Here is a 56,658-nt window from a genome sequence, read left to right on the forward strand (position 1 = left end):
CCTCCCCCCTTGTAATCCGGCGACCCTTGTGCCCCGCCACCCCAGCCCGCTAGCGGAGCAGCCGCGACAGCACGCGGTCGGCGAGGACTTTGCCGCCGGTCTGGCAGGTCGGGCAGTACTGGAGCGTGGAGTCGTGGAAGATCACCTGGCGGACGGTGTCGCCACAGACTGGACAGGCTTCGCCGGTGCGGCCGTGGACACGCATCCCGAGCTTTTTCTCCCGCTTGAGGTCGGCGGCGTGCAGGCCCTCAGCGCGAGCGAGCGCCTCCTCCAGCGTGTAGCGGACCGCGGAGTAGAGACGGTCGAGCTCGTCGACGGTGAGCGCCGCGGGTTTGAACGGAGACATTCGCGCGACGTGCAGGATCTCGTCGGAGTAGGCATTGCCGATGCCGGCGATGCGCGACTGGTCGCGGAGAACGCCCTTCAGCTGCGCCCGGCCCGCGGTGGCGAGGATCGCGCCGAAGATCTCCTTCGTGAAAGCCGGATCGAGCGGGTCGGGCCCCAGGCGGGCGACGCCCGGCACATCGAGCGGGTCGGCGACGATCGAGAGCGCCAGGCTCTTCTTCGTGCCTGCCTCCGTTACGTCGAAGCCCGACCCGTCGTCGAGGGTCAACCGCGCGGCTAGCGGACCGCGGCCCGGCTTCACCGGAGCCGTCGGCCGCTCCGGACGCCAGCGAACCCAGCCGGCGCGGGCGAGGTGCAGCAGGACGTGCGCGTCTCCGACGGCGAGGTCGAGGAGCTTGCCGTGCCGCGTCACGCCGTGCACAATCTCGCCGGCCAGGGCCGAGGGTGGGATCGCCACCGTCTTCAGCGCGGAGATCGCGAACACATCGAGCCGTCTGAGCGTACGTCCGCCGAGACGCGCATTCAGGTCGAGCGTGAGCGCCTGGACCTCGGGGAGTTCGGGCATGCGACCACCCTGCCGCGCACCCCCGACCCCGTCCACCCCTGACCAGCGGATTCGCGAGCGCCTCAGGCGCCGAAGCGCGTCGCTGCGACCTTCCGCAGGAACAGCTCGTGGAAGCGGTAGTCGCCGGTGATCTCCGGATGAAAGGCCGTGCCGAGCAGAGCGCCCTGCTCTACCGCGACCACGCGACCGTCGGCCACGCTCGCGAGCGCCGTCGCCCGCTCCCCCAGCTCCTCCACGACCGGTGCCCGGATGAAGACTGCGTGCACAGGAGGATCACCGATCACCGGCACGTCCAGATCGGTTTCGAAGGAGTCGAGCTGATTGCCGAACGCGTTCCTGCGGACCGACACGTCCAGGCCGCCGAAACTGCGCTGGCCGTCGATCCGGTCGAGTACCCGATCGGCGAGCATGATCAGCCCGGCGCAGGTCCCGTAGACGGGCAGGCCCGCCTCGATCGCGTCGGCCACCGGCTCGGCGAGTCCGAAGAGCCGCGAGAGCTTGTCCATCACCGTCGATTCGCCGCCCGGGATGACCAGACCGGCGACGGACGCGAGCTCCTCTGGACGACGCACCAGCACCACCTCGGCGCCAAGCTCGCGCAGGACGTGGGCGTGCTCTCGGAAGTCCCCCTGCAGTGCAAGGACACCGACGCGGAGGCCCTCGAGGGACTCCCGCATCAGTCCTCCGCCAACCGGCGCCGTGTCCCGGCTACCAGCCACGCTCGGCGAGACGGTGCGGCGCGGGCACGTCGGCCACATTGATGCCGACCATCGCCTCGCCTAGGCCGCGCGACGCCTCCGCGACGACTTTCGCGTCGTCGAAGAAGGTGGTCGCCTTCACGATGGCGGCCGCGCGCTTGGCAGGCTCGCCCGACTTGAAGACGCCGGAGCCGACGAACACGCCGTCAGCCCCCAGCTGCATCATCAGCGCCGCGTCGGCCGGAGTCGCGACTCCGCCGGCAGTGAAGAGGACGACGGGGAGCGTGCCGGTGCGCGCGATCTCGACGACCAAGTCGTACGGCGCCTGCAGTTCCTTGGCCGCGACGTAGAGCTCGTCCTTCGTCATTGCAGCGAGGCGGTTGACCTCGGCCGAGATGGTACGGATGTGTTTGGTCGCCTCGGAGACGTCGCCCGTGCCGGCCTCACCCTTCGAGCGGATCATGGCCGCGCCCTCCGTGATGCGGCGCAACGCCTCGCCCAGGTTGGTCGCGCCGCAGACGAAGGGGACGGTGAAGTTCCACTTATCGATGTGGTTCACGTAGTCGGCAGGCGAGAGGACCTCGGACTCGTCGATGTAGTCGACGCCGAGCTCCTGCAGGATCTGCGCCTCGACGAAGTGGCCGATACGCGCCTTCGCCATGACGGGGATCGAGACGGCCGAGACGATGCCGTCGATCAGGTCGGGGTCGCTCATCCGCGCGACTCCGCCCTGCGAGCGAATGTCGGCGGGGACCCGCTCGAGCGCCATGACGGCGACCGCGCCGGCGTCCTCGGCGATCCGGGCCTGCTCGGCGTTGACGACGTCCATGATCACGCCGCCCTTGAGCATCTCGGCGAGACCGCGCTTGACGCGGCTCGAACCGAACTGCTCCGAGGCGGACGAGGACGAAGTGGTGGTGTCGGTCATGTTCGCGAGTCCTGTTCTATGCGGCGTCCCAGTCTACCGGGGCGGCCGGACCTACCGGGTCGGCCAGGCCGACGCGAGGCTCGCCCGGACGTCGCCGAGCAGCTGCGGGAGCGCCTTCGTGCGGGCGATGATCGGGAAAAAGTTGGCGTCGGTCGCCCAGCGCGGGACCACGTGCTGGTGCAAGTGCGCGGCGATCCCGGCTCCGGCGACCGCGCCCTGGTTCATTCCGAGGTTGAAGCCGTCGTTGTTCGACACCGAGCGGACAACGCGCATGGCCGTCTGGGTGAGCGACCCGACCTCGGCCACTTCCTCCGGGGTGGCCTCGTCGTAGAGCGGGATGTGCCGGTACGGGCAGACCAGGAGGTGACCGGAGTTGTACGGGAACAGGTTCAGCAGCACGTAGGCGTGCTCCCCGCGGGCCACGATCAGGGCCTCCTCATCGCTCAGCGTGGGAGCCACGCAGAAGGGGCAGTCGTCGGCGCCGGGCTGTCCCTTCTGGATGTAGACCATGCGGTGCGGCGTCCACAGCCGCTGGAACTCATCGGGCACGCCCGCGAGGTGCGCGGAGCCCTCCGCTCCGTCAGGCACGAGGTCAGGCACGAGGTCGGGCACGCTCAGACCTGCGCCTTCGTGGCGACGGCCTCGCGGATGCGCGCGACGGCGTCAGCGACCGGGATCCCGTTCTCCTGCGTGCCGTCCCGGAATCGGAAGCTGACGGCTCCGGCGTCGCGGTCCTTCTCGCCCACGATCATCTGGAACGGCACCTTCTGCAGCGTGGCGTTACGGATTTTCTTCTGCATCCGGTCGCTGGAGTAGTCGATCTCGGCGCGGATCCCGGAGCGCCTGAGCTCGCCGACGACCTCCTCGAGGTAGGGCAGGTACTCGTCGGCGATCGGGATCCCCACGACCTGCACCGGCGACAGCCAGACCGGGAACGCGCCCGCGTAGTGCTCGGTGAGAATGGCGAAAAAGCGCTCGATCGAGCCGAAGAGCGCGCGGTGGATCATCACGGGACGCTTCTTCGATCCGTCCGACGCGGTGTACTCGAGCTCGAAGCGCTCAGGCTGGTTGAAGTCGAGCTGGATCGTGGACATCTGCCAGGTGCGGCCGATGGCGTCGCGCGCCTGCACCGAGATCTTCGGACCGTAGAACGCCGCTCCCCCCGGATCGGGCACCAACTCGAGGCCGGAAGCGACGGCGACCGCGCGCAGCGAGGCGATCGCCTCCTCCCACTGCTCGGGCGCGCCGACGAACTTCGGGTTGCCCTCTTCATTGGTGGAGAGCTCGAGGTAGAAGTCGTCGAGGCCGTAGTCGCGCAGTACCTGCAGCACGAACTCCAGGTTGCGGGTCAGCTCGGCCGGCACGTCCTCCTGCGCGACGTAGATGTGGGCATCGTCCTGGGTGAGGCCTCGGACGCGGGTGAGTCCCTGGAGGGTTCCGCTCTTCTCGTAGCGGTACACCGTGCCGAACTCGGCCAGCCGCAGCGGCAGCTCGCGGTAGCTGCGGCCGCGCGAGCGGAAGATCAGGTTGTGGAACGGGCAGTTCATGGGCTTGAGGTAGTAGTCCTGGCCCTGGCGCGTGACGTTGCCGTCCTCGTCCTGCAGCTCGTCGAGGTGCATCGGGGGGAACATTCCCTCGGAGTACCACTGCAGGTGCCCGCTGGTCAGGAACAGGTCGCCCTTGGTGATGTGCGGCGTGTAGACGAGCTCGTAGCCGTGAGCGAGCAGCTGCTCGCGCATGTATTGCTCGATCTCGTAGCGGATGATCCCGCCCCTGGGGTGGAACACGGCCAGACCGGAGCCGATCTCGTCCGGGAACGAGAACAGGTCGAGCTCGTGGCCGAGCTTGCGGTGGTCGCGGCGGGCCGCCTCCTTGAGCCGGGCCTGGTACTCGCGCAGCTCGTCCTTCGTGGGCCAGGCAGTGCCGTACACGCGCTGGAGCTGGGGGTTCTTCTCGGAGCCGCGCCAGTACGCCGCCGCATTGCGGGTCAGGGCGTAGCCGTTGCCGATCATGCGGGTGTTGGGCAGGTGCGGGCCGCGGCAGAGGTCCTTCCACACCGTCTCGCCCGAGCGCGGGTCGACGTTGTCGTAGATGGTCAGCTCGGCGCCGCCGACCTCGACGCTCTCGTCTTCGGCTCCCCCGCCCTTGATGCCGATCAGTTCGAGCTTGTAGGGCTCGCCGGCGAGCTCGGCGCGCGCCTGCTCCTCGCTGACGACGCGGCGGACGAACCGCTGGCCCTGGCGCACGATGCGGTCCATCGCCTTCTCGAGCGCCTTCATCGCCTCGGGCGTGAAGGGCTCCTCGACGTCGAAGTCGTAGTAGAAGCCGTCGGTGACGGGCGGGCCGATGCCCAGCTTCGCCTCCGGATTGATCTGTTGCACGGCCTGCGCGAGCACGTGAGCGGTGGAGTGCCGGAGGATGTTCAGACCGTCGGGCGAGGAGATCAGCACCGGCTCGATGCGGTCGCCGGGGACGACGTCGGCGGCGAGGTCCTTGAGCTCACCGTTGACGCGGATCGCGACCACGGCCCGGTCGGTGAAGTGCGTGAATCCCGTGCCCGCCTCGGTGACGACCGAGTGGGATTCGTTCTCTGCGGGATTCGACAGTTCGTTCGACACGTGCGGGCACTCCTCGGGCTCGGCTGACCCCTCGACTGTAGTCGGCGGCGGCCACTCCCCGAGCGCGTCGGGAGTCAGCTCGTAGGCGCAGCAGACGGAGTGCTCCGACCCGGTGGAGGCGCCGAACGGGGGGATGGCGTGGCGCGAAGGATCGCCGTGGCCGCACCGGTGCCACGGGCGACGGGGTCGGCGGACATCCGCTTGCCGAAGAGCTGATCGGCACCGCTCTAGAATCAGCGCATGCCAGACGACTCCGCCCCACTGCCCGCGCCCGGGTGGTATCCGCACCCGGCCGATCTCGGCTCAGAGCTCTACTGGGACGGTGCAGCGTGGACCGACCGGTCCCGCCCGTCCTCCTCCGCGCCCGTCCCCGCGTACGGGACGCCCGAGGGCGCCCCGGAGCAGGAGCTCTACGCCTACCCCTCGGCTCCGTCGTCCACGGCCGGGCGCAATCCGATGGCGGTCGCGAGCCTCGTACTCGGCGTCCTGAGCCTGCTCATCAACCCGCTGCTGGTCCCGTCGATCCTGGCCATCGTCTTCTCCGTGCGCGGCCGGGCGGCCGCCGCAGTGGTCGGCGGCGGACGCGGGCTCGCGACGGCGGGACTCGTTACCGGGATCCTCGGCCTGGTGTCTGGCGTGTTCACCTTCGTGACCAACGTCTCGGCCGAACTCTTCGGCCTGGCCGGCTGACCGGGGTGCCGCTGCCGCCGATGCTCCGATGACCGCGCGCCGGAGTGCTCCCTGGCTCGTCGTCCTCGCGGTCGCACTCGCCGCCCTTGTGCTGCGCGGACCGATCGTCGCGGTCGCACCGGTGATCGACGTGGTGCGTGCGGACCTCGCGCTCTCGTCCGGCCAAGCGGGGATCCTCACCAGCATCCCCGTGCTCTGCTTCGCCCTGGCGACCCCACTCGCGCTGCTGGTGATCCGCCGGGTCGGGCCGGACGCCGCCGTCACGGTTACGGTGCTCGGCGTCGCGCTCGGCACGATCGTGCGCTCCATCGGCGATGTCGCGCCGGTCGTCGTGGGGACGATCCTGATCGGCGTGTTCATCACGGTCGGCAATGTCGTCCTCCCCGTCGTGATCCGCCGCGACGTCCCGCCCGAGCGTGTCGACCTGACGACCGGCGTGTACACCGCGGCCCTCAACATCGGGTCCACGATCACCTCGCTCGGGACCGCCCCACTCGCCCTCGCACTCGGCTGGCGTGGCGCCCTGCTCGTCTGGCTCGCGCTGAACGCGCTCGCGCTCGTCGGCTGGCTCCTCGCTGTCGGCTCTCCGGCGGCCCTGCTGCCGGCACCACGCCCCGCCCGCGCCGACCGTGAGTCGCCCGGGCCCGCCCCGCGCATCTTCCGCAGCGCCACCGTCCTCGCGCTCGCCCTGTGCTTCTCGAGCCAGGCGTTCTCGTACTACGGGGTGACCGCCTGGCTGCCGTCGCTGCTGGTCGACCGCAACGGCTTCTCGAGCGCGACGGCCGGTGCGAGCGCCTCCGTGTTTCAGCTCGCCGCGGTCGCCGGCGCGCTCGGCGTGCCGCTCCTGGTGCGCCGGCTGGGGCCGCTGGGCAGCATCGTGCTGGTGGGCCTGCTCTGGTGCACGGTGCCGGCGGGTCTGCTGCTCGCGCCGCAGCTCTGGGCCCTGTGGTGTGTTCTGGGCGGGGCGGCGCAGGGCGGCGGATTCACGGTGGTGTTCGTTCTCGTGGTGCGGCTCTCGCGCTCGGACGGGCACGCGTCACGGCTCTCGGCCACGGTGCAGGGCATCGGCTACGCCGTGGCCGCCACCGCGCCGACCGTCATCGGCTTCGCGCACGACGTGAGCGGGGGCTGGGCGGCGCCGCTGGTGACGGTGCTCGCCGCCACCTGCTCCTTCCTCCTCTTCGGGACGCTCGCCGCGGCGCGCCAGCGCCGGGCGTGACCATCGACACGTCCGATCGGAGAGTCAAGTGGGCCGTTCGAGAACTGTCCGACCCGTAGCGTGTCGGCATGGCCGAGAAGAGCACGACCCGTGAGAAGACCGCGCCCGATCCCGACGATGCACGTAAGCCCGATGACGTCACCGACATCACCAAGCGTTCCTGGTTCTACGTCCTCAAGAAGACGGCACGCGAATTCGGAGCCGACCAGTGCACCGACCTGGCTGCCGCGCTCACGTACTACGCCGTCCTCGCACTGTTCCCGGCCCTGCTCGCAATCGTGTCGGTGCTGGGCCTCTTCGGCCAGGCGCAAGCCACGACCGATCTGGTCCTCGACCTGATCGGCACCCTCGCATCCGGCCAGGTCGTCGACCTGCTGCGCGACCCGGTCCAGGCGTTGACCAGCTCCTCCGCCGCGGGCCTGGCCTTCGTGACGGGTGTCGTCGGCGCCATGTGGTCCGCCTCCGGCTACGTGGGCGCCTTCGGTCGAGCGATGAACCGGGTCTACCAGATCGACGAGGGCCGTCCCTTCTGGAAGCTCCGCCCGACGATGCTCGGCGTCACTGTCGTGACCGTCGTCCTGATCGTCGTCGCAGCGCTGATCCTGGTGCTCAGCGGGCCTGTCGCGTCGGCCGTCGGCGACGTGGTGGGCCTGGGGCCCGCCGCACTCACCGTCTGGAACATCGCCAAGTGGCCGGTGCTGCTCGTCATCGCGATCGTGATCATCGCGATCCTGTACTACTGGGCGCCCAACATCCGTCAGCCGAAGTTCCGGTGGATCAGCATCGGCTCGATCGTCGCCCTGGCGATCTGGCTGATCGCCTCGACCGGATTCGCGTTCTACGTCGCGAACTTCTCCAACTACAACAAGACCTACGGCTCCCTCGGCGCGGTGATCGTCTTCCTGCTCTGGATCTGGATCACCAACATCGCCCTGCTCTTCGGAGCCGAGTTCGACGCGGAGCTCGAGCGCGGCCGCGAGCTCCAGGCCGGCATCGAGGCGGAGGAGACCGTCCAGCTCCCCCCACGCGACACGGCGGCGAGCGACAAGAAGGCGGCGGCGCACGAGAAGGACGTCCGTGACGGCCGCTGGTTGCGCCTGTCCAGCGAAAACCGCGGCGACGCCGATGACCACGGCGAGGACGCAGAGAAGGACTGAGTCAGGACTCGGCCCTTCAGTCAGCGCAGATGTGCGATCTCGCGCCGAAGATCCACGCCGCTGAGACTGGATTCCAGCACAGGGAGCCCTCGGCCATGCGGGAGGAGAGGCCGTCGAGTCGGTCGCGCCAGACGGGCCAGGGGCCGGTCCCGCCGTGCAAAATACGCGCCAGTTCAGGGATCCGGAAGCCCTCGAGCGAGGGCCGCCGCGTCAGGTACGGTCCACTCATGCCCCCAGGGTGAGCGGCAGGACTCCGAAGACATCCGCAAGCTGCATCCCGCGCCAATCGGATCCTCCGAGTAGCGCGCCCCTACCCTTTTGGGCGTGCTGGAGCAGCCGCTCCGCGCGCCCGGTGACGAAGGAACCCCCGTGACGCAGAGCGACGACGACCTCGAGCCGGCGCAGCCCGACTTCTCCAGGGAGCAGGAGGGCTACCGGCCCGGCCTGAAGCCCCGACAGCTGCAGATGATCGCCATCGGCGGTGCGATCGGCACCGGTCTCTTCCTCGGCGCGGGCGGACGTCTCGCCTCCGCGGGCCCCTCGCTCGTGGTGGTCTACGCGGTCTGCGGCGGCTTCGCCTACCTCATCCTGCGCGCGCTCGGGGAGCTCGTGCTGCACCGGCCCAGCTCCGGGTCCTTCATTTCCTACGCCCGCGAGTTCCTGGGCGAGAAGGCCGCTTTCGTCGCGGGTTGGATGTACTTCCTGAACTGGGCGATGACAGCGATCGCCGACGTCACCGCGGTGGCCCTCTACGTGAAGTACTGGTCGCTGTTCTCCTCCGTGCCCCAGTGGTTGCTCGCCCTGATCGCCCTGGTCGTGGTGCTCTCGCTCAACCTGGTCTCGGTGAAGGTCTTCGGCGAGCTGGAGTTCTGGTTCGCGCTCATCAAGGTGACCGCACTGGTGGTCTTCCTCGTGATCGGAGTCGTCGTGCTCGCCGCGGGCTGGCCGCTGCAAGCCGGCCCCGTCACGGTCGATCCGGGAATCAGCCTCTGGAAGGACAACGGCGGCGTCCTCCCGGGCGGGCTGATCGCGAGCGTGCTGGTCGTCCAGGGAGTCGTCTTCGCCTACTCGGGCGTGGAGCTGGTGGGCACGGCGGCCGGCGAGACCGCCGAGCCGGCGAAGGTGATCCCTCGGGCGATCAACTCGGTCATCCTGCGCATCGCCGTCTTCTACGTCGGCTCGGTGCTGCTGCTGACCCTGCTCCTGCCCTACACGGCCTACTCGAAGGGCGAGAGTCCGTTCGTTACGTTCTTCAGCTCGCTCGGCGACGGCTCGTCGGGTGAGATCGCCGGCTCGATCATGAACTTCGTCGTCCTGACCGCCGCCCTCTCGAGCATCAACGCCGGGCTCTACTCGACGGGCCGGATCCTGCGCTCGATGGCCCTCAACGGCTCCGCTCCTGCTTTCACGGGGCGGATGAACAAGCAGGGAGTCCCCTACGGCGGCATCCTGCTCACCGCGAGCATCACGCTGGTCGGTATCGTGCTCAACCTCTTCGTTCCGGCGGAAGCGTTCGAGATCGTCCTCAATGTGTCGGCGCTGGGCATCGTCACCGGCTGGGGCATGATCGTCCTCTGCCAGATGCAGCTCCAGCGCTGGGCCGCCGAGGGCCGCCTCCAGCGCCCCTCCTTCCGAATGCCGGGCGCTCCCGTGACCTCATGGATCACCCTGGCCTTCCTGGTGATCGTCGTCATCCTGATCGCCGTCGACTTCCCCACGGGCACCTGGACCGTGGGGATCGTCGCCGTGATCGGTGTCCCGGCCCTCTTCGTCGGCTGGAACGTCGCCAAGCCCCGCATCCTGTCCATCGCCGCCGCCCGCGACGGCTTCACGGGCGCCCACCCCGTGATCGCCGCTCGACCCGCCTCCGAAGCCAAACGCGGCGAGAACGAGCGGCGTCGCGAGTAGACGAGGCCAGCGCCACCGCAGGTCGGCGCCGCCGCAGAGAGCGCAAGAGCAGCGTGTCGCCGGCGCTGAGCACGTGCGCGAGGTGCTGCGGGCGCGGCCCGGGGACGTCCCCTTTCGCGAGTCGCCCGGAGTCGCCCGCCTCGAGCGTGGGGCCGACGGTGAGGCGGCACTCGCGACAACGTCGACTCGGAGCCACTCCGCTTCCGTCCCCTCCGCGTAGAGGGCCAGCAATGCCCCGTCGGAGAGATCGCGACCCGGGGGCGAGAGCCCGTCGATACGCGTGCTCACGCCGCCGACGTCGCACTGTGGCGGAGGAAGGCGGGCGCACGCCAGCCGTCGAGTGAGCTCGAGGGTGTGCAGGGTGTTCTTGTTCAGGTCATGGCCGGGGTCGACGGTGATCAGCTCGGGCTCGCTGCGCGGGGCTCCCAGGCTGTGGGTGATCACGCGCTGGGCGGAGGAGGACGCGAGGACACCGAGCATCCCCGGGTCGTGCAGCCCGCTCGTGTCGTTGACCACGCCTGCCCCGGCGGCGATGCTCGCGCGGGCCACCTCGGCGCGCGTGGTGTCCACCGAGACCACCACGTCGCTCCGCTCAGCGATGCCCGCCACGACCGGAACGACCCGGTCGAGTTCCTCCTGCACCGAGACGGCCGGGCCGCGCCCGAAGGGCACCCCACCGATGTCGACCCAGTCGGCGCCGGACTCAGCGGCGCGCACTGCCGCCTGAATCGCGCTGTCCAGGGCGAAGGTGGAATCCCTGTCGTAGAAGGAGTCGGGGGTGCGGTTCACGACCGCCAGGACGGCGACCTGCCGCTCGACGTCGAACTCTCGTCCACCGATGCACCGCATCGTCCCCGGAGGCTCGAGCGGTCCACCCTCGACGGCCGCGGTGGTCACGCCACGGACGATCCTCGCCACTGCCACCGGGCCGACGACACCGCCGGAGTCTGGAAACGACAGAACCCTCGGCCAGGGGCCGAGGGTTCTCGTGGTGGGCGATACTGGGATCGAACCAGTGACCTCTTCCGTGTCAGGGAAGCGCGCTACCGCTGCGCCAATCGCCCGCTGCTCCCTGCGGAGCTCCTCGTTCGGCGAACGATCGAGGTGGATACGGGATTCGAACCCGTGTAGACGGCTTTGCAGGCCGCTGCCTCGCCTCTCGGCCAATCCACCGTGTACGGGATTCGGTGTCGGCGGCCCGAAGACCGTCCAGGTGGGAGGCGCCCGAGGGGTGCTTTCCCGATGACAACGGCCCGGGGGCCGGTGTTCGAGCGGATGACGAGATTCGAACTCGCGACCCTCACCTTGGCAAGGTGATGCGCTACCGCTGCGCCACATCCGCATGTAGGTCGTGCTGGTGTTGCTGTCGTGCTTGACGCACTGTCGTGCTTGTCCTGTCGTGCTTGTCGCACTGTCTCCCCGGCGCTTTCGCTGACCGGCTCGACCTAGAAGAATGTATACGACGCGAGCGCAGGTTTCCAAATCGAACGGGTACCGATTCTCGGCCCTGGACGGCGATTCCGCGTTTTCCCGAGCGAAACCGGGTTGTCACAGCCCGTTCACCCGGGCGTGGCGGGTGAGCGCGGTGCATCCGGGCCCCGCGGATCCGCTACGATCGACTCTCGGGTCGTCCAGCACGTCCCCTGGGGCGATTGGCGCAGTTGGTAGCGCGCTTCCTTCACACGGAAGAGGTCATCGGTTCGAGTCCGGTATCGCCCACCCTATGATGGGCCGCTCGCACGCTGTCTCCGGCGCGCTCGCCTGGGCCGCGGCAACCTCGGTGCCCGCCGTCGCGGTCTCTTTCGGCCTTGACGGGCTGCCGCTCGAACTGCGCTTAGTCGGTCTCGGGGTCACTGCGGGCTGGGCTTTGGCACCCGATGCCGACCACGCGAGCGCGACCATCTCCCGCTCTGCCCCCGGCGCGTCCCTCCTCACCGCGACCGCCGGCCGCATCAGCGGCGGGCACCGCCACGGGATGCACTCGCTGCTGGCTGTCGCCGTCGTCTGGTACCTGGTGCCGGTGCTCACTGCGCTGCGATTTTCGGTGCCGTTCGTGGGACCGGTCGCCGTCGCAGCCGCCATCACCCTGCCCGCCCTGGCCTTTGCGGCGAAGGCCGTCCGCGCCGCCCCCTCGTGGCCGATCGCCTGGGCCGGAGCGACGGTCGTCACCGTTCTCGTCGTGGCCCTCGCCGACGGCACCTGGGCATGGCTGCGGGTTGCCGCGACCCTGGGCTACCTCGTGCACCTCGCCGGCGACGCTCTCACCACCGAGGGGATCAACTGGCTGTGGCCGTTGCGCGTGCGCCTGCCGCACCGACTCCGCCGCACTCCGCTGCGCCATGTCTGGACCTCCGGCGGCTACGCCGCGCTCCCCGTGCTGGGCTCCGCCGGCTCGTGGCGCGAGACGATTCTGTACTGGCTGATGTGCGCGGCGACCATCGCCATCACCGCCTCCGTCCTCGCGGCCGAGCTGCGCTAGGGCGTGCGGATCGCGCCTCGAGCTTCCCTCCCCGCGCCTGCGACCCCTCGGGGCGCCTCTGCCCGCCTACTCTCACCAGCGACCCGGAGCGACGGTCGGGCAGACCCGACCACCGACACCGGCGCGGGGAAGTGGAGCGACGCGATGAAGATCTTCGCCGCGATGACGGTCAAGGACGAGGCGGACATCGTCGAGGACGTGATCCGTGCCGCGCTGTCCTGGGCGGATCTGGTCCTGGTGATGGACAACGGCAGCACCGACGGGACGTGGGAGGTGCTGGAACGGCTCGCCGCCTCCGAGGAGCGCGTCGTGCTCTGGGGCCGCTTCCTCGGGCGGTTCCGCGACTCGCTCCGTCAGCAGATCTTCGCCGACTTCCGGCACCTCTCGGCGCCGGGCGACTGGTGGTGCCGCCTCGACGCCGACGAGTTCTACCTCGACGACCCGAGGCAGTTCCTCGAGAGCCTGCCCTCCCGCGTCGACCACGTCTTCAGTGCATCGTTCCAGTTCTTCCTCACCGAGGAGGACCTCGCCCGCGAGCGGGAGAGCGGACCGGACCACTCCGCGATGTCCTGGTATCTCTGCAACCACTCCGAGATCCGCTTCGTGCAGCATCGCCCGCGGACGCTCTGGCCGCAGCACACCGTCTGGCCGCTCGGGCTCGCGCATCCCGCGACAACCCGGATCCGGCTGCGGCACTACCAGTATCGGACGGCCCAGCAGGTCCAGGGACGTCTGGCGGTTCGGGCAGCGAGCGGCCCCGACGCCGTGCTCTTCGGGCACGAGAAGGGCTCGGCCGAGCAGTGGTACCGGCGGCGCGGCCTCACCCCGCCGGCCGACCCGGCGCTCCAGGCCGCCCGGGTCGTCCTGACCTCCGAGCTGCAGAACTCCCCGGTGTTCGACCCGACTGCCGCGTATCCCGATCCGCCCCGACGCCGATCGCCGCAGCGGGCACTGGCCGAGAGCGTGATCGCGGCGGCCGAGGCGGTCTCAGCCCCGTTCCTGCGCCGCCTGGGCGACTGATCCGACCAGGTCAGAGCACCTTCCCCGGGTTCATGATTCCCAGCGGGTCGAACACCGCCTTGATGCCCCGCTGCAAGGACATCGAGTCCTCGCCCAGCTCCTGCGCCAGCCAGCGCCGCTTGAGCAGGCCCACGCCGTGTTCGCCCGTGAGCGTCCCGCCCAGGGACAGGGCGGTGCGGAAGAGTTCGGCCGCCGCCGTCCACACCTCCTCGCTCACACCGACGTCGCCCGCGGGCAGCACGAAGTTCGGGTGCAGGTTCCCGTCTCCCGCGTGCGCGACCGTGGGGATGTCGAGCCCCGTGCGCTGTTCTATGCCACGGATCGCCGCGAACATCGCCGGCAATGCGGAGCGGGGCACGCAGACGTCCTCGATCAGCACCCTGCCCTCGGCCTCGAGCGCCGGGTGGAAGGCGCGGCGGACGGCCAGCAGCGCCTCACCCTCCGCCGGATCCCCGGTCGCCTCAGCAACGCCCCCGGACGCGGTGACGATCTCGAGAATCCGCCGCGACTCCTGCATCGCTCCGGCGCCGTCCGCCTGCACGAGCAGGTAGGCCGCGCCGCGGTCCAGCGCCGCGCCGGTGTAGCGCGAGATCGCGGCGAGCGCCGCCTCGTCCATCAGCTCCATGACCGCGGGGCGGAGCCGGGCGGCGGTGATCGCGGCGGAGGCGGCGGCTGCAGCGACCACGCTCGGGAAGTACGCGCCGACGGTGACCATGCCTCCGCTCGGGATCGGCCGCAGCTTCACGGTCGCCTCGACGATCACGCCCAGGGTCCCCTCCGAGCCTGTCAGCAGCGCGGTGAGGTCGTAGCCGGTGACACCCTTCACGCTGCGGCGGCCGGTGCGGAGGAGGCGGCCGTCGGGGAGCACGACAGCGAGGCCGAGCACGGCCTCCCGGGTCACGCCGTACTTGGCGCACAGCAGTCCGCCCGCGTTGGTCGCGATGTTGCCGCCGATACTCGAGATCGCCTTACTCGCGGGATCGGGCGAGAACACGAGTCCGTGCGGGGCCACGGCATCCGAGAGCGCCTGGTTGATCACGCCGGGCTCGACGACCGCCAGCTCGTCCTCCAGCGACACCTCGAGGATCCGGTCCATCGCTGCGGTCGAGAGCACGAGTGCCCCCTCACTCGCGACTCCCCCGGCAGCCAGCCCCGTCCCCGCCCCGCGCGGAACCACCGGGATGCGGTACTGGGTGGCGATACGCAGGGCCGCCTGGACGTCGGCGATGCAGCGCGCCGTGACGAGCGCGAGAGCACGCCCCTGTGCGGCGTAGCCCGATTTGTCTGTGTGCACCCCCTCGAACTCCGGCCCCTCGGTGAGCACCGCGTCCCCGAGCGTGTCACGCAACAGCCGGAGGATCTCGTGATCGTGCATGATTCGCTCCCTGAGGTCGCGGGCGGGTCCTCCCGATCCTTCCACGGGCGCCCGGTGCGCTCTCAGTCGGCGGTCGCGTACACGCGCAGGCCGAGCGGGACGATACGCACCACGGCCTCATCGAAGCCGTCCCGGGTCCCGTCGAAGCACTCCGTCTCGCCGTCGTGCGCCCACTCGGGGTCGCTCCCCGCAGGCCTGCGCACGGCGACGGTGATCTCCGGCGTGGAGAACGACTCCACCACCGGCGCTCGCCAGCCGGGCACGCGCCCGAGCACCGGAGTGGCCGCGCGGCCGAGGAGGAGCGAGAACGCTCCGCGAGTGCGCGGAGTCCGTCCTGAATGCAGGATGCGCACATCGAGGTGGCCGTCATCGAGCCTGCGCCGCGCCAGCGGAGCAGCAGTGCGAGGGTGCTCCTGGTTCACGCCGACGAAATACGACCAGACGAGCTGCGTGCGCCCGTCGCGCCGGAGCTCGAACGGGTCGGTGCGCCGGACGACCGAAAAGGCCGCGATCACCGCGGCGAGCGGTTTACCGATCCGCTTCTCGCGCGTCTCCCGGGCCGCCACGAACTCGGGGTAGACGCCGATCGAGACCGTGTTCAGCACGGTCACCGGGTCTCCCCCGTCGGCGACCACCTCGGCAACGTCGACGTCTCGGCGCTCGCCGATCGTCGCCGCGTCCAGAGCGTCCTGGACAGTGAGCAGCCCCAGCGCCTTCGCGAAGTGGTTCATCGTTCCACCCGGCAGGACGAGCAGCGTCATCCCCTCGGCACGGGCGAGCGCGGCGCCGACCGAGACGGTGCCGTCTCCGCCGTAGATCCCGAGCACCGTGGGCGGAGCCTCGGTGGCCCGGGCCGCGTGCACCACCTCGGCGAGATCCTCGCCGTCGGCAAGCCGGTGCACCCGCGCCTTCGGGAAGCGTCCACGGATCAGCGGCTCCGGATCGGGCCGGTGCGAGTCTCGTCCCGCGCCGGGGTTCAGCACCACGAGCAGCGCCGCGCCGTCACCGAGCGGGCTGCGGTCCACCGGCGGCCGGATCGAGCGCTCCGAGACCGGAACGCGGCGCGGCTCGGCGGGAAGGACCACCCTGCCCAGGATCGCCACCGCCGCGCCGAGCACTGCGCCGCCGAGTACGTCCGAGAGCCAATGCACGCCCACATGCAGGCGCGAGAACGCGACCGCGGCGGCGAGCGGAGCGACGATCGCACCCGCCCGCGGCGACTCGAGCGCGACTCCCGCGGCGAAGGCGGCGGCGCTCGCCGCATGGCCCGACGGGAAGGACGGCGAGGCCGGCACCGTCGCGAGGCGCCGGCCGACCGGGACGTCGACGAGGAGGGGCCGATCGCCACCGAAGAGCCGCTTACCGACCACGTTCGCGAGAGCGCTGGCAGCGGCCAGTGAGGCGGTCCCGCGCAGGGCCTCGCGCGGTCGACCGGCCAGCAGGAGCAGCACGCCCACGCCGGTCCAGAGCAGGCCGTGGTCGGCGGAGCGGGAGAGCCCGACGAGGGCGGCGTCGATCAGGGGCGAGGAGCGCCGCGCATTCAGACGGCGAGCCGCGCGTGCATCCGCCCGGCGCACGACCCGCGGAACCGTGACGAGTCGGCGGAGCAGGACGGACGGGGGTCGGGTTCCGCGGAGGGCCATACGCTCAGCGTAGGAGGAGGCGCCTCCGCGGTCCCTGGTGCGCAGTCCCTGGTGCGCTGCCCGGGGCTATACCTCGCCGAACCCCGATTCGACCAGGTCGCCGAGCCGACGGACCGCCTCCTGAGCCTCGGGCCCCGTCGCCGAAAGCACTACCTCGTCCCCGCGGTCGAGTCCCAGTGACATCACACCGAGCAGACTCGTGGCGTCCTTGCCGTTGGCATCGATCCGGGCGTCGAAGGTCGCGGCGAGGGTCACGAAGTCGGCCGCGGGACGCGCATGCAGGCCGTTGGGGTTGATCAACCGGACGCGGCGCTGCACCTGCTCGTCGCTCGGCTCGTTCTCGTCGGCCACCGGCACCTCACCCCTGGCCGATTCCGCGGCGGCCAGCACCTCCTCCAGCGGGGCTCCCGTGCCCGCGGCGACGGCGGCCGCTACAGCCCCCTCGACCAGCGGAGCGTCGGCGATCCGCACCCGGGATCGCGCGTCGTCGTCGAGGAATTCCAGCGCCGTCTCGGCCGTCATGATCGCCGAGCCCAGGTCGCAGAGCACGACGACCCCCTCGCCGGAGTCGGCCGCGCCGAGCGCCGCCGTGATGCGCTCGAAGCTGGTGCCGATCCCACCCTCATCCGTCCCGCCGGCCGGCACCAGCGCGACCGTGGCCGCCATCTGCTCCGCGAGCTCGACCAGCCCCTCGGCCAGACGGGCACTGTGCGAGACCAGGACCAGGCCGACGCTCACTCCCCCGCCTCGGCCGCCGCGCGCAGCAGCAGCACTGTCGACACGCTGCCCGGATCGCGGTGCCCGATGGCGCGCTCGCCGAGGTAGCTGGCGCGCCCCTTGCGGGCGACCAACGGATCGGTGGACTCCGCTCCGCTCTGCGCCGCCTCCGCCGCTGCTGCGAGGACCGCTGCGGGGGATGCTCCGCCGTCGGCCGATGCTGTTGCCGCGTCCACCGCCGGCGTCCAGGCGTCGATCATCGTCTTGTCGCCCACCTCGGCCTTGCCGCGGAGAACGATGCCGTCCCGCGCCGCCGCTAGCAGCGCCGCGACATCCGCACCCTCGAGCACGTCCCGGCCCGCGACCGCGCCGGAGGCCTTCAGGAACGCCGTGCCGAACAGCGGACCGGAGGCACCCCCGACGGTCGAGATGAGCGTCGTCGCCACCAGCTTCAGCACGTCCGCCGGTGCCGCCGGCTCGGGCGTCGCCGCCAGCTTCGAGACGACGGCCTGGAAACCGCGGTCCATGTTCTCGCCGTGGTCACCGTCGCCGATCGCTCGGTCGAGCGTGATCAGCTCGACCCGGTGCTCCGCGATCGCCTCGGCGGCGCGACGGATCCACGCCATCGCCCACGCCACGTCGAGCCCGGCCCGCTGTGGCTCCTGCATCGTCGTCTCCTCCTCGTGCGCCGCCTGTGCGGCCCTGGTCCCGATCACGGTGTGCGCGTCGCCCCTCAGCGTCCCCAGCGCAGCGCCGCGGTCTGCACCGGAGTGTCCCACAGCGCGGTGAGCGCGTCGTCGAGCCTCAGCACCGTCAGCGAGAAGCCCTGCATCTCGAGCGACGTCGTGTAGTTGCCGACGAGGCTGCGGGTGACGGTGATCCCCTTCTCGGCCAACGCCTCGGCGGCCCGGCGGTAGGCGAGGTAGAGCTCGATCTGCGGAGTGCCGCCCATTCCGTTCAGCAGGAGCAGCACGTCGTCGCCGGAGGAGAACGGCAGGTCCTCGAGGAGGGGACCGAGGAGACGGTCGACGATGCGGTCGGCGGGCTCCAGCGCGATCTTCTCGCGGCCGGGCTCCCCGTGGATTCCGATGCCGATCTCGATCTCGTCCTCAGCCAGCTCGAAGCTCGGCTCGCCGGCGTGCGGCACGATGCACGGAGTGAGGGCGACGCCCATCGAGCGCACGTTCGCGATCACCGACTCGGCGATCGACGCCACCTCCTCGAGCGAGTCGCCCCGCTCGGCCGCGGCGCCCGCGATCCGCTCGACGAGCACGGTGCCGGCCACGCCGCGGCGGCCCGCCGTGTACAGGGAGTCCTTGACCGCGACATCGTCATCCACGATCACACTGCGCACCTCGATCCCCTCAGCGGCGGCCAGGTCGGCCGCGGTCTCGAAGTTCAGGACGTCGCCGGTGTAGTTCTTCACGATGTGCAGCACGCCCGCGCCGCCGTCCACGGCCTGCGTCGCCGCGACGATCGGGTCGGGAGTGGGCGAGGTGAAGACGGGGCCGGGCACGGCGGCGTCGAGCATCCCGAACCCGACGAAGCCCGCGTGCAACGGCTCGTGCCCGCTGCCGCCTCCACTGACGATGCCGACCTTGCCCGAGCGGGGAGCGTCCGCTCGCACCACGAACAGCGGATCGGACACCACCCGGACCAGGTCGGCGTGTGCGAGGCCGAAGCCGACCACCGACTCCGTGACGACGTTCTTCGGGTCGTTGATGAGCTTCTTCATCGAGGTCTCCTCCAGCGTCGCGGCCCACACCATCGCGGACAGCATGTCCACGGTACGCCCCGCGCTCGCGCCTACGGCAGCGGCAGGACCGCGAGCTGCGTCTCGTGCACCCACTCGTCGAGCTTGGCCGTGGCGGTACCGGAGTCGACGGCCTCGGCCGCGCGCTCCATCGACGTATGCAGGCGCTCCAGGATAGGCGTGCGCACTAGATCCGGGTCGCGCGCCAGGTCGAACGCCGCGAGGCCCGCAGCAGCATTCAGCAGCACGATGTCGCGCACCGGGCCGCTGTCGCCGGCGAGCACCGAGCGCACCACGCTCGCGTTGTAGGCGGCGTCGCGGCCGCGCAGCTCCTCGATCCGCCCGCGGCGCAGCCCGAGGTCGCGGGGGTCGAGGTCGTGCTCGACGACCGATCCGCGCGACACCTCCCAGATGTGGCTGTGCCCGGTGGTGGTGAGCTCGTCGAGCCCGTCGTCGCCCCGGAACACTAGAGCCGTCGCCCCACGGGTCTGGAACACCCCTACGACCAGCGGTACGCGGTCGAGGTGCGCGACCCCGACCGCGGACGCCTCCGGCCGCGCGGGGTTGCAGAGTGGACCGAGAAAGTTGAACACGGTCGGCACGCCCAACTCAGCGCGGACCGGTCCGGCATGCTGGAAGCCGGGGTGGAAGAGCGAGGCGAAAACGAACGCGATCCCCGTGCGCCGGAACACCTCAGCGACGCGCTCCGGAGAAAGGGAGAGATCGACTCCGAGGGCTGCGAGCACGTCGGAGGAGCCGGAGGAGGAGGACGCGGCCTTGTTCCCGTGCTTCACGACGGGCGTCCCCGCCGCGGCCGCGATGATCGACGCTGTCGAGGAGATGTTGACGGTGCCGAAGCGGTCCCCGCCCGTCCCGACGATGTCCAGCGCCATCGGATCCACATCCAACGGCACGGCGTGATCGAGAATCGCGTCGCGGAAACCGACGATCTCGTCGACCGTCTCGCCCTTCGCGCGAAGCGCCACCAGCAGCCCTGCGAGCTGCGCCGGGGTGGCCGCGCCCTCCATCACCTGCTCCATCGCCCACGTCGCCTCGGAGACGCTCAGATCGGAGGACTCGAGGAGTGCGCTGAGAACGTGCGGCCAGGACAGGGTTTCCGACATGGCTCCCAGATTATGCGACGAGGATCGCCTCCCGGCTAGTGCGAGTTCGGCGCCGTGCATCGGCCATAATGGTCTGTGTGACGAGCACCTCTCTCTCCCCCACGGCCACCGCGCCCGTAGTGAACCGACCCAACCCGGTCGCGGTCGGAACGATCGTCTGGCTGGGTAGTGAGGTCATGTTCTTCGCGGGCCTCTTCGCGATCTACTTCACCCTGCGCAGCACCTCCCCCGAGCTCTGGGCTGCCGAGACACAGATCCTCAACGTGCCCTACGCGGGCGTGAACACGGTGATCCTCGTGGCCTCCTCCTTCAGCTGCCAGTTCGGCGTGTTCGCCGCCGAGCGGCTTCAGCCGCGCGCGACGGGCCTCAGCCCGTTCAAGTGGGGCATGGTCGAGTGGTTCTTCCTCACCTACGCCCTTGGCGCCGTCTTCGTCTCGGGCCAGGTCCTCGAGTACGCGACCCTCGTCTCCGAGGGCGTCACCCTCTCCAGCAACGCCTACGGCTCCGCCTTCTACCTCACGACCGGCTTCCACGCCCTGCATGTCACCGGCGGCCTCCTCGCGTTCCTCCTCGTGATCGGTCGCGGCTTCGCGGTCAAGAACTTCGGCCACAAGGAGGCGACGAGCGCCATCGTCGTCTCGTACTACTGGCACTTCGTCGACGTCGTCTGGGTCGGCCTCTTCGCCGTCATCTACTTCCTCAAGTGATGCGCTCGCCGATGTCCCACTCCACTCCCGACCCCCGCAGGAAGGACGCCTCGATGGCCTCCCCGAAGACGAAGAGCCGAGCCAAGAAGGGTCGCCGTCACCCGCTCGCGACCCTGGCCCTGATCGCCATCGGCCTCGGGCTCACCGGCGGAACCTACGCGGCTGTCGGCGTCGCCACGTCGGCGTCGGCGGAGACCTCGTCCACCAGTCAGCAGACGATCGACGAGGGCTCCAAGCTCTTCGCCGCCAACTGCGCTACCTGCCACGGCCTCGATGCCGCGGGCACCGACAACGCTCCCTCGCTGATCGGCGTGGGCGCCGCATCCGTCGACTTCCAGGTCGGCACGGGCCGCATGCCCATGCAGATGCACGGCCCGCAGGCGCTCGAGAAGCCGGTCCAGTTCACCGACGAGCAGGTCGGCGAGCTCGCCGCCTACGTCGCATCGCTCGCGCCTGGCCCCGCAATCCCCGAGGGCGAGGTCCTCGACGGGCAGGGCGACTCCGCCAACGGCGCCGAAGGGTTCCGGATCAACTGCGCGATGTGCCACAACGTCGCGGGAGTCGGCGGCGCGCTCACCGGTGGCAAGTTCGCTCCCCAGCTGACCGGAGTGACCGAGGCGCACATCTACGAGGCGATGGTCACCGGCCCGCAGAACATGCCGGTCTTCAACGACCTGAACATCTCGCCCGAGGACAAGCGCGACATCATCTCGTACCTCAAGTACATCGAGGCCAACCCGTCCCCGGGCGGCTTCGCGCTCGGCTCCCTCGGGCCGGTGGCGGAGGGCCTGTTCCTCTGGATCTTCGGCCTCGGAGCCATCGTGGCGCTGACGGTGTGGATCACCGCACGATCCAATTAGACGAGCGCAGCGCCCTGACGGGCGCGACTGACCCACGGCACCGGCTGGTGTCGACACGGCGTGAAAAGGAGAACCATGGCAGAGCACGATGAGGGTGGCACGGACCTCGCCACCTCGTCGGCCACCGGGCACGGGACGGCACCGGCCGGCACCGCGGTCGTGACGCGGGACCGCGTCCAGGACCCGGGCCTCCCGCCGCACCGCCCCCGGATGACCGACCTCGACCCCAGGGTCGAGAAGCGTGCCGAGCGCACGGTGTACACGCTCTTCTACCTCTCCTTCGCGGGATCGATTTTCGCGGTTGCCGCCTATATGGCGTTTCCGATCACGGAGGACGTCGCGTCGGTCCGGTTGAACACGCTGTTCATCGGCCTGGGCATGTCTCTCGCGCTCCTGGGCATTGGCATCGCCGCCGTCCACTGGGGTAAGCAGCTGATGTCGGACCACGAGGGCATCGACATCCGCCACCCCGTCCGTAGCGCGGAACCCACCCGCGCTCGTGCTCTCGAGATCTTCGACCAGTCCGACAAGGAGTCCGGCTTCGGCCGCCGCTCGCTCGTCCGCAACAGCCTGATCGCCTCCCTCGTCGTGTTCCCCCTGCCCGCCGTGATCCTGTTCCGGGGCCTCGGCCCGCAGGACCAGAACCCCGTCGACCTCCTCAAGACCACACTGTGGCGAGAGGGCACGAGGCTCACCCTGGACCCTTCGGGAGCGCCGATCCTCGCATCGGACGTCACCCTGGGATCCGCCTTCCACGTCATCCCGGAGGGCCTCGAGGACGCCGAAGGCAAGCTGGAGGAGAAGGCCAAGGCCGCTGTCCTCCTGATGCGCCTGAAGCCGGAGGACCTCATCGTCAGTGAGGGTCGCGAGACCTGGAACTACGACGGAATCGTCGCCTACTCCAAGATCTGCACGCACGTCGGTTGCCCTGTGGCGCTGTACGAGCAGCAGACCCACCACCTGCTGTGCCCGTGCCACCAGTCGCAATTCGACATCACGCGCGAGGCCGCCGTCATTTTCGGCCCGGCGAAGCGTCCGCTTCCACAGCTCCCCATCACCGTCGACGCCGAGGGTTACCTGGTCGCCAGAAGCGACTTCACGGAGCCCGTCGGTCCGTCCTTCTGGGAGCGATGACTCACATGTCCACCACCACCCCCTCACGCCCCTCGAGTTCCCCCACGGAGCCCGAGGACGGCGTCATTCTCGGATCCGGCACGTTCCAGAAGGGCTATGTCGGAGCGGCGTCGAACTACATCGACGAACGCACGAGCATCTCAGCGGTCGTCAAGGAGTTCGGTCGGAAGATCTTCCCCGACCACTGGTCCTTCCTCCTCGGCGAGGTTGCGCTCTACAGCTTCGTCATTATCCTGCTGTCGGGCACCTTCCTCACCTTCTTCTTCCAGGCCTCGATGGTCGAGACGCACTACGAGGGCAGTTATCTGCCCCTCAAGGGCATCGAGATGTCGGCGGCCATGTCCTCCTCGCTGGACATCTCGTTCGACGTTCGCGGCGGCCTGCTGATGCGGCAGATCCACCACTGGGCGGCGCTGCTGTTCGTGGCCTCGATCGGTTTGCACATGCTGCGCATCTTCTTCACCGGTGCGTTCCGCAAGCCGCGCGAGCTGAACTGGGTGATCGGCTTCGTCCTGTTCATCCTCGCGATGGCCGAGGGCTTTACCGGCTACTCCCTCCCGGACGACCTGCTCTCGGGCAACGGCCTGCGCATCATCGACGGCATGGTCAAGGGCATCCCGATCGTGGGCACCTGGATCTCGTTCCTGCTTTTCGGCGGCGAGTTCCCGGGAACCGACATCGTCGGCCGCCTCTACACCCTGCACATCCTGCTGCTGCCGGCGCTGGTGCTCGCGTTTATCGCCCTGCACCTCGTGTTCGTAGTCGTCCACAAGCACACCCAGTTCCCCGGAGCGGGCAAGACGGAGCAGAACGTCGTCGGCTACCCGGTGTTGCCGGTCTACGCCGCCAAGGCCGGTGGATTCTTCTTCATCGTCTTCGGCGTCGTCGTCCTCATCGCGTCGCTGTTCACGATCAACCCGATCTGGAACTACGGCCCGTACGACCCCTCCCCCGTCTCCGCGGGAACCCAGCCCGACTGGTACATCGGCTTCGCCGACGGTGCCCTGCGTCTGGTCCCGCCGGGACTCGAGTGGGCCATCCCCGGCATCGGAACCCTGTCGTTCAACATTCTGATTCCGCTGGTCGGTCTCGGACTGTTCATCGCCGTGGTGATGCTGTACCCGTTCCTCGAGGCGTGGATCACCGGTGACAAGCGCGAGCACCACCTGCTCGACCGCCCGCGCAACGCCGCGACCCGCACGGCGATCGGTGCCGCTGGAGTCAGCTTCTACGCCGTCCTCTGGGCTGCTGCGTCGTCCGACCTCATCGCGACCCACTTCCACCTCACGATGGAGGGAGTGATTCACGGCCTGCAGTTCCTGCTGATCGCGGGACCGTTCATCGCCTACTTCATCACCAAGCGCATCTGCCTCGCGTTGCAGAAGAAGGACCGCGAGATTGCGCTGCACGGCTTCGAGTCGGGACGCATCGTCCGCCTCCCGGGTGGCGAGTTCATCGAGGTCCACCAGCAGCTCGACGAGTACGAGCGCTGGAAGCTGGTTGGTCAGGACGAGTACGAGCCGCTGATGATCCGCCCGGACTCGCGTGGACGCATCACCGCCCCGCAGCGCGTGCGTGCGGGACTGTCCCGCTGGTTCTTCGAGGACCGGATCACCCCCGTCACTCAGAAGGAACTCGAGAGCTCGCACAGCGAGCACTGACCCTCCCTCATCGAAGGGCCCGGACGTTCATTCGTCCGGGCCCTTCGTCGTTCCCGGGCGAGGGATCGGTGGACGTGTTCGATCTCTTCCCGGAGTCTGCGGGCGCCTGGGGGCGGGACGTCGTCGGGTGATGTGGCAGGGCGATCGTGCGGCGCAGCCCGCCGGTCGAGGTGATGGCTGTTTCGTCCTCGTGGACCTCGGCGCGAGGGACTCGGGAGCGGTCATCGATGACGGCGTGCACGACCTCGGGCGGTGCGCGACGCGTGCCGGTCGTGCACAGGGGGGCGGCTCGAGGATCTGGGCGGCGAGGAGCCGGTCTCCGCGGGGCGCCGTCAAGACCCGCATCGAGCCCCAAGCTCAGTCGCCCCCTCAGCGAGCACGGGCGTGTCCCACCCGCACCGGGGTATGCGAAAGGGCCGGGTGCCCGAAGCCGAAGCCCTCGTGCGCCCGGCCCTCGGCCGAGAAATGCCTTAGCGGGCGAAGTACCCGCGGTAATACTCGTACACCCAGCCGGCGATCGCGACGAGGAAGAGACCGACCGCGATGTAGGTGATCCAGAAGCCGACGGCAAGGCCGAGGAAGCCCAGAGCTGCGGAGCCGCCGAGGATCAGCGGCCACCAGCTCCACGGACTGAAGAAGCCCAGTTCGGGGTCTCCGTCATCGATGTCGGCGTCGAGGCGATCCTCGGGCAGCTCCGCGCCCTGCGCCTGATGCACGCGGCCGACATAGAACGCGATGAACGCACCCAGCACGGCCGAGAGACCAATCGCGACTGCGCCTACCCACTCCACCTGGCCCGTGTCCAGCAGGGACCAGACGATATAGGTGACGTCGGCGACAAGGAAGAAGCCCGCGAGGAGCCAGAACAGATTGACGTTGGCGCGCATAGCCCTACTTCACCATGCCTTCGGACTTGTCGTACGTGGGGGCGTCCGGGGCGTCCTTCGCCGGACCGATGCCGACGGGGATACCGGCCTCGGGGTGGTTCAGGTCGAACGCCGGAGCCTCGCTGCGAATGCGCGGGATCGAGGTGAAGTTGTGGCGGGGCGGGGGGCACGAGGTCGCCCACTCCAGCGACCGTGAGAAGCCCCACGGGTCATTCACCGTCACCTTGGGCGCCGTGCGGGCTGTGATGTACACGTTCAAGAAGAACGGGATCAGCGAGACCGCAAGAATCATCGCTCCGACCGTGGACAGCTGGTTCATCCAGGTGAAGCCGTCCTCGGGCAGATAGCTGGCATAGCGGCGGGGCATGCCCATGACGCCGAGCCAGTGCTGGATGAGGAACGTGGTGTGGAAGCCGATGAACAGGAGCCAGAAGTGCCACTTGCCCAGCGTCTCGTTGAGCATCTTTCCGGTCCACTTGGGCCACCAGAAGTAGAAGCCCGAGAACATTGCGAAGACGACGGTGCCGAAGACGACGTAGTGGAAGTGCGCCACCACGAAGTAGGAGTCGGACACGTGGAAGTCCAGCGGGGGCGACGCGAGGATAACGCCGGTGAGGCCGCCAAAGGTGAAGGTGACCAGGAAGCCGATCGCCCAGATCATCGGCGTCTCGAAGGTCACCGAGCCGCGCCACATCGTGCCGACCCAGTTGAAGATCTTCACGCCGGTCGGCACCGCGATCAGCATCGTCATCAGCGAGAAGAACGGCAGCAGGACCGAGCCGGTGACGTACATGTGGTGGGCCCACACCGTCACGGAGAGAGCGGCGATGGAGATCGTCGCGTAGATCAGCGTCTTGTAGCCGAAGATCGGCTTGCGGCTGAAGACCGGGAACACCTCCGACACGATGCCGAAGAACGGCAGCGCGATGATGTACACCTCGGGGTGGCCGAAGAACCAGAACAGGTGCTGCCAGAGCAGGACTCCGCCATTGGCCGCGTCGTAGATGTGCGCGTCGAAGACGCGGTCGGCACCGAGGGCGAACATCGCGGCGGCGAGCACCGGGAAGGCGAGCAGCACCAGGATCGAGGTCACCAGGATGTTCCAGGTGAAGATCGGCATGCGGAACATGGTCATGCCCGGAGCGCGCATCGTGATGACCGTGGTGATGAAGTTCACCGCACCGAGAATCGTGCCGAAGCCCGAGAGAGCGAGGCCGAACACCCAGAGGTTGCCGCCCAACCCCGGCGAGAACGTCGTACTGGACAGGGGCGCGTAGGCGAACCATCCGAACGAGGCCGCACCCTGCGGGGTGATGAAGCCTGCGACAGCGATCAGCGAGCCGAAGCTGTAGAGCCAGTATGCGAACGCGTTCAAGCGCGGGAACGCGACGTCGGGGGCGCCGATCTGCAACGGCATCAAGACGTTGGCGAACCCGGCGAACAACGGCGTCGCGAACATCAGCAGCATGATCGTGCCGTGCATCGTGAACAACTGGTTGTACTGCTCGCGCGTCTCGACCACATTCAGGCCGGGCTCGAACAGCTGGGCGCGGATGACCAGCGCCATCACGCCCGCGATGCAGAAGTAGATGAACGACGTGATCAGGTACATGTACCCGATGACCTTGTGGTCGGTCGACGTCATCCAGCGGACGAGGACGTTCGCCTTGCGCTGGACCGGCGGCGTGCCGGTCGTGCGCGTCGGGCGGGGTGCTGTGGCGGTGCTCATGCTCCCTTACTCCTCGTTCTCGCGGGCCGGCGCGCCGGTTCCCGGAAGGTTCGAATTGCGGTTGTACTCCGCGCCGAGCTGACCGGTCTGGCCGGCGTCGCGCAGGGACTGGATGTAGTCGTCGTACTCGGCCTGCGAGACGACCTTGACGTTGAAGAGCATCGCGGAGTGGTATTCGCCGCAGAACTCAGCGCACCTGCCGCTCTGGGTCCCCTCCTTGAGCGGCGTGACGTACATGTAGTTCGTCTTACCGGGGATCATGTCTTTTTTGTAGAGGAATTCGGCGATCCAGAACGAGTGGATGACGTCGCGGGAATCGAGCTGAATTTTGATCTTCTTGCCCACCGGCAGATAGAGCGTGGGAACCTCGGACTCGACGAGCGAACCCGCTGGGTCGGCGCCCTCCTGGTACTGCCCCTGGATTCCGGCCGAGTAGACGTTCTCGTCGACGTAGTTGAAGTCCCACGCCCACTGCTTGCCGTACACCTGGATGGTCTCGTCCGGGTCGTCGTAGGGCTCCTCGATGGCAGCCTGGTCGCGCGCAGTGAAGGCGAAGAAGCCGATCACGAGAATCAGCGGCACGATCGTGTAGAAGATCTCGATCGGCATGTTGTACCGCAACTGGACCGGCAGGCCGGTCTGGCCCTTGCGACGGCGGTAGACGACCACCGCCCAGATGGTGAGACCCCACGTGACGACGCCGACGGCGAGCAGGACGATCCAGGAGGTGACCCAGAGTCCGATGACGCGATCCACGTGGTTCGTCGTGCCGGGCTCAGTGGGAAGCCAGCCCTGGAGCTGCTCCTGCGTGCAGCCCGCGAGGACGAGGGCGAGGGCTCCTGCGACGGGGGCAGCGACCCATCTGCGGATTCGGCGATTGAAGCGCACCGGTGACCTTTCGGAAGACTGGGGACCAGTTCACACGAAACTGTATTAGACCGGCCCTAGCCTACCCTTCCGCTCCGGCGCCCCGATGCACGACGACCCGCTCTTGACGTCCTGCCCCCGTGGTGCAGTCGTGACGAGCGGCCCCGACTCAGGGCCGCTCGGGGTCAGTGGAAGCTGTCGCCGCAGGCGCAGCTACCGCCCGCGTTGGGGTTGTCGATCGTAAAACCCTGCTTCTGGATGGTGTCCTCGAAGTCGATGGAGGCGCCGTCGAGGTAGGGCACGCTCATCTTGTCGACGACGAGGCCGACGCCCTCGAACTCGACCGCCGCGTCGCCCTCGAGAGTGCGCTCGTCGAAGTAGAGCTGGTAGATCAGGCCCGAGCAGCCGCCGGGCTGCACGGCGACTCGAAGGCGGAGGTCGTCGCGACCCTCCTGCTCGAGCAGGCTCTTGACCTTCGCAGCGGCGGTCGGGGTCATCGAGACGCCGTGGGCCGTGCTCGGCTGGGTGGCGACGGGGGTCGCCGTCTGGTCGGTCAGTATGTCTGACATGTCACTCCTCAGGGGACGGGCGGAACGGTCGTCGTGCCTTCCGGGATTCTACGGCTGAAACCCGCCTGCACACCGGGATATTCCCTCGCCGGCGGTTAGTCGCGATGGGCGGTCGCGCGCAGGAGGAACAGCGCCTCGGTCTGCGCGGCTCGCTTGAAGACGCCCAGGTGCAGCGACTCGTTGGGGCTGTGTGCGCGCGAGTCGGGGTCTTCGACTCCGGTGACCAGGATCTGCGCCGTCGGGAACTCGCGCACCAGGTCGGCGATGAAGGGGATGCTCCCGCCGATGCCGGTCTCCAGCGGTTCGCGTCCCCAGGCGTCCGCCATCGCGCCCTTGACCAGGTCCACCGCCCAGCCGGTCGCGTCGACGAGGAAGGGGTTCCCGGTACTGACATCGTCGATCGCCAGGTGCGCGCCGAACGGGGCGTTGGCGTGCAGGTGGCGCTCGATCGCGGTGGAGGCCTGCTCCGCGTCCTGGCCCGGGGCGATGCGCGCGCTGATCTTCACCCGCACCGACGGCACGAGGGTGTTGGACGCGTCGACGACCGCGGGGGCGTCGATCCCGGTGACGGTGACCGCCGGCTTCGACCACAGGCGCGAGAGGATCGTGCCGGTACCGATCGGCGAGACGCCGTCGAGGAGGCCGGAGTCACGGCGCAGGTCCTCCTCCGTCATGTCGGGGACCGTACCGTCGTGCTCGGTGAGACCGGCGATCGCGACCGAGCCGTCCTCGTCCCAGAGCGTCGAGAGCAGGCGGACTGCCGCGAGCATCGCGTCCGGGACCGCTCCGCCGAGCATGCCCGAGTGCGAGGCGTGGGCGAGGGTGCTGATCGTGAGGGTGAAGGTGACATTACCGCGCAGGCCCACGGTCAGCGCGGGGGTGTCGACGTCCCAATTATCACTGTCGGCCACGATGATCGCGTCGGCCCGGAGGGCGCTGTGGTGCTCGCGAAGGAAGGTGGGGAAGGAGCGGGAGCCGAACTCCTCCTCCCCCTCGATGAAGAGGACGAGCCCGAGTTCGAAGTCTTCGCCCGCGACCTCGCGCAGCGCCCGGACCGCGGCGAGATGCGAGACGACACCGGCCTTGTCGTCGGCGGCGCCGCGGCCGTAGAGGCGGTCGCCGCGCACGGTCGGCTCGAACGGAGGGGTCTCCCACGCCGACTCTGCACCCTGGGGCTGCACGTCGTGGTGAGCGTAGAGCAGGACGGTCGGCGCCCCGTTGCGGGCGGCGCGGGTCGCGAGCACCGCGGGCTGACCGAGCACGTCGGTGCCGTCGATCGTGGCGCTGTGGAGTGCGATGTCGTCAAAGACGCCGGTCTCCCGCGCGAGCTCGGCGATGGCCTCGGCGCTGGCGGCCACCCGGGTGGCGTCGAAGCCGTCCCACGAGACGGACGGGATCCGCACCAGCTGCCCGAGCTGGGCGAGCGAGCGCGGCAGGTCGTCGCGGACGGCGGCGAGGACGGCCTCCTCATCGGAGGAGAGTACGGACGGAGTCGAAGCGTCGTGAGCCATGCAGGTAATCTTAAGAGATCCCCGAATCCAAGGACGTTCCCCGTGGCCAAGCACCCGATTGCAACCGACACGCCCGACGACGCCGGCTCCCCCGGCGCCGGCAAGGGGCGGCCGACGCCGACCCGGCGCGAGCAGGAGCTGGCCCGCAAGCGTCCACTGGTCGTCACCGACCGCAAGCAGGCCGCGCGCGACGCCCGCGAGAAGGCCGCGGTCTCCCGTGAGCAGGCTCGCCTCGGACTCGCCGCCGGCGACCAGCGCTACCTACCGCTGCGTGACAAGGGCCCCCAGCGCAGGTTCGTCCGCGATTGGGTGGACGCGCGCTTCAGCCTCGGTGAGTTCCTCATCCCGGTGATGGTCGTAGTCCTCCTGCTGAGCTTCTTCCCGCAGCCCGAGCTGCAGTACGTGACGCTCGTCATCCTCTGGGTGTTCTTTCTCGTCGCGGTAATCGACTGCATCCTCCTCGGCATCCGTCTGCGGCGGAAGCTGGCGGAGCGCTACGGCGCCGACAAGGTCGAGAAGGGCATCCGCTGGTACGCCGCGATGCGCGCCCTCCAGTTGCGCGTGATGCGCCTGCCCAAGCCGCAGGTCAAGCGCGGCGCCTTCCCCGAGTAGTCGGGCGGGAACGCCGAGGGCCGACAGCAGGGCGGCTCAGGAGTCGCGGGCCAGTCCCCGGTTGATCGCCCGGGCCCAGAGGGGTCCGCGGTAGATGAAGGCGGTGTAGCCCTGGACGAGGGTGGCGCCGGCGGCGAGACGCTGCCGCACGTCTGCGGCCGTCTCGATCCCACCGACCGAGATCACGCAGAACCCCGCGGGGACGACGGCGCGGAGCACGCGCAGCACCTCGAGTGACCGGGCCGCTAGCGGAGCCCCGGAGAGGCCGCCGACTCCGGCCGCCTCGACCACGGACCGGTCGGCGACGAGGCCTTCGCGCGAGAGCGTCGTATTGGTCGCCATGATGCCGTCTAAGCCCAGCCGGACCGCGAGCTCGGCAACGCGGCGGACCTCGTCGTCGGAGAGGTCGGGGGCGATCTTGACCAGCAGGGGCGTCGCGTCGGCGGCGTCCTTGACCGCGGCGAGCAGGGGCTCGAGGCGGTCGATCTCCTGCAGGCCGCGCAAGCCGGGGGTGTTCGGCGAGCTCACGTTCACGACAAGGTAGTCGGCAAGCGGCGCGAGGAGCCGGGTGCTGATCAGGTAGTCCTCGACCGCATCGTCCACCTCGACCACTCGGCTCTTGCCGATGTTCACACCGATCACCGGTCGGCGGCGTGCGCTGCGCAGGCGGACGAGGCGCTTCGCCGCGGCCTGCGCGCCGTGATTGTTGAAGCCCATCCGGTTGATGACGGCCCGATCGGCGATCAGACGAAACAGGCGCGGCCGAGCGTTGCCCGGCTGCTCCCGAGCGGTCAGCGTCCCCACCTCGACGTGCCCGAACCCCAGCGCGCCGAGGCCCAGGACCGCGGTGGCGTCCTTGTCGAAGCCGGCGGCGACTCCGAAGGGCGTCTCGAAGCGGAGTCCGAGCGCCTCGACCGACGGGGTGCCCCGCGGCACGGTCAGGCGCCGCAACGCCGGGGCGACGCCGCCAAGAGCCCTGATCACCGGGAAGCTGAGGTGGTGCGCCTGCTCGGGGTCGAGGCGACGCAGGAGGGTGCGGAACAGCAGCGGGTACACGGGGGCCTCAGATCTCGTCGGCGCGGTTCGGCACGGAGCCGCGTTCGGCGCGAAGCTGCGTGATCGCCGACTCGAAGTCATCGAGCGAGTCGAACGCCTGGTACACGCTGGCGAAGCGGAGGTAGGCCACCTCGTCGAGCTCGCGCAGCGGCGGCAGAATGGCGAGGCCGATGTCGTTGGCGTCGATCTGGGAGGCACCGGTCGAGCGGATGCTCTCCTCCACCCGCTGCGCGAGCACCGCCAGATCGGAGTCGGTGACGGGACGTCCCTGGCAAGCCTTCCGGACGCCGCTGACGATCTTCTCGCGGCTGAATGGCTCCACGACTCCGCTGCGCTTGATCACAACGAGGCTCGCGGTCTCGGTGGTTGAGAAGCGACGTCCGCAGGACGGGCATTGGCGGCGGCGACGGATGGAGAGACCGTCGTCGCTCGTGCGGGAGTCGATCACGCGGGAGTCGGGGTGCCGGCAGAAGGGGCAGAACATCGAGGGCCTCTCGGTCTCAGGCGAAGCGGGCGTCGACGGCGTCCCCGTGAGCGGGTAGGGCCTCGGCGTCGCTGAGAGCGCGGATGTGCGGGGCGACCCGCTCGAGCGCTGCGCGGTCGTACGAGATCAGCTGCTGCGGGCGGAGGAACGTATAGGCGCCGAGCCCCGAAGAGAAACGCGCCTGCCCAAGTGTCGGCAGCACGTGGTTGGATCCGGCGAGGTAGTCGCCGAGGCTGACCGGAGTGGTGGGGCCGAGGAAGATCGCGCCGGCGTCGTGGATCCGCTCCGCCATCGCGACCGGGTCGACCGTGTGCAGCTCGAGGTGTTCGGGGCCGTAGGCGTCACTGAATGCGCAGGCGAGGTCGAGGTCGTCGACGATCACGAGCGCCGACTGCGGGCCGCCGAGCGCGATCGCGACCCGCTCGGCGTGCTGGGTGCCTGCCGCCTGCTCGGCGACCTCGCGCTGCACGGCTGCGGCGAGGTTGGCGCTGTCCGTCACCAGGACCGCCGACGCGGCCTCGTCGTGCTCGGCCTGACTGACCAGGTCGGCAGCGACCAGGCGCGGGTCGGCGGAGTCGTCGGCGATGACGAGAATCTCCGTTGGGCCGGCCTCGGAGTCGATGCCGACCTGGCCGAGCACCTGGCGCTTCGCCGTGGTGACCCAAATATTGCCCGGGCCGGTGATGATGCTGACGGGATCGAGGCCGATCGAGTCGACACCGTAGGCCAGCGCGGCGACTGCGCCCGCGCCTCCGAGCGCGTAGACCTCGTCGATGCCCAGCAGCGCGGCAGCCGCGAGGATCGTGGGGTGCACGGAGCCGCCGAATGCCTTCTGCGGCGGCGAGACCAGGGCGATGGAGGCGACACCGGCGGCCTGGGCGGGCACCGCGTTCATCACGACGCTCGAGGGGTAGACCGCTTTGCCGCCGGGGACGTAGAGGCCGGCGCGAGCGACGGGCTGCCAGCGCTGGGTGACGGTGGCGCCGTCGTCGAGCTCAGTCGTGCGGGCCGGCGGGATCTGCGCGGCGCTGGCGCGACGGACACGGGCGATCGCCTCCTCGAGAGCGCGGCGGATAGCCGGGTCGAGGCGGTCCAGGGCCTGCGCGATCTGCTCGGCGGGCACGCGGAGGTGCGGGGGGCGCACGCCGTCCAGCCGCTCCGACTGATCGAGCAGCGCGTCGGCACCGCGCGCGCGGACGTCGGCGATCAGCTCGGTGACCACGGGCCCGACGGCCGCGGAGGTACCCGGATTGCGGGGTACGAGGTCGAGGAGCTCGGCGGCGGAGGGACGACGGCCGCGGAGGTCGAGGGTCTGGATCATGGCCGCCCCAGTCTACGCGCCGCCCTCCCCGGCTCCCTCGCCCCCGCTGCGCCTCGACCACCAGGCCCGGCCGCGCAACGCCCATCCCGCAGCCACCCCTTCGCCGCCACACCCAAGGCGAACCGCCGATCCGCGTCCCAGCGGATCGCCGTAGCCGCACGCACCCCGCTCCACACAACCCCGCCACCCTCCCCAGCCAACCGCGCCGAGCCGGGCAGGGACCGGCTCACCACGCCCAAGGCGAACCGCCGATCCGCGTCCCAGCGGATCGCCGTCGCCGCACGCACTCCGCTCCACACAACCCCGACACCCTCCCCAGCCAACCGCGCCGAGCCGGGCAGGGACCGGCTCGGAAGTCAGTACAGACAGTTCGGCCCCAGCAGGCTCTTCAGCTCCCCGAACAGGTCCGGCGTGATCCGCACCGGGAACGGCACCTCGAAGACGCGCGCGGTGTCGCCCTTGATGAGCTTCAGGCGGACCTCGGTCCGGCCCGAGTGGCGGATGAGCACGTCGCTGAGCTGCGAGATCGTGTCGGTGGTCGCGCGCGGCTCGGGCATCGAGACGGTGAGCGGTCCGGAGTCGCCGTCCTGGCTCATCTCGGGGGCGAAGAGGCTGAACGCGTGCAGGTTCATCCCGTCGTCGCGCATGCTGACGCGGCCACGGACAACGACGATGGAGTCGTTGGTGAGCGCGGGGGCGAACTCCTGGTACGCCTTCCCCATGAACATGCAGGTGATCTCGCCGCCGAAGTCCTCGACCTGGATCATCCCGTACTGGTTGCCGGAGGCTTTGGCCATCCGGTGTTGGACGCTCGTGACGAGGCCAGCGACGACCACGGTCTCGCCGTCGGCGATCGTCTCCGAGATCAGCAGGTCGGCGATGGTCGTGCTGTAGTGCTTGGCGAGCTCGGTCTCGAGCCCGGCGAGCGGATGGTCGGACACGTACAGGCCGAGCATGTCGCGTTCGAAGGCGAGCTTGTCCCGCTTGGCCCATTCCGGACGCTCGGGCACCTGGATCGCGGCCTGCGGCTCGTCCCAGAGGCTGTCGAAGTCGAAGCCGACCTGGCCGTTGGCCTCGTTGCGCTTCTCCCCGACGGCGGCCTCGACGGCATCCTCGTGCACCTCGACGAGGGCGCGGCGAGTCGAGCCGAGCGAATCGAAGGCTCCGGCTTTGATCAGCGATTCGATGGTGCGCTTGTTCGCCACCTGGAGCGGCACCTTGCGGAGGAAGTCGTGGAACGTCTCGAATCGCCCCTTCTCCTCGCGTGCGGCGCGGATCCCCTCGACCACGTTCGTTCCGACGTTGCGGACGGCGCCGAGACCGAAGCGGATGTCGGTGCCGACCGCGGTGAAGAAGCCGATCGACTCGTTGACGTCCGGCGGAAGCACCTTGATCCCCATCCGCCGGCACTCGTTGAGGTAGGCGGCCATCTTGTCCTTGGAGTCGCCGACGCTGGTGAGCAGCGCGGCCATGTACTCAGCGGGGTAGTGGGCCTTGAGGTAGGCGGTCCAGTAGGACACCACTCCGTACGCCGCCGAGTGCGCCTTGTTGAAGGCGTAGTCGGAGAAGGGCAGGAGGATGTCCCAGAGGGTCTTGACGGCCTCCATCGAGTAGCCGTTGGCGATCATGCCGCCGGAGAAGCCCTCGAACTGCTTGTCGAGCTCGGACTTCTTCTTCTTGCCCATCGCGCGCCGCAGCAGGTCGGCCTGCGCGAGGGTGAAGCCCGCGAGCTTCTGCGCGATCGACATGACCTGCTCCTGGTACACGATCAGGCCGTACGTCCCACCGAGCACCTCCGAGAGCGGCTCCTCGAGCTCGGGGTGGATCGGGGTGATCTGCTGCACGCCGTTCTTGCGCAGCGCGTAGTTGGTGTGGGAGTCGGCGCCCATCGGTCCCGGGCGGTAGAGCGCGAGGACCGCGGAGATGTCCTCGAAGTTGTCCGGTTTCATCAGGCGCAGCAGCCCGCGCATCGGTCCGCCGTCGAGCTGGAACACGCCGAGGGTGTCTCCGCGGGCCAGCAGCTCGTAGGCCGCCGGGTCGTCGAGTTCGAGGTCCTCCAGCACGAGATCCTGCTTGCGGTTCGCACGGATGTTGTCGAGGGCGTCGTCGATGATCGTGAGGTTCCGCAGCCCCAGGAAGTCCATCTTGATCAGGCCGAGGGATTCGCACGCGGGGTAGTCGAACTGCGTGACGATCTGACCGTCCTGCTCCCGCTTCATGATCGGGATGATGTCGAGCAGCGGATCGCTGGACATGATGACGCCGGCCGCGTGCACGCCCCACTGGCGCTTGAGGTTCTCGAGTCCGAGCGCGGTGTCGAAGACCAGCTTGGCCTGCGGATCCTCGGCGATCACAGTGCGGACGTCGAGCGCCTCCTTGTAGCGGGCGTGTGCGGGGTCGTTGATTCCGCTGAGCGGGATGTCCTTGCCCATGATCGCGGGCGGCATCGCCTTTGTCAGCTTCTCGCCCATCCCGAACGGGAAGCCGAGGACTCGTGAGGCATCTTTGAGTGCCTGCTTCGCCTTGATCGTGCCGTAGGTGACGATCTGGGCGACGCGCTCGTCACCGTACTTGTCGGTGACATACCGGATGACCTCGCCGCGGCGACGGTCGTCGAAGTCGACGTCGAAGTCGGGCATCGAGACGCGGTCCGGGTTGAGGAACCGCTCGAAGATCAGGCCGTGGCGCAGCGGATCGAGGTCGGTGATCTTCATCGCGTAGGCGGCCATCGACCCCGCGCCGGAACCGCGGCCGGGGCCGACCCTTATCCCGTTGCGCTTGGACCAGTTGATGAAGTCGGCGACGACGAGGAAGTAACCGGGGAAGCCCATCTGCAGGATGACCTGCGTCTCGTAGTCGGCGCGAGCGCGCACCTCCTCCGAGACACCGTCCGGGTAGCGCTCGCGCAGTCCGGCCTCGACCTCTTTCACGAACCAGGTGTCCTCGGTCTCGCCCTCGGGGACCGGGAAGCGGGGCATGTAGTTGGCGGACGTGTCGAACTGCACGTCGCAGCGCTCGGCGATGAGGAGTGTGTTGTCGCAGGCCTCGGGGTGGTCGCGGAAGACCTGGCGCATCTCGCGCGGCGACTTGAGGTAGAACTCGTCCGCGTCGAACTTGAAACGCTTGGGGTCATCGAGCGTTGTGCCGGACTGCACGCAGAGCAGCGCGGCGTGCGACGTCGCGTCGTGCGCGTGGGTGTAGTGCAGGTCGTTAGTGGCGACGAGCGGGAGGCCCACATCCTTGGCGAGCCGGATGACGTCGCCGATGACCCGCCGCTCGATGTCGAGACCGTGGTCCATGATCTCGGCGAAGAAGTTCTCTGCGCCGAAGATGTCGCGGTAGTCGGCGGCCGCCTGCCGCGCCTCCTTGTACTGCCCCAGGCGGAGGCGGGTCTGCACCTCACCGCTCGGGCAGCCGGTCGTGCCGATCAGCCCCTCGGAGTACTGCGAGAGGATCTCGCGGTCCATCCGCGGTTTGAAGTAGTAGCCCTCGATCGAGGCGCGCGAGGAGAGGCGGAAGAGGTTGTGCATGCCCGTCGTGGTCGAGCTGAGCAGCGTCATGTGTGTATAGGCGCCGGAGCCGGACACGTCATCGCCGCCCCCGTCGCCCCAGCGGATCCGCGTCTTGTCGGAGCGGTGCGTGCCCGGAGTGAGGTACGCCTCGGTGCCGATGATGGGCTTGATCCCCGCCGCCGTCGCGGTGCGCCAGAAGTCGAAGGCTCCGAACACGTTCCCGTGGTCGGTCACGGCGATCGCCGGCATGCCCTCCTCGACCGCCGCATCGATCAGCGGCTTCACCCGCGCGGCACCGTCGAGCATCGAGTACTCACTGTGCACGTGCAGGTGGACGAAGGAATCGTTACTCGGCAAGGATGCGCCTCCGGCGGACTGCGGGCAGGGGAGGGACGGCCGGCGACCCGGGAGGGCCCGTGGGCACGACGGGAAGAAGTCTAACCGCGCCGGACGCGGCTCCCGCCCGGAGGGCGCGGATCACTCTCCGCGGAGTACCTCCAGGGCGTGCGCGAGGTCGTCGGGGTAGGCGGCCTCGAACTGCACCCACTCCCCCGTGCCCGGGTGCGTGAATCCGAGCCGGACCGCGTCGAGCCACTGGCGGGAGAGGCCGAGGCGCTTCGAGAGGGTCGGATCGGCTCCGTACATCGCGTCGCCGACGCACGGGTGGCGCTGTGCGGCCATGTGCACGCGGATCTGGTGGGTGCGACCGGTCTCGAGGTGGATCTCGAGGAGGGAGGCGAACGGGAAGGCCTCGATCGTCTCGTAGTGAGTGACCGAGGGCTTGCCGTCGGCGCGGACCGCGAACTTCCAGTCCGAGGACGGGTGACGGCCGAGCGGAGCGTCGATGGTGCCCGCGAGCGGATCCGGATGGCCCTGCACGACCGCGTGGTACACCTTCTCGACCGTGCGGTCGTGGAACGCGCGCTTGAGGTGGGTGTAGGCCTGCTCCGACTTCGCGACGACCATGAGGCCGCTCGTTCCGGCGTCGAGGCGGTGCACGATGCCGGCCCGCTCCGCCGCTCCGGAGGTCGAGATCCGGAAACCGGCAGCGGCGAGGGCGCCGAGCACCGTCGGCCCCTCCCAGCCCACGGCGGGGTGCGCAGCGACCCCGACCGGCTTGTCGATCACGACGATGTCGTCGTCGTCGTGCACGATGCCGAGGTCGGGGACCGCGATCGGCACGATCCGAGGCTCCTCGCGCGCGGTCCACTCGACGCTCAGCCAGGCGCCGGAGCGCACTCGGTCGCTCTTGTCGAGGACCCGGCCATCGACGCTCACTCCGCCGGCCTCGGCCACCTCAGCCGCGAAGGTGCGCGAAAAGCCGAGCAACTTGGCGACGGCCGCATCGACGCGCAGGCCGTCGAGCCCGTCCGGGACCGGCAGCTCTCGGGACTGCACCATCAGCGTCCGCCGCGGCTGCCGTCGAGCCCGATGCCGCGCAGGCTCAGCAGAACGAACAGGGCCATCGCCGTGCAGATCGCGACGTCGGCGACGTTGTAGATCGCCGGGAGCAGCCACGGCGTGAAGAGGAAGTCGACGACGTGTCCGAGCCCGAAGGAGGGTTCCCGGAACAGCCGGTCGAAGAGGTTGCCGAGCGTGCCGCCGAGCAGCAGTCCGAAGAAGACCGCCCACGGAGTGGACCGGATGCGGCGAGAGAACCAGATGACCGCGATGACGACGCAGGCCGCGATGATCGAGAAGATCCACGTCGATCCGCTCGCCAGAGAGAAGGCCGCACCCGGATTTTTCACGTAGTGCAGGATCAGCACGTCACCGAGAACGTGAACGTCCTCGCCGAGGGTCAGAGTCGTCGTGACCAGGAATTTCGCGATCTGATCGATCGCGAAGACCGCGAGCGCGACGAGGCCGAGGGTGACGAGCACCCTCGGCCTGACGTCCGCTGCGGCGGAACTACGCCCCAAAGCCCGACAGCGAGGACTCCGACGTCGCCGGCTGGGTGTCGAGGTCGCGAAGCTGACCCTCGATGTAGCTCTTGAGCTTCTGGCGGTACTCGCGCTCGAAGGTGCGGAGCTCGTCGATGCGGTGTTCGACGGTTGCCCGCTCCTCCTCGAGCTTCGCAATCTGCTGGCGCTGTGCGGCCTCTGCCTCGGCGACCAGACGCGCGGCGGTCGCACGACCCTCGGCGACCAGGGCGTCGCGCTTCTCGGCACCCTCACGTACGTGCTCCTCGTGCAGGCGGCGAGCCAGCTGGAGAAGCCCGCTGGAACTCTCGGCCTCATCGACCGGGGCTGACTGCTGGGCACCGCTCGGAGCGGTGACCGGAGCGGGAGCCGGGGTGGGCTCCGGCTCGGGCTGCGGCTCCGGCTCGGGCGCCTCGTCGACGACCGGGGCAGGAGCAGGAGTGCTCTCGCGCGGGGCGTCGGAGACGCGGGCATCCGAGGGGCGGCTGTCGCCGGAGGAGAGGCGCTGACGCAGTTCCTCGTTCTCCTGGTTCAGGCGGCGAAGCTCCACGACGACCTCGTCGAGGAAGTCGTCGACCTCGTCCTGGTCGTATCCCTCGCGGAACTTGGTCGGCTGGAACCGCTTATTGACAACGTCTTCGGGAGTGAGCGCCATGGCTTTCCACCTTCGATTTCAAGTAGGTACACGTCTAACAACGCGCGACTAAAGCTAGCAACTTCAGGCGCACGGCGCAGTGCTGACACCGCGGGGAACGTCCGGACGTGCCAACGATACGACGCGTCAACGATACGACGTGTCAACGATACGACGTGTCAACGATACAGGGACGTCTAGGCTCGCTGTAGCCACGTCGCGATGTACATGCCCACGATGACGCAGAGCATGGTGAGACTCCAGCCGAAGTCGAGGGCGATCGGGCCGATCGAGACCGGCTTGATCAACCGGCGAAAAAAGCCGATCGGGGGGTCAGTGACCGTGTAGACGCCCTCCGCGGCGACGAGGCCGGCACCGCGCGGGCGCCAGTCGCGACGGATGACGCGGACGAGGTCGAGCACGAACCGCGCCCACATCGCGAAGAAGTAGAGCAGGAGCACGAAGTAGAGGACGCTCCCGAGGAGCGAGACGACGGAGTTCACCGGGGGCCAGGGCTCCCCGAGGTCAAGACTTCGCAAAGAACGACGCGTCGGCGTCACTCTCGGCCGAGGCGGAGTCGCCGGCGACGGTGATGTGCGACGGGGAGAGCAGGAACACCTTGCTCGTCACCCGCTCGATACGGCCGTAGAGCCCCTGCGAGAGTCCGCTCGCGAAGTCGATGAGGCGGCGGGCGTCCGCATCGCTCATCTGCGAGAGGTTGATGATCACGGGGATGCCGTCGCGGAAGTTCTCCGCGATGACCTGCGCGTCACGGTACTGCTTCGGGTGGACGGTGAGGATCTCGTTCATCTCGGCGTGTGCCGTCGCCTTCGGGGTCTGGGGGGTGGGCTTGCGGAGCGGGGTGACCGTCGCGCGCGGCTGCTGCACCGGCTCGACGGGCGGGACGGGCTGCACCGGGGAGACCGGTGCGCGGTGGGCCGTCGCCGGGGCCGCCTCGACGGGCTCTGCGCGCTCGTACTCGACCTCTTCATCGGCGAGTCCGAGGTAGACCATCGTCTTCTTCAGCGGGTTGGCCATGGTGTCCTCCGTGTTGTGTGTGCTCCCACAGGTGGGTCATCACGAGGTTAGGTGCGGGCGGGGCGTTCTCCGGTGATTGCCGTCCCGATTCGCAGGTGTGTCGCACCCTCGGCGATCGCCTCGGCAAAGTCGTGCGACATCCCCGCCGAGATCGCTGTCGCGGCGGGGTCGATGGAGCGCAGCCGCTCCGAGGTCGCACGCAGCCGGGCGAAGGCGGGACGGGGCTCCTCGCCCAGCGGAGCGACCGCCATCACTCCGCGCAGGGTCAGCCCGGGAGCCTGCGCGAGGGCTTCGGCGAGGGGCTCGATCTCGGCCGGGGCCGCTCCCCCGCGGTCCGGATCCTCGGTGAGGTTGACCTGCAGGAAGACGTCGAGCGGCTCCTCGCCGGTGTCGAGCAGCGGGACGAGTGCGAGCCGGTCGACGGAGTGGACCGCGCTCGCATAGCGGCGGACCTGCCGGGCCTTCTTGCTCTGGAGCTGCCCGAGGAAGTGCCAGCGCGCCGCGCTACCCGCGAGGTCGACCGACTTCTCCTGAGCCTCCTGGTGCCTGTTCTCGCCGAAGTCGACGACACCCAGCTCGAGGAGGTCGCGCAGCACGGAGACCGGGTGGAACTTGGTCACCACAATGGTCGTCACCGAGGAGGCCTCGCGACCGACCGAGCGGGCCGCGTCGGCGACCCGCTCGGAGACCTCGGCCCAGCGCGCGGCCAGCTCCGGATCAGCCACGGTTACTTGAGGAAGTCCGGGATGTCCAGGTCGCTGTCGTCCTCGTCGAAGGACGGGTCGGCGACAGGGGCCGGAGCGGCGACAGGGGTGCTCGACCAGATCGAGCCGGCAGCGGGCGGCGCGGCGGGAGCCGGAACGGGAGCCGGCTCGGCGGTCGGCTCGGCCGCGGAACTCTGCTGCTGGCGAGGCTGGGCGATCGCGGCCGGAGCGGTCCCGCCCGGCTCGCCGCCGTCGAAGCCCGCGGCGATGACGGTCACGCGCACCTCGTCACCGAGCGTGTCGTCGATCACCGCGCCGAAGATGATGTTCGCCTCGGCGTGCACCGCCTCCTGAACGAGGCGGGCCGCATCGTTGATCTCGAAGATGCCGAGGTTCGACCCGCCCTGGATCGAGAGCAGCACGCCGTGCGCGCCGTCGATACTGGCCTCGAGCAGCGGGGAGGCGACGGCCAGCTCGGCCGCCTTGATCGCCCGATCGGCACCGCGCGAGGAGCCGATGCCCATCAGCGCCGAACCTGCGCCCTGCATGACCGACTTCACGTCGGCGAAGTCGAGGTTGATCAGGCCGGGGGTGGTGATCAGGTCGGTGATGCCCTGGACACCGGCGAGCAGTACCTGGTCGGCCGTCGCGAACGCCTCCAGCATCGAGATCCCGCGGTCGCTGATCTCGAGGAGGCGATCGTTCGGGACGACAATGAGGGTGTCGACCTCGTTCTTGAGCGTCGCGACGCCGGCCTCGGCCTGGGTCTGGCGGCGGCGGCCCTCGAAGCCGAAGGGCTTGGTCACGACGCCGATGGTCAGCGCGCCGATCGACTTGGCGATGCGCGCGACGACGGGCGCGCCTCCGGTGCCGGTTCCGCCGCCCTCGCCCGCGGTGACGAAGACCATGTCGGCCCCGGCGAGGACCTCCTCGATCTCCTCGGCGTGGTCCTCGGCGGCACGGCGGCCGACCTCGGGGTCGGCACCTGCGCCGAGACCGCGGGTCAGCTCACGTCCGACGTCGAGCTTGACGTCGGCGTCGCTGAGCAGGAGCGCTTGAGCGTCCGTATTGATCGCGATGAATTCGACACCGCGCAGGCCGAGCTCGATCATGCGGTTGACGGCGTTGACGCCGCCACCGCCGATGCCGACGACCTTGATCACGGCGAGGTAGTTCTGGTTTGAAGTCACGTCTCCGGCCTCCGGGCTGAACCTTAAACCTGTAGTTGAGGCTTAAAGTTATGCTGAGTATGCATTTGGGGTTCGGCTCTGACGGTAGGCGGAGTCCGGTCGCGCTCCCAGCAGACACGCCAGCAACGCCCGAAAGAACGCGCGGATCCGCCGGACCTTAAGATCGGGGCGCGACGACCGCGGCTTCGGGCGAGGACACGTCGTAGCTGCCGACGGCGGCCGGATCGGTTGCGGCCATCAGCTTCTCGAGCACGACGGCCTTGAGCGCCGACTCGTCGGAGCCGCCCCACACCACGGACGCGCCGTTCTGCAGGGTGAGCGCGACATCGTCACCGGTCGTGGCCGTGGCGGCCGTGACCTGCGCGGCGAGCGAGGCGGGCAGTGCGCGCAGCACACGCGCGGTGGCGCGGAAGCCCGCTCCGGACGCGTCACCTGATGGGGTGGTGAGGACCGGATAGCCCGGCTGCGCCGCGTCCGCCGATTCGATGACCACTCCTGCCGCATCGACGAGCTCGAACCGGCCGCCCTTCGCGATCACGCCGAGCGGGGAGCGCTCGATGATCGAGACGACGAGGGTACTCGGCGGCCGGGTCTGCACCGAGTAGCTCTGGATGAGCGGCGACGCCCCCAGCACCCGGCCGACCTCGTCGCGGTCGACGAGGGTGAGCGGCACACCGAGCTGATCGTCGAGCGCGCTCTGCATGGCGGCAGCATCAACACGCTGGGTGCCCGTGATCTCGATCGTGCGTACCGCCATCAGCGGCGAGTACGCGGCGACACCGACCACCGCCGCTAGAGCGACCAGCGACCCGGCGACGACGAGAGCGATCAGGCGCCGCCGACGAGCGCGCTTGGTGAAGCGGCGGACCTCACCGCGCTCGTAGCGCCTCCGCTCCCGAGCGGCCCGCGAGACGGCGCGGCGCTCGGCGCCCGGCAGCCTGAGGCCGGCGAGGGTGCGGCGGGCGGCGTCCAGACGCGAAGGCTCCTGCTCGGAGCGCGTGGGGTCCACGCGGACCGAGGAGACGACGTGGACCGGCTCGGTGTCCGGCTCCGCGGTACGCGCTCCGTCGCCGCGGCCGGGCAAGGGTGCACGGGCGCCGTCGGGCCGCCTCACAGCAGCTCCTCCGCGGCGGGCGTGTGAGCTGCGGTCATCGAGCGACCGGCGCGGCCTCGCTCGCGCCGAGCGACTCGAGCACCTGCGGGATGATCCGGTAGACATCGCCGCAACCGAGCGTGATGACGAAGTCGCCCTCGCGCGCGATCTCGGCGGTGCGGCGGGCCGCCTCCGCCCAGTCCGGCACGAACGAGACGCGGGACGGATCGGCGAACTTCTCGCTGACCAGCGCGCCGGTGACTCCGGGCTCCGGGTCCTCGCGCGCACCGTAGACGTCGAGAACGACCGTCTCGTCGGCGTAGCGCTCCAGCGTCTCGGCGAACTCGCGGGCGAAGAGGCGAGTGCGGCTGTACAGGTGCGGCTGGTGCACTGCGATGATGCGGCCCGCACCGACCACCGTACGCGCGGCGGAAAGAGCGGCCGCGACCTCGGTGGGATGGTGGGCGTAGTCGTCGTACACGCTGACGCCGCGGACCGCGCCGTGCAGCTCGAAGCGGCGCTCCGTTCCTCCGAACGCCGCCACGGCCTCGAGCGAGGCCGCCGGGTCGAAGCCCAGCCCCACCAGCACCGCGAAGGCACCGGCCGCGTTGATCGCGTTGTGCCGACCGGGGATGCGCAGGCGGGCGGAGTAGCGGCGCCCCTGGTACTCGAGCGAGAAGCCGACCGGACCCACCAGCTCGAGATCGACGACGCGGACGTCCGCTCCCACGTCCTCGCCGAAGGTCACCACCCGGCGGTCGACGATCCGCTCGGCGACGCGGACGGCGCCCGGGTCGTCGGAGGAGAGGACGACCAGTTCGCTCGCGGAGGACGCGAAGGTGACGAAAGCCTCCTCGAAGGCCTCGAGCGAGCCGTAGTGGTCGAGGTGGTCCGGGTCGACGTTCGTGATGAGCGCGACCGCGGGGTCGTAGAGGAGGAAGCTGCCATCGGACTCGTCCGCCTCGACCACGAAGACCTCGCCGGCTCCGGCGGCGGAGGAGGTACCGAGGCTCTCGATGATCCCGCCGTTAACGAAGCTCGGGTCGGCGTCGACGCCGAGCAGGCCCGTCACGATCATCCCGGTCGAGGTGGTCTTGCCGTGCGCGCCGGCGACCGCGACCAGGCGCTTGCCGCGCACCAGCCAGGCGAGCGCCTGCGAGCGGTGCAGGACGGGCAGGCCGCGCTCCTTCGCGAGCAGGTACTCGGGGTTGTCAGGCCAGAGCGCCGAGGTGACCACGACCGCTTCGGCGTCGCCCAGAGTGGCCGCGTCATGCCCGATGGCGACCGGGACCCCGAGTTCGCGCAGCTGCTCGATCGGGTGCGACTCACGCACGTCCGAGCCGGTGACCCGGTGGCCGGCGTGCTGGAACAGGCGCGCGATCCCGCTCATCCCGGAGCCGCCGATGCCGATGAAGTGGACCGAGCCGAGCTCGTCGGGGACGGTGATGCCGAGGTCGGGCTTGATCACGGGGCTCTCGCTTTCGGGTGGGACACGGCGGGCGGAAGGTGCCTTGCTCGGTGCGCCGGATCAGTGTAAACGCTGGGCCGGAGTGCGCCCCCGAGCCGCGCGGAGCGACCTCATCTCGGCGCGGTGAGACTCGACTCGATCAGGTCCACGAGCCTCCCGGAGCCGTCGCGCACGCCGATGCGAGCCGCCCTGCACGCCATCTCGTCGCGGCGGACGGCATCGCCCAGCAGCGGTACGAGCTCGCGCTCGACCCAACCGGGGAGGAAGGCCGCGTCCTCGACGAGGACGGCCCCACGAGCATCGACCACGCCGCGCGCGTTGAAGCGCTGCTCGCCGTTGCCGACCGGGTACGGGACGTAGACCGCGGGCAGGCCCAGCGCGGTCAGCTCACTGACGGTCGCCGCGCCGGCACGGGAGACGGCGACGTCGGCGGCCGAGAGCGCGAGGTCCATCCGGTCGCAGTAGGAGAGGAGGTGATAGCCCGCGATACCGGGGTCCGTGATCTCTGCGCGGCCGCCGGTGATGTGCAGGATCTGGAAGCCGGTGGCGACGAGGGCGGGGGCGGCGGCGTGCACGGTCGCGTTGATCCGCCGGGCGCCGAGGGAGCCACCGGTGACCAGGAGGGTCGACCGCGACGGATCCAGACCCAGCGCGGCCATTGCCTCGTCGCGGCGGGCGGCGCGGTCGAGCTGCGCGATCTCGCGGCGCAGCGGCATCCCTACCATCCGCGCGTGCGGCAGCGAAGTGCCCTCGAACGCGACGCCGACGGAGCGAGTCGCGCGGGCGCCGAGGCGATTGGCCAGCCCGGGGCGCGCGTTCGCCTCGTGCACGGTGAAGGGGACGCCGGCGCGACGGGCGGCGAGGTAGGCGGGGGCCGCGGCGTACCCGCCGAAACCGACGACCGCGTCGATCCGCCGTTCACGAATCGTCCGCACGATCCCGGCGACGGTGGCGCCGAAGGCGCCCGGGAAGCGCAGCGCGGCCGGGTTCGGCCGCCGCGGGAACGGCAGGCGCGGAATCACCGAGAGTTCGTAGCCGCGCAGGGGGACCAGACGCGCCTCCAGTCCCTCAGCGGTGCCCAGCACCAGCACCTCGTCGTTCGGACGCCGCGAGCGGATCTCGTCGGCGGTCGCGAGCAGCGGATTCACGTGGCCGGCTGTGCCGCCACCGGCGAGCAGGTAGCGGGTCACTCGGCCGCCGCCTTCCTGCGGCGCAGGACGCCCGCGCCGGGCAGGGGCGCTGTCTGCGTGCGGGCGAAGGAGAGGACGACGCCGATGGCGAGGAGCGAGCTGAGCAGAGCGGTGCCTCCGGAGGAGATCAGCGGCAGGGGGACCCCGAGCACGGGGAGCACCCCCAGCACCACGCCGATGTTGACGAAGGCCTGGCCGATCAGCCAGACCATGATCGCGCCCGTGCTGATCCGCACGAACGGATCGGTGGAGGCGTGGATGACGCGGAAGAATGCGACGGCGAGCACGACGAACAACGCCAGCACGACGATCGCGCCGATCAGTCCGAGCTCCTCGCCGATGATCGCGAAGATGTAGTCGTTGTCGGCGGCGGGCAGCCACGACCACTTGGCCTTGGAGTTGCCCAGGCCCACGCCGAAGATCCCGCCGGAAGCCATCGCCCAGGTGCCGTGCACCGGCTGCCAGCACGAGTTCTGGTACTCCTCGACGTTCGAGCAGTCGCCGAGGAAGGACATGATCCGGGTGAGCCGGTTGTCACTCGATACGGCGAACAGCACCGCTCCGATCGCCCCGACGACCACGATCGGGACGAGGATCCGCATCTGCACGTTCGCGTAGAAGAGCGCCGCGAGGACGATGCCCGCCATGATGACGACCGTCCCGAGGTCGCCGCCGATCAGGACCAGGCCGATCGCGAAGCCGCCGACGATGAGGACCGGGACGAGCGCGTCCTTCCAGTCCTTCGCCGAGCGGTAGCGGCGGGCGAGCAGGAGCCCCAGCCAGAGCGCGAGGGCGAGCTTGATGATCTCGGACGGCTGCATGCTGAACGCGCCGAGTCGGATCCAGTTGCGGTTGCCGCCGACGGATTCGCCGAGCGGCGTGAAAAGCACGAGACCCTGCAGGACGCAGCCGGCCACGAGCAAGGCGGGCGTGATCCGCTTCCAGACAGTGACGGGCAGTCGCGAGACCACCAGCATCATCGGGATGCCGAGTAGCGCGAAGCCGCCCTGGCGCAGGAACCCGCCGAACGAGTCATCGCTCGACACGTAGGAGGTGACCGACGAGGAGGAGAGCACCATCGTCAGCCCGAACAGCACCAGGAAGAGCGTGGTGCCGAAGAGCAGGTAGAAGTTCGGCGAGTGGGAAGCGAAGACCTTCGAGAGGACGATCCGCGCGGAGCGGGCCCCGCTCCGGTCCTTCCCGCGCGACTCAGTGCGCGAGCGGCCCGCGAGGCGGCTCGTCGTCGGAGCGGTCATCGGCTCCCCCTCCCAGGTGTGTCGCCACGGCGGCCACGAAGGAGCGGCCCCGAGCCGCGTAGTCGCGGAACTGGTCCATCGAGGCTGCAGCGGGTGCGAGCAGAACGACATCGCCCGGGCGGGCGAGCGTCGCGGCGGCCTCGACGGCCGCCTGCATCACGGCACCAGTGTCGTCCGGGACGACCTCGCGCACGGGGAGGGCGGGCGCGTGTCGCCCGAATGCGCCGAGCAGCGCCGAGCGATCCGCGCCGATCACCACCGCACCGCGCAGTCGGTTGACGTGCGCGGCGACCAGGGCATCCACGTCGACTCCCTTGAGCAGCCCGCCGACGACCCAGACGACCGACGGATAGGCGCGCAGCGAGGCGTCGGCGGCATGCGGATTCGTCGCCTTGGAGTCGTTCACCCAGGTCACCCCCGAGCGCTCGGCCACGACCTGGATGCGGTGCTCGTCGAGCTCGAAGCTCGCCAGCGCCCGGCGGATCGCGGCGACCTCGATCCCGCAGGCACGGGAGAGCGCGGCCGCCGCCAGGACGTTCTGCACGATGTGCGGTGCGGCGAGGTGACGCTCGGCGAGCTCGTCGACGGTGGCGATCTCGAGCGCGCTGGTGCGCCGGTCCTCGAGGAAGGCGCGGTCGCAGAGGATGCCGTCGACGACACCGAAGTCGCTGGGCCCGGGCACGCCCAGGCCGAAGCCGATCGCGCGCGCTCCCTCGATCACGTCGGCGTCCAGCACCATCTGCTCGGTCGCCGCATCCGCCCGGTTGTACACACAGGCGACGCGTGTTCCGGCGTAGACCTTCCCCTTGGCGGCGCGGTACGCCTCGAAGGAGCCGTGCCAGTCCAGGTGGTCGTCGGCGATGTTGAGGCAGGTGCTCGCGATCGGCTCGATCGCGCCCAGATAGTGCAGCTGGTAGCTCGAGAGCTCGACGACGAGGACGTCGAAGCCCTGCGGGTCACGGACGGCGTCGAGCACGGGGACGCCGATGTTGCCACACGGAGCGGCGCGGAGATCGCCGGCCACGAGCATCGTCGCCGTGAGCTGGACGGTCGTGGTCTTGCCGTTGGTCCCGGTCACGACCACCCAGTCCGCCGGAGTGCCGTCGGCCCTGAGGACCTTGTCGCGGACCCGCCAGGCCAGCTCGACATCGCCCCACACGATGATCCCGGACTCCCGCGCCCACCGCAGGATCGGGTGCGTCGGCCGGAAGCCGGGTGAGACCACGACCAGCTCCGGTGCGAACGAGCGCAGCTCCTCCGGGGCCGAGTCGAGGCTGTCCGCGCGGTGCAGGCGCGCACCGATCACCTCGAGCAGGCGCTCGCGCTCCTCGTCGGCGCGGTCGGCGAGCACCAGCACCTCCGAGCCGAGCTCGGTCAGCGTGTCGGCTACCGAGAACCCCGTGACGCCCAGGCCCAGCACGGCGACCCGCAGGCCCCGCCAGTTCGAGTGCCAGCTGCGGAGGGAGTCGAGACGGGTGCGATCGGTCATTCCAGCGAGAGCCATTCCAGGTAGAAGAGCCCGACACCGGCGGCGACGAAGATGCCGGCGATGATCCAGAAGCGGACGACGACGGTGATCTCGGCCCAGCCCTTGAGCTCGAAGTGGTGGTGGAGCGGGCTCATCAGGAAGATGCGCTTACCCCGGGTCAGCTTGAAGTAGATCCGCTGCAGGATCACCGAGCCGGTCACGATCACGAACAGCCCGCCGATGAGGATGACGAGCAGCTCGGTGCGGGTGAGGATCGCCAGGGCCGCGAGCGCGCCACCCAGGCCGAGGGATCCGGTGTCGCCCATGAAGATCTGGGCCGGCGAGGTGTTCCACCAGAGAAAGCCGACTAGGGCCCCGGAGACCGCCGCCGCGATGATCGCCAGATCGAAGGGATCGCTCACCTGGTAGCACTTGTCGACGACTTCGGGGCTGAGGCGCTGGTCGAAGCACCACTGGTTCGACTGCCAGAAGCCGATGATGACGTAGGAGCCGATCGCGAGAATCGAGGACCCGGTCGCGAGGCCGTCGAGGCCGTCGGCGACGTTCACCCCGTTCGAGGTACTGGTGACGATGACGCAGATCCACAGCACGAACAGGCCGATGCCGATCCACCCGAGGGCGGCGAAGTCGAACGGCAGGTCGCGGATGAACGAGATCGAGGTGGACGCGGGCGTGAGCCCGTTGGAGTCGCGGACCATGATCGCGATGACGGCGAAGGCCGCCGCGACGACCACCTGCCCGGTGATCTTCGCCCAGCCGCCGAGCCCGAGGCTGCGCTGGTTGCGGGTCTTGAGGAAGTCGTCGACGAAGCCGACGAGCCCGAGTCCGACCATCATGAACAGCACGAGCAGCGCGGAGGGGGCGATCGCACGGTTGCCGAACAGCATTCCGAGGAAGTAGCCGACCACGGTGCCGATGATGATGACGATGCCCCCCATCGTCGCCGTGCCGTGCTTGACGTGGTGCGATTTCGGCCCGTCCTCGCGGATGAACTGGCCCCACTGCAGGCGGTGGAAGAGGCGGATGAACAGGGGCGTCATCAGGAGCGTGAACGCTCCGGAGAGCGCGCCGGCCAGCAGGAGTGCCCTCATCGGTGGCGCTCCCCGAGACGCTCGGCGAGGAAACGCAGGCCCGCGGAGTTGGAGGACTTGACCAGCACGGTGTCACCCGGGCGCAGGTACTCCTCCAGGAACGCGAACGCCTCGTCCGAGGTCTCGGCGAAAACGGACTCGCCGCTCCAGGACCCCTCGCGCTCGGCCGCGACGTGGATACGCCGGGCGCCGCGGCCCACCACGACGATCTGGGCGATGTTCAAGCGCACGGCCAGCAGGCCGACGCGATCGTGCTCCTCGTCGGCCCACTCGCCGAGTTCGCTCATCTCGCCCAGGACCGCGACTGTGCGCCCCTGGGGCTTCGCGATCTGGGCGAGCGTGCGCAGCGCGGCGGCGGTGGAGTCGGGGCTCGCGTTGTAGGCGTCATTGATGACGCGGACGTCCTCGCCGCCGAGGACCTCCATCCGGCCGCGCTCGGCGAGGGTGACGGTGGCGAGCGCGTCCACGATCGCGGGCAGCGTCACTCCGACCGAGAGCGCGGCGGCGGTCGCCGCGAGGGCGTTCATCACGTGGTGCTCGCCGAGGACGCGCAGCAGGAGCTCGGCACGGGCGGACTCCCGGCCCTCCCCCGCTGCGACCTCGATCGTGAAGCGGGTGCCGTCCGGGGTGGCGTCGATGTCGACGGCGCGAACATCAGCGCTCTCGCCGCGGCCGAACCAGAGGACGCGAGCGGCGGCGCGGGCCGCCATCGAGGCGACACGGCCATCATCAGCGTTCAGCACGGCGACGTCGTCGACGGTGAGGTCGGCGACCATTTCGGTCTTGGCCTCGAGCGTGCGCTCGATCCCGCCGAACTCCCCCGCGTGCGCGAGGCCCACCGCGAGCACGACGCCGACATCCGGCTTCGCCATCCGGACGAGGCGGCGGATCTCGCCGACCGCGCTCGCCCCCATCTCGGCGACGAGGAAGCGCGTCGACTCCGACACCTGCAGCATCGTGATCGGCGCACCGACCTCGTTGTTGAAGGAGCCGCGCGGCGCGACCGTCTCGCCGACGCGCTCGAGGATCGTGCGCAGGAGGTTCTTGGTCGTCGTCTTGCCGTTCGAACCGGTAACACCGATGACGGTGAGCCCACCCTTCGCTCGCACACGGCGGACGACCTCGGTCGCGAGGGCGCCGAGCGCCTCGACCGAGTCGTCGACGAGAACCTGCGGCACGTCGAGGTCGAGCGGACGCTCCACGATCAGGAGCGCAGCCCCGTGCTCGAGCGCGGCGGGCGCGAAGAGGTGGCCGTCGGTGTGCTCGCCGCGCTTGGCGACGAAGATCCCGCCGGGCGCGATCTCGCGGGAATCGGTCTCGGTCGCTCCGTCCACAACGGTGGCGGCCGTGGCGGCCGAGCCGGCCAGGTGGAGGCGGCCGGAGACGGCCTCGGCGATCTCGGTGAGGGTGAGGGCGATCATCTACAGCCAGCCTGCCTCACGCAGTGCGTCACGGACGTCGTCTCTGGCCGAATACGGCATGTGCACTCCTGCGATCTCCTGGTGGTCCTCGTGGCCGGGCCCGGCGTAGAGGATCGAGTCCCCTTCGTGCGCGAGAGCGACGGCAGCGCGCACGGCCGCGCGCGGGTCGGCGATCTCGTGGATCTCCCGGTCGGGCGCGGCGGCCCGGGCCCCCTGGAGGAGCGCGGCACGGATGGCGGCCGGATCCTCCCAGCGCGGGTGGAAGTCGGTCACGATCACGACGTCGGCCAGACGCGCCGCGATGGCGCCCATGTCGCTGCGCTTCGTGGTGTCGCGGTCGCCGTCGGCACCGAACACCATGAACAGGCGACCGGGAGTGATGGTCCGCAGCGCCTCGAGCGCGTTCTGGAAAGCGTCAGGAGTGTGGCCGTAGTCGACGTAGACGCGCGGCCCGCGCACGCCCGAGACCAGTTCGGCGCGGCCGGGGATGTAGACGTCGAGCCGACTGTCCTCCAGCGCGTGCGCGATGGCGTCCAGGTCGAAACCCGACTCCACCAGCATCACGATCGCGAGCGCCGCGTTCGCCGCCATGTACCAGCCGATCAGCGAGACGGTGACGACGACGGAGCGGTTCTCGGGCCCGTCGAGGCGGAACATGGTGCTGTCGGCGGTCGCGTCGACGACGGTCATCGACCAGTCGGCGGGAGTGGTGGGGGCGACTCCGACGACCGACGAGCTGGCGAGCGTCGCGACGGGAATGCGGCTGCGCTCGGCGAGCTCGCGGCCCCACGCGCTGTCCACGGTGACGACACCGCGTCGCGCCCGCTCCGGCTCGAAAAGGTCGGCCTTGGCCTCGAAGTACTCGCGCATGTCGGAGTAGTCGTCGAGGTGGTCGTGGCTGAGGTTGGTGAAGCCGACGACGTCGAAGACGAGGCCGTCGATCCGATGCCGACTGAGCGCCTGCGCCGAGACCTCGATCGAGACCGCGCGGACGGCGGACTCGCGCATCCGGGCCAGCAGGCCGTGCAGCTCGCTCGCCTCGGGAGTGGTCAGCGAGCTGACGACCGCGACATCGCCGATGCGCCGCTCCGCCGTGGAGCTGAGCCCCGAGACGACCCCGAGCCGGCGCAGCAGGGCGTCGAGGAGGTAGACGGCGCTCGTCTTGCCGTTCGTGCCCGTCACTCCGAAGAGCGTCGGCACGTCCTCGCGCGTGCGGTGGATCCACGCGGCGACATCGCCCAGGGCGGCACGCGGATCGGGGGTCACCAGGACGGGGAGGCCGCTGTCGGCGGCGAGCTCCGCACCGGCGGGATCGGTCAGCACGGCCACAGCGCCGGACGCGGCAGCCGCGGACGCGAAGGCCGCGCCATGTGCCCGCCGCCCCGCGACACCGACGTAGAGATCGCCGGATTCGACCTGGTTCGAGTCGAGAGTGACCCCGCTCACCTCGACGCCCTCGACACCGACGACCGGCCCGAGCGAGAACTCGGCGACGAGCTGGGAGAGGCTGCGCGGCACGGGGTGCTCGGGGCGGAGGGAGGACTGCGGGCGAGGGTCGTGCACTGCCCGCTCTTTCTCTCGTTCTGGTACCTGGATCGCGGTCCCGGCCGGGCTCACCACGTCGTGGGGTACTCGACGGGAGGAACCGTGGACGGCTCCACCCGGTTGGTCTTGAGCACCTGCGTCATGACCTGCTGGAATACCGGAGCCGTCGCTTGGGACGTATTCATCTTAACCGGATCGGCGATGGTGACCGTCACGACGTACTCCGGGTCCTCCGCCGGAGCGAGTCCGGCGAGCGAGACCGTGTAGCTCTTCGAGTAGCCGCCCTTGCCGTCCGGCTGCTGAGCGGTGCCGGTCTTGGTGGCGATGTTGTAGCCGTCGATGTGGATGTCCTTCGCCAGCCAACCCTCGTTGTAATGAGTCTGCAGCATGTCGACAACCTGCTTGGCCGCCGAACTCGAGACCACCTGGGACCCCGTCGAGTCGGGCACGTCCACCTCCGAGCCCTCGGCCGTGGTGCAGCCCGCGATCAGCTGCGCCGGGAGCCGGACTCCGCCGTTGCCGAGCGTCTGGTAGATGCTCGCGACCTGCACGGCGGTCGCTGAAACGCCCTGGCCGAACATCGTCGTGTAGTTCGTCTGGTTGTCCCAGTCCTGGTAGTCGGCGAGGAGGCCGCCCTCCTCGCCGGGGAAGCCGCTGGTGGTGGGGGCGCCGAGGCCGAACTTCTGCAGGTAGTCGTACCGGGTCTGGGCCGACAGGCGAGAGCCGAGCATCGAGATACCGACGTTGGAGGAGTCCTTCAGGATGCCGGTCAGCGTGTAGTTCGTCGGCGTGTGCGAGAAGTCGTCACTGAACGACGCGCCGTCCTTCTCGAAGGCGTCCGGAACGACGACGTGCGTCGTCGGGCTTGCCTGGTCCTGGTCGATCAGCATCGCGGCCGTCATCGGCTTGAAGGTGGAGCCCGGCTCGAAGGGCGCCCGGAAGGCGCGCGAGCTGCGGTCCGCCGAGCCGCTCGCCTCGACGTTGTTCGGGTCGACGGTCGGAGTCTCTGCGACGGTGAGCAGCTTGCCGGTCTTGACCTCCTGCACCACGACGATCCCGTAGCTACCACCGACCTCGGCGACCCGCTGCGAGAGAACCTGCTGCGAGTAGTACTGCAGGTCGGAGTCGATGGTGAGCTTCAGCGTCCCGCCGTCCACGGCCGGTGTCTCTGAGACGGTGCTGCCCGGGATCCGAACGTAGTCGGCGCTGCGCTCGTAGCTCTCGGAGCCGTTCTGCCCGGCGAGGCAGGTGTTCTCGGCGTACTCCATGCCCTCCTGGGCGGCTCCGTCCGCTCCGACGTAGCCGACGAGGTTGCCGGCCACCGCGCCATTGGGGTAGCTGCGGCCCTGCTGCGTCTCGAAGTAGGTCCACGGGATGTCGAGCGCGACGAGCTTCTGGTACGCCTCCAGGTCGAGCCCCTCGGCGAGGACCAGGTAGTTGGCCTTCGCGTCCTTCGCCAGTGCCGCGTCGACCGCTCCGGTGATCTGCTCGATGGTCTGGCCGGTGACGGCGCCGATCTCAGAGGCGGCCTGCTGGACGCTGACCATGACCTTCTGGTCGCCGCCCAGCTCACGCGGGAACTCCGCGACGTTCTTCGGCGAGGTCGTCAGACGGTAGCGCGTGGTGGTGTCCGCGAGCACTGTTCCGGAGCGGTCCACGATCGGACCGCGCTGACCGTAGGTGACAACGCTGTTCGACTGGTTCTGGGCGGCCGCATCGGTGAGCTCGTTCGCCCGCACGATCTGGATGTCGACCAGCTTGCCGATGAAAAGTCCGACGACGGCGACGATGATGACGAACGTGACGGCCGTGCGGCGTCTACTCGAGCGGTGGTGTCTCACTGCGGCGGTGTCCTTCTGTGCATCAGTGCGGGCTGCGTCAGTGTGTGATGGGCGCGGGCAACTCGCCCTGCAACGGTACGGCTGCACCGTCGACGGCCGGGGAGGACGCGCTCGCACCCGATTGAAGAGCAGGAACGAGAGCGTTCGACACCAGTGGCGTCGCGGCGGTACCCGCGACCTCGCTCGAGCTGGCCGAGGACGGGTCGCCGAGGACGGCGCCGTCGGAGAGGCGGAGGTAGACGGGCGCGGTGTTCGCGACCATGCCCAGGCCCTGCGCCGCCGTGGCGAGGTTCTGCGGCGAACTCAGCGTGTCGACCGCGTTCTGCTTCTCTGCGTTGCTGCGAGTGAGCGACTTCTGCTCGGTCTGTAGCGCCGAGATCTGGTAGGCCCCCTGCGAGAGTCCGACGCTCACCAGGAGCTGCACCACGATGATCGCGAACAGTCCGGCGACGGCGACGATCCCGTAGACAAGCGTGGGACGCGATTTCACCCGGCCCGACGGGACGGCTTCAATCCGGGGGCCGGGCGTGCGCTCCTCGGGACGTGCCCGACGGGCGGTGTCGATAATGGCGGGGTCGATGACGGCGGTAGCGCTCATGCAGTGCTCCTGATCCTCTCGGCCGCGCGCAGACGCACGGGTGTCGCTCGGGGGTTCTGGGCCTTCTCGTCCTCGGAGGCGAGCTCGGCCCCGCGGATGACGAGTCGGAACTCGGGTCGGTGTTCCGGCAGCTCCATCGGGAGACCGTCCGGGGCAGTGGAGGAGGACGCGGCCTGGAGCGCGCGCTTGACGATGCGGTCCTCGAGCGACTGGTACGCCTCGACGACGATCCGCCCGCCGACGCCGATCCGGGCCAGTGCCGAGGGAATCGCCCGCCCGAGAACGGACAACTCCTGATTGACCTCGATCCGCAGCGCCTGAAAGACGCGCTTGGCGGGGTGGCCGTTGCGCTGGATCGCGACCGGGGTCGCCGCCTGGATGATCTCGACCAGCCGGCCGGAGCGCTCCAGCGGGCCCTCGCGGCGCGCCTCGACAATCTTTTTCGCGTAGCGAGCAGCGAGCCGCTCCTCGCCGTACTCGTGGAAGAGTCGGCGCAGGGCGCTCTCGTCGTACTCGGCGAGAACGGTCGCCGCAGTGAGCGGGGCGGTCGAGTCCATCCGCATGTCCAGCGGCGCGTCCTTGGAGTAGGAGAAACCGCGCTCGGTCTCGTCGAGCTGGAGCGAGGAGACGCCGAGGTCGAAAAGCGCGCCGTCGATCGTGTCGATGCCCAGCTCGTCGAGCACGTCCGGCAGCTCATCGTAGACGGCGTGCACGAGGTCGATCCGGGAGGCGTGGGCCGCGAGCCTCTCCCCCGCGAGCTGCAGGGCCTCGGGGTCACGATCCAGACCGACGAGGTGCAGCCCCGGGAAGCGCTCGAGCAACGCGAGCGAGTGCCCGCCCATGCCGAGCGTCGCATCCACGACCACTGCCCCGTCGCGCTCTAGCGCCGGTGCCAGGAGTTCGACGCAGCGCTCGAGCAGCACGGGGAGGTGCCGCTGCTCGGTGGGGCGGGGGGTGTTCTGGGGAGTGTTCTCTGTCATGGCGGTCCCGCCGGTCCCGATCCTGTCGCCCGATCCCCATCCAGCTCGC

General features: G+C 69.6%; 50 protein-coding genes, 4 tRNA genes and 2 pseudogenes. 12 read left to right on the top strand and 44 right to left on the bottom strand.

The genetic code is table 11. From position 1 onward, the window contains the following. Window positions 1-49: 49 nt before the first annotated feature. From C5D07_RS11885 to thrS, 5 genes are all read right to left on the bottom strand, one after another. Window positions 50-910: a DNA-formamidopyrimidine glycosylase family protein gene (locus tag C5D07_RS11885; protein ID WP_104259425.1), complete on the bottom strand. Its 861-nt coding sequence runs from the start codon at window positions 908-910 to the stop codon at window positions 50-52. Window positions 911-972: 62 nt separating this feature from the next. Continuing rightward, window positions 973-1,587, bottom strand: a complete 615-nt coding sequence (gene pdxT, locus C5D07_RS11890; protein WP_068252736.1) for a pyridoxal 5'-phosphate synthase glutaminase subunit PdxT — start codon at window positions 1,585-1,587, stop codon at window positions 973-975. A gap of 31 nt (window positions 1,588-1,618) precedes the next feature. Continuing rightward, a complete protein-coding gene (gene pdxS / locus C5D07_RS11895) occupies window positions 1,619-2,536 on the bottom strand; it encodes a pyridoxal 5'-phosphate synthase lyase subunit PdxS (protein WP_068252734.1) in 918 nt (305 codons plus the stop codon). A gap of 51 nt (window positions 2,537-2,587) precedes the next feature. After that, window positions 2,588-3,148, bottom strand: a complete 561-nt coding sequence (locus C5D07_RS11900) for an HIT family protein (RefSeq protein ID WP_237358243.1) — start codon at window positions 3,146-3,148, stop codon at window positions 2,588-2,590. Window positions 3,149-3,150: 2 nt separating this feature from the next. Continuing rightward, window positions 3,151-5,142, bottom strand: a complete 1,992-nt coding sequence (thrS, locus tag C5D07_RS11905; RefSeq protein ID WP_068257161.1) for a threonine--tRNA ligase — start codon at window positions 5,140-5,142, stop codon at window positions 3,151-3,153. Between the two features lie 252 nt (window positions 5,143-5,394). Between thrS and C5D07_RS11910 the strand changes: the two genes are divergently transcribed. The 3 genes from C5D07_RS11910 to C5D07_RS11920 all read left to right on the top strand — a co-directional run bounded on the left by C5D07_RS11910 (window position 5,395) and on the right by C5D07_RS11920 (window position 8,220). Continuing rightward, complete coding sequence (locus C5D07_RS11910) at window positions 5,395-5,844, top strand: DUF4190 domain-containing protein (RefSeq protein ID WP_068252731.1); 450 nt, start codon at window positions 5,395-5,397, stop codon at window positions 5,842-5,844. Between the two features lie 28 nt (window positions 5,845-5,872). Further along, window positions 5,873-7,063 carry an MFS transporter gene (locus tag C5D07_RS11915; RefSeq protein WP_068252728.1) on the top strand — a complete coding sequence of 397 codons (1,191 nt, stop codon included), beginning with the start codon at window positions 5,873-5,875 and terminating at the stop codon, window positions 7,061-7,063. Window positions 7,064-7,131: 68 nt separating this feature from the next. Next, window positions 7,132-8,220 (top strand): YihY/virulence factor BrkB family protein, encoded by a 1,089-nt coding sequence (locus C5D07_RS11920; protein WP_068252726.1) that lies wholly within the window; start codon window positions 7,132-7,134, stop codon window positions 8,218-8,220. A gap of 16 nt (window positions 8,221-8,236) precedes the next feature. On the opposite strand, the gene C5D07_RS15450 is transcribed toward C5D07_RS11920, so the two are convergent. Next, window positions 8,237-8,449: a hypothetical protein gene (locus C5D07_RS15450; RefSeq protein WP_146079795.1), complete on the bottom strand. Its 213-nt coding sequence runs from the start codon at window positions 8,447-8,449 to the stop codon at window positions 8,237-8,239. A gap of 140 nt (window positions 8,450-8,589) precedes the next feature. On the opposite strand from C5D07_RS15450, the gene C5D07_RS11925 reads away from it, so the two are divergent. Beyond that, on the top strand, window positions 8,590-10,128 hold the full coding sequence (locus tag C5D07_RS11925) for an amino acid permease (RefSeq protein WP_249028232.1): 1,539 nt from the start codon (window positions 8,590-8,592) through the stop codon (window positions 10,126-10,128). Window positions 10,129-10,596: 468 nt separating this feature from the next. Here C5D07_RS11925 and C5D07_RS16460 read toward each other — a convergent pair. From C5D07_RS16460 to C5D07_RS11945, 4 genes and pseudogenes are all read right to left on the bottom strand, one after another. Beyond that, a pseudogene (locus C5D07_RS16460) lies at window positions 10,597-10,977 on the bottom strand (dihydropteroate synthase); the annotation flags it as partial. Between the two features lie 140 nt (window positions 10,978-11,117). Next, a tRNA-Val gene (locus C5D07_RS11935) sits at window positions 11,118-11,192 on the bottom strand. Window positions 11,193-11,230: 38 nt separating this feature from the next. After that, a tRNA-Cys gene (locus tag C5D07_RS11940) sits at window positions 11,231-11,301 on the bottom strand. 97 nt (window positions 11,302-11,398) lie between these two features. Further along, window positions 11,399-11,470 (bottom strand) — tRNA-Gly (locus C5D07_RS11945). Between the two features lie 304 nt (window positions 11,471-11,774). On the opposite strand from C5D07_RS11945, the gene C5D07_RS11950 reads away from it, so the two are divergent. The 3 genes from C5D07_RS11950 (at window position 11,775) to C5D07_RS11960 (ending at window position 13,627) form a co-directional block, all read left to right on the top strand. Next, window positions 11,775-11,847: transfer RNA gene (locus C5D07_RS11950), tRNA-Val, on the top strand. A 4-nt stretch (window positions 11,848-11,851) separates the two neighbouring features. Then, window positions 11,852-12,607, top strand: coding sequence for a metal-dependent hydrolase (locus C5D07_RS11955; protein WP_068252712.1), 756 nt, complete (start codon window positions 11,852-11,854; stop codon window positions 12,605-12,607). 144 nt (window positions 12,608-12,751) lie between these two features. After that, complete coding sequence (locus tag C5D07_RS11960; RefSeq protein WP_068252709.1) at window positions 12,752-13,627, top strand: glycosyltransferase family 2 protein; 876 nt, start codon at window positions 12,752-12,754, stop codon at window positions 13,625-13,627. Between the two features lie 10 nt (window positions 13,628-13,637). Here the strand turns inward: C5D07_RS11960 and C5D07_RS11965 are convergent, their stop codons facing one another. From C5D07_RS11965 to trpD, 6 genes are all read right to left on the bottom strand, one after another. Then, window positions 13,638-15,002, bottom strand: a complete 1,365-nt coding sequence (locus C5D07_RS11965; RefSeq protein ID WP_068252704.1) for an FAD-binding oxidoreductase — start codon at window positions 15,000-15,002, stop codon at window positions 13,638-13,640. Window positions 15,003-15,064: 62 nt separating this feature from the next. After that, entirely contained in the window at window positions 15,065-16,645 is a 1,581-nt protein-coding gene (locus C5D07_RS11970; protein WP_084415848.1) for a bifunctional phosphatase PAP2/diacylglycerol kinase family protein, read from the bottom strand. A 66-nt stretch (window positions 16,646-16,711) separates the two neighbouring features. Beyond that, complete coding sequence (dhaM, locus tag C5D07_RS11975; RefSeq protein WP_068252701.1) at window positions 16,712-17,383, bottom strand: dihydroxyacetone kinase phosphoryl donor subunit DhaM; 672 nt, start codon at window positions 17,381-17,383, stop codon at window positions 16,712-16,714. Further along, the gene (gene dhaL, locus C5D07_RS11980; RefSeq protein WP_104259465.1) at window positions 17,380-18,030 is read right to left on the bottom strand and encodes a dihydroxyacetone kinase subunit DhaL; all 651 of its coding nucleotides are present in this window, start codon (window positions 18,028-18,030) and stop codon (window positions 17,380-17,382) included. The genes dhaM and dhaL overlap by 4 nt, the downstream gene beginning before the upstream one ends. A gap of 65 nt (window positions 18,031-18,095) precedes the next feature. Beyond that, window positions 18,096-19,097, bottom strand: coding sequence for a dihydroxyacetone kinase subunit DhaK (gene dhaK / locus C5D07_RS11985; RefSeq protein WP_104259466.1), 1,002 nt, complete (start codon window positions 19,095-19,097; stop codon window positions 18,096-18,098). Window positions 19,098-19,168: 71 nt separating this feature from the next. Next, window positions 19,169-20,239, bottom strand: coding sequence for an anthranilate phosphoribosyltransferase (trpD, locus tag C5D07_RS11990; RefSeq protein WP_068252698.1), 1,071 nt, complete (start codon window positions 20,237-20,239; stop codon window positions 19,169-19,171). A gap of 68 nt (window positions 20,240-20,307) precedes the next feature. Here trpD and ctaE point away from each other — a divergent pair, with 68 nt between their 5' ends. The 4 genes from ctaE (at window position 20,308) to qcrB (ending at window position 24,601) form a co-directional block, all read left to right on the top strand. Then, on the top strand, window positions 20,308-20,946 hold the full coding sequence (ctaE, locus tag C5D07_RS11995) for an aa3-type cytochrome oxidase subunit III (RefSeq protein WP_068252695.1): 639 nt from the start codon (window positions 20,308-20,310) through the stop codon (window positions 20,944-20,946). 53 nt (window positions 20,947-20,999) lie between these two features. Continuing rightward, complete coding sequence (gene qcrC / locus C5D07_RS12000) at window positions 21,000-21,806, top strand: cytochrome bc1 complex diheme cytochrome c subunit (protein WP_068252692.1); 807 nt, start codon at window positions 21,000-21,002, stop codon at window positions 21,804-21,806. Between the two features lie 75 nt (window positions 21,807-21,881). Beyond that, the gene (gene qcrA / locus C5D07_RS12005) at window positions 21,882-22,940 is read left to right on the top strand and encodes a cytochrome bc1 complex Rieske iron-sulfur subunit (protein ID WP_068252690.1); all 1,059 of its coding nucleotides are present in this window, start codon (window positions 21,882-21,884) and stop codon (window positions 22,938-22,940) included. A 5-nt stretch (window positions 22,941-22,945) separates the two neighbouring features. Then, window positions 22,946-24,601, top strand: a complete 1,656-nt coding sequence (gene qcrB, locus C5D07_RS12010; protein WP_068252687.1) for a cytochrome bc1 complex cytochrome b subunit — start codon at window positions 22,946-22,948, stop codon at window positions 24,599-24,601. A 139-nt stretch (window positions 24,602-24,740) separates the two neighbouring features. Here qcrB and C5D07_RS16170 read toward each other — a convergent pair. The 6 genes and pseudogenes from C5D07_RS16170 to C5D07_RS12035 form a co-directional block, all read right to left on the bottom strand. Then, window positions 24,741-24,842, bottom strand: a pseudogene (locus C5D07_RS16170) (IS481 family transposase); the annotation flags it as partial. A gap of 229 nt (window positions 24,843-25,071) precedes the next feature. Next, complete coding sequence (locus C5D07_RS12015) at window positions 25,072-25,488, bottom strand: cytochrome c oxidase subunit 4 (RefSeq protein ID WP_068252681.1); 417 nt, start codon at window positions 25,486-25,488, stop codon at window positions 25,072-25,074. Between the two features lie 4 nt (window positions 25,489-25,492). Continuing rightward, the gene (gene ctaD, locus C5D07_RS12020; RefSeq protein WP_068252678.1) at window positions 25,493-27,217 is read right to left on the bottom strand and encodes an aa3-type cytochrome oxidase subunit I; all 1,725 of its coding nucleotides are present in this window, start codon (window positions 27,215-27,217) and stop codon (window positions 25,493-25,495) included. A gap of 6 nt (window positions 27,218-27,223) precedes the next feature. Continuing rightward, window positions 27,224-28,105 (bottom strand): aa3-type cytochrome oxidase subunit II, encoded by an 882-nt coding sequence (gene ctaC, locus C5D07_RS12025; protein WP_068252676.1) that lies wholly within the window; start codon window positions 28,103-28,105, stop codon window positions 27,224-27,226. A gap of 164 nt (window positions 28,106-28,269) precedes the next feature. Then, a complete protein-coding gene (gene erpA, locus C5D07_RS12030; RefSeq protein ID WP_104259428.1) occupies window positions 28,270-28,653 on the bottom strand; it encodes an iron-sulfur cluster insertion protein ErpA in 384 nt (127 codons plus the stop codon). 95 nt (window positions 28,654-28,748) lie between these two features. Beyond that, window positions 28,749-30,164: a dipeptidase gene (locus C5D07_RS12035; RefSeq protein WP_104259429.1), complete on the bottom strand. Its 1,416-nt coding sequence runs from the start codon at window positions 30,162-30,164 to the stop codon at window positions 28,749-28,751. A 42-nt stretch (window positions 30,165-30,206) separates the two neighbouring features. Between C5D07_RS12035 and C5D07_RS12040 the strand changes: the two genes are divergently transcribed. Continuing rightward, window positions 30,207-30,776 carry a DUF3043 domain-containing protein gene (locus C5D07_RS12040; protein ID WP_068252669.1) on the top strand — a complete coding sequence of 190 codons (570 nt, stop codon included), beginning with the start codon at window positions 30,207-30,209 and terminating at the stop codon, window positions 30,774-30,776. A gap of 36 nt (window positions 30,777-30,812) precedes the next feature. On the opposite strand, the gene C5D07_RS12045 is transcribed toward C5D07_RS12040, so the two are convergent. From C5D07_RS12045 to rsmH, 22 genes are all read right to left on the bottom strand, one after another. After that, entirely contained in the window at window positions 30,813-31,832 is a 1,020-nt protein-coding gene (locus C5D07_RS12045) for a quinone-dependent dihydroorotate dehydrogenase (protein ID WP_104259430.1), read from the bottom strand. A gap of 7 nt (window positions 31,833-31,839) precedes the next feature. Next, on the bottom strand, window positions 31,840-32,316 hold the full coding sequence (gene nrdR, locus C5D07_RS12050; RefSeq protein WP_104259431.1) for a transcriptional regulator NrdR: 477 nt from the start codon (window positions 32,314-32,316) through the stop codon (window positions 31,840-31,842). A 16-nt stretch (window positions 32,317-32,332) separates the two neighbouring features. Then, entirely contained in the window at window positions 32,333-33,637 is a 1,305-nt protein-coding gene (hisD, locus tag C5D07_RS12055) for a histidinol dehydrogenase (RefSeq protein ID WP_104259432.1), read from the bottom strand. Between the two features lie 356 nt (window positions 33,638-33,993). Next, on the bottom strand, window positions 33,994-37,455 hold the full coding sequence (gene dnaE, locus C5D07_RS12060) for a DNA polymerase III subunit alpha (RefSeq protein WP_068257147.1): 3,462 nt from the start codon (window positions 37,453-37,455) through the stop codon (window positions 33,994-33,996). A gap of 171 nt (window positions 37,456-37,626) precedes the next feature. Next, complete coding sequence (locus tag C5D07_RS12065) at window positions 37,627-38,547, bottom strand: RluA family pseudouridine synthase (RefSeq protein ID WP_068257145.1); 921 nt, start codon at window positions 38,545-38,547, stop codon at window positions 37,627-37,629. 2 nt (window positions 38,548-38,549) lie between these two features. Continuing rightward, window positions 38,550-39,032 (bottom strand): signal peptidase II, encoded by a 483-nt coding sequence (gene lspA / locus C5D07_RS12070; protein ID WP_068252657.1) that lies wholly within the window; start codon window positions 39,030-39,032, stop codon window positions 38,550-38,552. A gap of 28 nt (window positions 39,033-39,060) precedes the next feature. Beyond that, window positions 39,061-39,726, bottom strand: a complete 666-nt coding sequence (locus tag C5D07_RS12075) for a DivIVA domain-containing protein (protein WP_068252654.1) — start codon at window positions 39,724-39,726, stop codon at window positions 39,061-39,063. Window positions 39,727-39,902: 176 nt separating this feature from the next. Further along, on the bottom strand, window positions 39,903-40,208 hold the full coding sequence (locus tag C5D07_RS12080; RefSeq protein WP_068212828.1) for a YggT family protein: 306 nt from the start codon (window positions 40,206-40,208) through the stop codon (window positions 39,903-39,905). Window positions 40,209-40,230: 22 nt separating this feature from the next. Continuing rightward, window positions 40,231-40,743 carry a cell division protein SepF gene (locus C5D07_RS12085; RefSeq protein WP_068252651.1) on the bottom strand — a complete coding sequence of 171 codons (513 nt, stop codon included), beginning with the start codon at window positions 40,741-40,743 and terminating at the stop codon, window positions 40,231-40,233. A gap of 47 nt (window positions 40,744-40,790) precedes the next feature. Continuing rightward, window positions 40,791-41,468, bottom strand: coding sequence for a YggS family pyridoxal phosphate-dependent enzyme (locus C5D07_RS12090; protein WP_068252648.1), 678 nt, complete (start codon window positions 41,466-41,468; stop codon window positions 40,791-40,793). Between the two features lie 2 nt (window positions 41,469-41,470). Then, complete coding sequence (gene ftsZ / locus C5D07_RS12095) at window positions 41,471-42,637, bottom strand: cell division protein FtsZ (RefSeq protein ID WP_068252645.1); 1,167 nt, start codon at window positions 42,635-42,637, stop codon at window positions 41,471-41,473. A gap of 157 nt (window positions 42,638-42,794) precedes the next feature. After that, a complete protein-coding gene (locus C5D07_RS12100; protein WP_167542349.1) occupies window positions 42,795-43,751 on the bottom strand; it encodes a cell division protein FtsQ/DivIB in 957 nt (318 codons plus the stop codon). 34 nt (window positions 43,752-43,785) lie between these two features. Continuing rightward, window positions 43,786-45,198, bottom strand: a complete 1,413-nt coding sequence (gene murC, locus C5D07_RS12105; RefSeq protein WP_068252642.1) for a UDP-N-acetylmuramate--L-alanine ligase — start codon at window positions 45,196-45,198, stop codon at window positions 43,786-43,788. 110 nt (window positions 45,199-45,308) lie between these two features. Beyond that, entirely contained in the window at window positions 45,309-46,388 is a 1,080-nt protein-coding gene (locus tag C5D07_RS12110; protein WP_068252641.1) for a UDP-N-acetylglucosamine--N-acetylmuramyl-(pentapeptide) pyrophosphoryl-undecaprenol N-acetylglucosamine transferase, read from the bottom strand. Beyond that, window positions 46,385-47,644, bottom strand: coding sequence for a putative lipid II flippase FtsW (gene ftsW, locus C5D07_RS12115; protein WP_084415845.1), 1,260 nt, complete (start codon window positions 47,642-47,644; stop codon window positions 46,385-46,387). The genes C5D07_RS12110 and ftsW overlap by 4 nt, the downstream gene beginning before the upstream one ends. After that, window positions 47,598-49,133 carry a UDP-N-acetylmuramoyl-L-alanine--D-glutamate ligase gene (murD, locus tag C5D07_RS12120; RefSeq protein WP_104259433.1) on the bottom strand — a complete coding sequence of 512 codons (1,536 nt, stop codon included), beginning with the start codon at window positions 49,131-49,133 and terminating at the stop codon, window positions 47,598-47,600. The genes ftsW and murD overlap by 47 nt, the downstream gene beginning before the upstream one ends. After that, complete coding sequence (mraY, locus tag C5D07_RS12125; protein ID WP_068252633.1) at window positions 49,130-50,224, bottom strand: phospho-N-acetylmuramoyl-pentapeptide-transferase; 1,095 nt, start codon at window positions 50,222-50,224, stop codon at window positions 49,130-49,132. Before mraY ends, murD begins: the two co-directional genes overlap by 4 nt. Beyond that, window positions 50,221-51,645, bottom strand: coding sequence for a UDP-N-acetylmuramoyl-tripeptide--D-alanyl-D-alanine ligase (locus C5D07_RS12130; protein ID WP_068252627.1), 1,425 nt, complete (start codon window positions 51,643-51,645; stop codon window positions 50,221-50,223). The genes mraY and C5D07_RS12130 overlap by 4 nt, the downstream gene beginning before the upstream one ends. Further along, window positions 51,646-53,208 carry a Mur ligase family protein gene (locus C5D07_RS12135; RefSeq protein ID WP_068252626.1) on the bottom strand — a complete coding sequence of 521 codons (1,563 nt, stop codon included), beginning with the start codon at window positions 53,206-53,208 and terminating at the stop codon, window positions 51,646-51,648. 50 nt (window positions 53,209-53,258) lie between these two features. Continuing rightward, window positions 53,259-55,031, bottom strand: a complete 1,773-nt coding sequence (locus tag C5D07_RS12140; RefSeq protein WP_068252625.1) for a peptidoglycan D,D-transpeptidase FtsI family protein — start codon at window positions 55,029-55,031, stop codon at window positions 53,259-53,261. A 37-nt stretch (window positions 55,032-55,068) separates the two neighbouring features. Then, a complete protein-coding gene (ftsL, locus tag C5D07_RS12145; protein ID WP_068252622.1) occupies window positions 55,069-55,629 on the bottom strand; it encodes a cell division protein FtsL in 561 nt (186 codons plus the stop codon). Beyond that, a complete protein-coding gene (gene rsmH / locus C5D07_RS12150; RefSeq protein WP_068252620.1) occupies window positions 55,626-56,609 on the bottom strand; it encodes a 16S rRNA (cytosine(1402)-N(4))-methyltransferase RsmH in 984 nt (327 codons plus the stop codon). The genes ftsL and rsmH overlap by 4 nt, the downstream gene beginning before the upstream one ends. Window positions 56,610-56,658: the final 49 nt, after the last annotated feature.

The sequence above is a fragment of the Rathayibacter tritici genome, from assembly GCF_002932875.1.
Lineage (GTDB): Bacteria > Actinomycetota > Actinomycetes > Actinomycetales > Microbacteriaceae > Rathayibacter > Rathayibacter tritici.

Coding starts and splice junctions, on each gene's coding strand:
- C5D07_RS11970 (WP_084415848.1), bottom strand. CDS start 16,645: ATGGCCCTCCGCGGAACCCGACCCCCGTCCGTCCTGCTCCGCCGACTC.
- C5D07_RS11960 (WP_068252709.1), top strand. CDS start 12,752: ATGAAGATCTTCGCCGCGATGACGGTCAAGGACGAGGCGGACATCGTC.
- C5D07_RS15450 (WP_146079795.1), bottom strand. CDS start 8,449: ATGAGTGGACCGTACCTGACGCGGCGGCCCTCGCTCGAGGGCTTCCGG.
- qcrB (WP_068252687.1), top strand. CDS start 22,946: ATGTCCACCACCACCCCCTCACGCCCCTCGAGTTCCCCCACGGAGCCC.
- qcrA (WP_068252690.1), top strand. CDS start 21,882: ATGGCAGAGCACGATGAGGGTGGCACGGACCTCGCCACCTCGTCGGCC.
- dnaE (WP_068257147.1), bottom strand. CDS start 37,455: ATGCTCGACGGTGCCGCGCGGGTGAAGCCGCTGATCGATGCGGCGGTC.
- ftsW (WP_084415845.1), bottom strand. CDS start 47,644: ATGACCGCTCCGACGACGAGCCGCCTCGCGGGCCGCTCGCGCACTGAG.
- C5D07_RS11885 (WP_104259425.1), bottom strand. CDS start 910: ATGCCCGAACTCCCCGAGGTCCAGGCGCTCACGCTCGACCTGAATGCG.
- trpD (WP_068252698.1), bottom strand. CDS start 20,239: ATGTCGGAAACCCTGTCCTGGCCGCACGTTCTCAGCGCACTCCTCGAG.
- pdxS (WP_068252734.1), bottom strand. CDS start 2,536: ATGACCGACACCACCACTTCGTCCTCGTCCGCCTCGGAGCAGTTCGGT.
- dhaL (WP_104259465.1), bottom strand. CDS start 18,030: ATGCAGGAGCCACAGCGGGCCGGGCTCGACGTGGCGTGGGCGATGGCG.
- C5D07_RS11955 (WP_068252712.1), top strand. CDS start 11,852: ATGATGGGCCGCTCGCACGCTGTCTCCGGCGCGCTCGCCTGGGCCGCG.
- ctaE (WP_068252695.1), top strand. CDS start 20,308: ATGGTCTGTGTGACGAGCACCTCTCTCTCCCCCACGGCCACCGCGCCC.
- C5D07_RS11965 (WP_068252704.1), bottom strand. CDS start 15,002: ATGCACGATCACGAGATCCTCCGGCTGTTGCGTGACACGCTCGGGGAC.
- hisD (WP_104259432.1), bottom strand. CDS start 33,637: ATGATCCAGACCCTCGACCTCCGCGGCCGTCGTCCCTCCGCCGCCGAG.
- C5D07_RS12075 (WP_068252654.1), bottom strand. CDS start 39,726: ATGGCGCTCACTCCCGAAGACGTTGTCAATAAGCGGTTCCAGCCGACC.
- pdxT (WP_068252736.1), bottom strand. CDS start 1,587: ATGCGGGAGTCCCTCGAGGGCCTCCGCGTCGGTGTCCTTGCACTGCAG.
- nrdR (WP_104259431.1), bottom strand. CDS start 32,316: ATGTTCTGCCCCTTCTGCCGGCACCCCGACTCCCGCGTGATCGACTCC.
- rsmH (WP_068252620.1), bottom strand. CDS start 56,609: ATGACAGAGAACACTCCCCAGAACACCCCCCGCCCCACCGAGCAGCGG.
- murD (WP_104259433.1), bottom strand. CDS start 49,133: ATGACCGATCGCACCCGTCTCGACTCCCTCCGCAGCTGGCACTCGAAC.
- ctaD (WP_068252678.1), bottom strand. CDS start 27,217: ATGAGCACCGCCACAGCACCCCGCCCGACGCGCACGACCGGCACGCCG.
- C5D07_RS11920 (WP_068252726.1), top strand. CDS start 7,132: ATGGCCGAGAAGAGCACGACCCGTGAGAAGACCGCGCCCGATCCCGAC.
- qcrC (WP_068252692.1), top strand. CDS start 21,000: ATGGCCTCCCCGAAGACGAAGAGCCGAGCCAAGAAGGGTCGCCGTCAC.
- mraY (WP_068252633.1), bottom strand. CDS start 50,224: ATGAGGGCACTCCTGCTGGCCGGCGCGCTCTCCGGAGCGTTCACGCTC.
- C5D07_RS12015 (WP_068252681.1), bottom strand. CDS start 25,488: ATGCGCGCCAACGTCAATCTGTTCTGGCTCCTCGCGGGCTTCTTCCTT.
- C5D07_RS11915 (WP_068252728.1), top strand. CDS start 5,873: ATGACCGCGCGCCGGAGTGCTCCCTGGCTCGTCGTCCTCGCGGTCGCA.
- C5D07_RS12035 (WP_104259429.1), bottom strand. CDS start 30,164: ATGGCTCACGACGCTTCGACTCCGTCCGTACTCTCCTCCGATGAGGAG.
- ftsL (WP_068252622.1), bottom strand. CDS start 55,629: ATGAGCGCTACCGCCGTCATCGACCCCGCCATTATCGACACCGCCCGT.
- C5D07_RS11910 (WP_068252731.1), top strand. CDS start 5,395: ATGCCAGACGACTCCGCCCCACTGCCCGCGCCCGGGTGGTATCCGCAC.
- C5D07_RS12130 (WP_068252627.1), bottom strand. CDS start 51,645: ATGATCGCCCTCACCCTCACCGAGATCGCCGAGGCCGTCTCCGGCCGC.
- C5D07_RS12085 (WP_068252651.1), bottom strand. CDS start 40,743: ATGGCCAACCCGCTGAAGAAGACGATGGTCTACCTCGGACTCGCCGAT.
- erpA (WP_104259428.1), bottom strand. CDS start 28,653: ATGTCAGACATACTGACCGACCAGACGGCGACCCCCGTCGCCACCCAG.
- dhaK (WP_104259466.1), bottom strand. CDS start 19,097: ATGAAGAAGCTCATCAACGACCCGAAGAACGTCGTCACGGAGTCGGTG.